This window comes from Mycetocola reblochoni REB411, assembly GCF_900163835.1.
GTDB classification, from domain to species: domain Bacteria; phylum Actinomycetota; class Actinomycetes; order Actinomycetales; family Microbacteriaceae; genus Mycetocola_B; species Mycetocola_B reblochoni.
Window position 1 is genome coordinate 1 of record NZ_FUKR01000028.1, and the last position, 42,324, is coordinate 42,324.

At 72.4% G+C, this 42,324-nt stretch carries 35 protein-coding genes and 2 pseudogenes; 18 read left to right on the forward strand and 19 right to left on the reverse strand.

Going from position 1 to position 42,324, the window contains the following annotated elements; genetic code table 11:
* Window positions 1–53: 53 nt before the first annotated feature.
* Window positions 54–713 (forward strand): response regulator, encoded by a 660-nt coding sequence (locus tag FM119_RS04730; protein WP_087136538.1) that lies wholly within the window; start codon window positions 54–56, stop codon window positions 711–713.
* Window positions 714–1,121: 408 nt separating this feature from the next.
* On the forward strand, window positions 1,122–2,009 hold the full coding sequence (locus FM119_RS04735) for a hypothetical protein (protein WP_121657454.1): 888 nt from the start codon (window positions 1,122–1,124) through the stop codon (window positions 2,007–2,009).
* Here FM119_RS04735 and FM119_RS04740 read toward each other — a convergent pair.
* Window positions 1,982–2,530 (reverse strand): DUF1990 family protein, encoded by a 549-nt coding sequence (locus FM119_RS04740; protein WP_087136540.1) that lies wholly within the window; start codon window positions 2,528–2,530, stop codon window positions 1,982–1,984. The genes FM119_RS04735 and FM119_RS04740 overlap by 28 nt on opposite strands.
* 130 nt (window positions 2,531–2,660) lie before the next feature.
* On the opposite strand from FM119_RS04740, the gene FM119_RS04745 reads away from it, so the two are divergent.
* Window positions 2,661–3,482: an SDR family NAD(P)-dependent oxidoreductase gene (locus FM119_RS04745; protein WP_087136541.1), complete on the forward strand. Its 822-nt coding sequence runs from the start codon at window positions 2,661–2,663 to the stop codon at window positions 3,480–3,482.
* A gap of 46 nt (window positions 3,483–3,528) precedes the next feature.
* On the opposite strand, the gene FM119_RS04750 is transcribed toward FM119_RS04745, so the two are convergent.
* Entirely contained in the window at window positions 3,529–4,473 is a 945-nt protein-coding gene (locus FM119_RS04750; RefSeq protein WP_087136542.1) for a siderophore-interacting protein, read from the reverse strand.
* A 101-nt stretch (window positions 4,474–4,574) separates the two neighbouring features.
* Here FM119_RS04750 and FM119_RS04755 point away from each other — a divergent pair, with 101 nt between their 5' ends.
* A complete protein-coding gene (locus FM119_RS04755; protein WP_087136543.1) occupies window positions 4,575–6,482 on the forward strand; it encodes an HSP90 family protein in 1,908 nt (635 codons plus the stop codon).
* Window positions 6,479–9,316, forward strand: coding sequence for a hypothetical protein (locus tag FM119_RS04760; RefSeq protein WP_087136544.1), 2,838 nt, complete (start codon window positions 6,479–6,481; stop codon window positions 9,314–9,316). Before FM119_RS04755 ends, FM119_RS04760 begins: the two co-directional genes overlap by 4 nt.
* Window positions 9,317–9,336: 20 nt before the next feature.
* Here the strand turns inward: FM119_RS04760 and FM119_RS04765 are convergent, their stop codons facing one another.
* Complete coding sequence (locus FM119_RS04765) at window positions 9,337–9,870, reverse strand: AAA family ATPase (RefSeq protein WP_087136545.1); 534 nt, start codon at window positions 9,868–9,870, stop codon at window positions 9,337–9,339.
* Between the two features lie 162 nt (window positions 9,871–10,032).
* Window positions 10,033–10,413 (reverse strand): hypothetical protein, encoded by a 381-nt coding sequence (locus FM119_RS04770; RefSeq protein WP_087136546.1) that lies wholly within the window; start codon window positions 10,411–10,413, stop codon window positions 10,033–10,035.
* Between the two features lie 124 nt (window positions 10,414–10,537).
* Here FM119_RS04770 and FM119_RS04775 point away from each other — a divergent pair, with 124 nt between their 5' ends.
* Window positions 10,538–11,110: a MarR family winged helix-turn-helix transcriptional regulator gene (locus tag FM119_RS04775; RefSeq protein ID WP_087136547.1), complete on the forward strand. Its 573-nt coding sequence runs from the start codon at window positions 10,538–10,540 to the stop codon at window positions 11,108–11,110.
* A 58-nt stretch (window positions 11,111–11,168) separates the two neighbouring features.
* Window positions 11,169–12,377, forward strand: coding sequence for an FUSC family protein (locus FM119_RS04780; RefSeq protein WP_087136548.1), 1,209 nt, complete (start codon window positions 11,169–11,171; stop codon window positions 12,375–12,377).
* An 87-nt stretch (window positions 12,378–12,464) separates the two neighbouring features.
* Here FM119_RS04780 and FM119_RS04785 read toward each other — a convergent pair whose 3' ends face one another.
* Window positions 12,465–13,277: an alpha/beta fold hydrolase gene (locus FM119_RS04785; protein ID WP_087136571.1), complete on the reverse strand. Its 813-nt coding sequence runs from the start codon at window positions 13,275–13,277 to the stop codon at window positions 12,465–12,467.
* A gap of 49 nt (window positions 13,278–13,326) precedes the next feature.
* On the opposite strand from FM119_RS04785, the gene FM119_RS04790 reads away from it, so the two are divergent.
* From FM119_RS04790 to FM119_RS04800, 3 genes are all read left to right on the forward strand, one after another.
* Window positions 13,327–14,625 (forward strand): condensation domain-containing protein, encoded by a 1,299-nt coding sequence (locus FM119_RS04790; RefSeq protein ID WP_087136549.1) that lies wholly within the window; start codon window positions 13,327–13,329, stop codon window positions 14,623–14,625.
* 88 nt (window positions 14,626–14,713) lie between these two features.
* Window positions 14,714–15,475 carry a DUF4232 domain-containing protein gene (locus FM119_RS04795; protein ID WP_087136550.1) on the forward strand — a complete coding sequence of 254 codons (762 nt, stop codon included), beginning with the start codon at window positions 14,714–14,716 and terminating at the stop codon, window positions 15,473–15,475.
* Between the two features lie 150 nt (window positions 15,476–15,625).
* Window positions 15,626–17,863, forward strand: a complete 2,238-nt coding sequence (locus FM119_RS04800) for a SpaA isopeptide-forming pilin-related protein (RefSeq protein WP_087136551.1) — start codon at window positions 15,626–15,628, stop codon at window positions 17,861–17,863.
* A 98-nt stretch (window positions 17,864–17,961) separates the two neighbouring features.
* On the opposite strand, the gene FM119_RS04805 is transcribed toward FM119_RS04800, so the two are convergent.
* The 7 genes and pseudogenes from FM119_RS04805 to FM119_RS04830 form a co-directional block, all read right to left on the reverse strand.
* Window positions 17,962–18,414 (reverse strand): VOC family protein, encoded by a 453-nt coding sequence (locus tag FM119_RS04805; RefSeq protein ID WP_087136552.1) that lies wholly within the window; start codon window positions 18,412–18,414, stop codon window positions 17,962–17,964.
* Between the two features lie 76 nt (window positions 18,415–18,490).
* A complete protein-coding gene (locus FM119_RS04810; RefSeq protein WP_087136553.1) occupies window positions 18,491–20,068 on the reverse strand; it encodes a family 20 glycosylhydrolase in 1,578 nt (525 codons plus the stop codon).
* Window positions 20,065–20,904: an ATP-binding cassette domain-containing protein gene (locus tag FM119_RS04815; protein ID WP_087136554.1), complete on the reverse strand. Its 840-nt coding sequence runs from the start codon at window positions 20,902–20,904 to the stop codon at window positions 20,065–20,067. Before FM119_RS04815 ends, FM119_RS04810 begins: the two co-directional genes overlap by 4 nt.
* Window positions 20,901–22,427, reverse strand: coding sequence for a dipeptide/oligopeptide/nickel ABC transporter permease/ATP-binding protein (locus tag FM119_RS04820; RefSeq protein ID WP_245827268.1), 1,527 nt, complete (start codon window positions 22,425–22,427; stop codon window positions 20,901–20,903). The genes FM119_RS04815 and FM119_RS04820 overlap by 4 nt, the downstream gene beginning before the upstream one ends.
* Window positions 22,428–22,545: 118 nt before the next feature.
* Window positions 22,546–22,674: pseudogene (locus FM119_RS14375) on the reverse strand (hypothetical protein); the annotation flags it as partial.
* Entirely contained in the window at window positions 22,671–23,615 is a 945-nt protein-coding gene (locus tag FM119_RS04825) for an ABC transporter permease (RefSeq protein WP_087136555.1), read from the reverse strand. The pseudogene FM119_RS14375 and the gene FM119_RS04825, both read right to left, overlap by 4 nt.
* 60 nt (window positions 23,616–23,675) lie before the next feature.
* Entirely contained in the window at window positions 23,676–25,202 is a 1,527-nt protein-coding gene (locus tag FM119_RS04830; protein WP_087136556.1) for an ABC transporter substrate-binding protein, read from the reverse strand.
* A gap of 162 nt (window positions 25,203–25,364) precedes the next feature.
* Here FM119_RS04830 and FM119_RS04835 point away from each other — a divergent pair, with 162 nt between their 5' ends.
* The 6 genes from FM119_RS04835 to FM119_RS04860 all read left to right on the forward strand — a co-directional run bounded on the left by FM119_RS04835 (window position 25,365) and on the right by FM119_RS04860 (window position 32,573).
* Complete coding sequence (locus tag FM119_RS04835) at window positions 25,365–26,036, forward strand: TetR/AcrR family transcriptional regulator (protein ID WP_087136557.1); 672 nt, start codon at window positions 25,365–25,367, stop codon at window positions 26,034–26,036.
* 3 nt (window positions 26,037–26,039) lie between these two features.
* Window positions 26,040–28,274, forward strand: a complete 2,235-nt coding sequence (locus tag FM119_RS04840; RefSeq protein WP_087136558.1) for a glycoside hydrolase family 3 C-terminal domain-containing protein — start codon at window positions 26,040–26,042, stop codon at window positions 28,272–28,274.
* Window positions 28,271–29,485, forward strand: a complete 1,215-nt coding sequence (locus FM119_RS04845) for a GDSL-type esterase/lipase family protein (RefSeq protein WP_143822632.1) — start codon at window positions 28,271–28,273, stop codon at window positions 29,483–29,485. Before FM119_RS04840 ends, FM119_RS04845 begins: the two co-directional genes overlap by 4 nt.
* On the forward strand, window positions 29,482–30,399 hold the full coding sequence (locus tag FM119_RS04850) for an ROK family protein (protein WP_087136560.1): 918 nt from the start codon (window positions 29,482–29,484) through the stop codon (window positions 30,397–30,399). Before FM119_RS04845 ends, FM119_RS04850 begins: the two co-directional genes overlap by 4 nt.
* 123 nt (window positions 30,400–30,522) lie before the next feature.
* Complete coding sequence (locus FM119_RS04855) at window positions 30,523–31,293, forward strand: glucosamine-6-phosphate deaminase (RefSeq protein WP_087136561.1); 771 nt, start codon at window positions 30,523–30,525, stop codon at window positions 31,291–31,293.
* Window positions 31,290–32,573 carry an N-acetylglucosamine-6-phosphate deacetylase gene (locus tag FM119_RS04860; protein WP_087136562.1) on the forward strand — a complete coding sequence of 428 codons (1,284 nt, stop codon included), beginning with the start codon at window positions 31,290–31,292 and terminating at the stop codon, window positions 32,571–32,573. The genes FM119_RS04855 and FM119_RS04860 overlap by 4 nt, the downstream gene beginning before the upstream one ends.
* Before the next feature lie 13 nt (window positions 32,574–32,586).
* On the opposite strand, the gene FM119_RS04865 is transcribed toward FM119_RS04860, so the two are convergent.
* From FM119_RS04865 to FM119_RS04895, 7 genes are all read right to left on the reverse strand, one after another.
* A complete protein-coding gene (locus tag FM119_RS04865; RefSeq protein WP_245827270.1) occupies window positions 32,587–33,429 on the reverse strand; it encodes a serine hydrolase in 843 nt (280 codons plus the stop codon).
* A 352-nt stretch (window positions 33,430–33,781) separates the two neighbouring features.
* A complete protein-coding gene (locus FM119_RS04870) occupies window positions 33,782–35,758 on the reverse strand; it encodes a M13 family metallopeptidase (RefSeq protein WP_087136564.1) in 1,977 nt (658 codons plus the stop codon).
* 114 nt (window positions 35,759–35,872) lie between these two features.
* A complete protein-coding gene (locus FM119_RS04875; RefSeq protein ID WP_087136565.1) occupies window positions 35,873–36,664 on the reverse strand; it encodes an ABC transporter permease in 792 nt (263 codons plus the stop codon).
* The gene (locus tag FM119_RS04880; RefSeq protein ID WP_087136566.1) at window positions 36,661–37,425 is read right to left on the reverse strand and encodes an ABC transporter ATP-binding protein; all 765 of its coding nucleotides are present in this window, start codon (window positions 37,423–37,425) and stop codon (window positions 36,661–36,663) included. Before FM119_RS04880 ends, FM119_RS04875 begins: the two co-directional genes overlap by 4 nt.
* Window positions 37,422–38,750: an amidohydrolase family protein gene (locus tag FM119_RS04885; protein WP_087136567.1), complete on the reverse strand. Its 1,329-nt coding sequence runs from the start codon at window positions 38,748–38,750 to the stop codon at window positions 37,422–37,424. The genes FM119_RS04880 and FM119_RS04885 overlap by 4 nt, the downstream gene beginning before the upstream one ends.
* Entirely contained in the window at window positions 38,747–39,847 is a 1,101-nt protein-coding gene (locus FM119_RS04890; RefSeq protein WP_087136568.1) for an ABC transporter substrate-binding protein, read from the reverse strand. Before FM119_RS04890 ends, FM119_RS04885 begins: the two co-directional genes overlap by 4 nt.
* Window positions 39,848–39,962: 115 nt before the next feature.
* On the reverse strand, window positions 39,963–40,580 hold the full coding sequence (locus FM119_RS04895) for a helix-turn-helix domain-containing protein (protein WP_087136569.1): 618 nt from the start codon (window positions 40,578–40,580) through the stop codon (window positions 39,963–39,965).
* 336 nt (window positions 40,581–40,916) lie between these two features.
* On the opposite strand from FM119_RS04895, the gene FM119_RS04900 reads away from it, so the two are divergent.
* Together FM119_RS04900 and FM119_RS04905 are read left to right on the forward strand one after the other, a co-directional pair.
* Entirely contained in the window at window positions 40,917–41,921 is a 1,005-nt protein-coding gene (locus tag FM119_RS04900) for a methionine ABC transporter ATP-binding protein (protein WP_179205205.1), read from the forward strand.
* Window positions 41,905–42,324: pseudogene (locus FM119_RS04905) on the forward strand (hypothetical protein); the annotation flags it as partial. The gene FM119_RS04900 and the pseudogene FM119_RS04905, both read left to right, overlap by 17 nt.

Here is a 42,324-nt window from a genome sequence, read left to right on the forward strand (position 1 = left end):
CCCCCGGACGCCCCCCACGACCCGACGGCCCCCCGGCCCACGAAGGAGACCCCGTGACACGAGTGATGATCGTCGACGACCAGGAGATGATCCGTGCCGGGCTGCGCGTGATCCTCGAAGCCCACGCCCGCATCGAGGTCGTCGCCGACGCGGCCGACGGCCGGGCCGCGCTGCGCACGCTCGAGGGCACCGCGGTGGACGTCGTCCTCATGGACCTGAACATGCCGGGGATGGACGGCGTCGAGACGACCAGGCGCATCCGGTCCGCGCACGGGGAGGGAACACCCCGGGTGCTGGTCCTGACGACCTTCGACCAGGACGAGAACGTCCTGGCTGCGCTGCGAGCGGGGGCCGACGGCTTCCTCGGCAAGGGCGCGGGCCCCGCGGAGCTCACGGAGGGAGTCCTCGCGGTCGCGGAGGGGGGACACGCCCTGTCGCCGAACGCGGTCGGGGCGCTCGTCGGAACGGTGGCGCAGACGCCGGTGAGCTCGCCCGACCCCGAGACCGAGCGGCTGTTCGAGCAGCTCACCCGCCGGGAGCTGGAGATCGTACGGCTGATCGTCAGGGGCATGGACAACGCGGAGATCGGGCGCGAGGTCTTCATCTCCCCATACACCGCGAAGACGCACGCCAACCGGGCGATGATGAAGGTCGGCGCCCGCGACCGCGCCCACCTGGTCTCCCTCGCCGTTCAGGCCGGGCTGCTGCCCTGATCTCGCCGGGCGGCTCGGGCCGGGCTCACGCCCCGACGTCGTCCAACGGCGGTACACGGTGCGCTCCCCCTGGACGACGCCCGCGGCTCGGCGCGCCACGAGACTGACGGGGACCGAGACAGCAGCCGCGGATCGCGGCCGAGACAGGGAGATCATCATGAACACACGCATCGTCGTCGCCGGGGCCGGGGCGCTTCTGGCCGCACTCGCCGTCGCAGGGGTCGTCGTGGCACGCAGGGCACGGTGACCGATCGACAGCACCGGACGGCCCGCCCCACCGCACCCGCGCGGGGCGGGCCGTCCGGTGCTGGGGCACCGGTCCCGCGGCCCCCGGCGGTGCCCGGCGCTGAGGTGCGCTGGCGCGGGAACCGAATGATGGCCGCCTTGCGGGACACCGGGAGGAGGAACGTGTACTTCTCGGCCGCGGCGATCCCGGGCCACGTGGCGATGGCGGGCTGGAAGGGCAGCCTGCTCCTGGTCAGCCCCTCGCTGTTCGTCCTCGCCAACGCCGTGTTCACGCTCGGCCTGGCCGGGGCGAAGACGCTCATCGTCGTCGCCGATCGCCGGGGGCGTGCCGGCTCGCGGCGCAGTGCCCGCACCGCCTATCGCACGGGGGGAGCACTGCTGCTCGTGCTCGCCCTCGCCTACACGGCCGGGTGCCTGCCCTACCTGCTCGGCGCCGAGCGGACCGGCGACTACGACCGACCGGTCGCGCTGGCCATCGCGACGCTCGCCTTCGCCGAGCTCGGTCTCTCGATCCACGGCCTGGTGTCCTCCCGTCGACGCGGGGACCTGCTGATGGAGCTGAACAAGCTCGGCAACCTGTCGGCCTCGCTCGTCCTGCTCGTGCTCACGCAGACAGCGCTGCTGTCGATGACGGACGAGCGCGACCTCAGCTTCTACAACGGCCTCTGCGGCGCGATCATGGGCGCGCTCGTGGCGCTCATCGCCACGTTCATGCTCCTGCGCCCGATCAGGGACGACGCCCACCCTCCTACCGCGGACGCGGTACCCGCCGCACGCCGCGGGGACGACGTCCTCCGTCCGAGGCGCGACGATGCTGGAGGAACACGGAACGACACGGAGGAGGCCCCCGACCATGACCGGTTTCACGGCGCACGGCAGACCTCGCACGGACGGGCACTGGCGATCCCGGATCACGACCTCGGCGATCGTGCTGGCGATCGGGGCTCTGCCGACACTGATCGGCCTGGGGGCGCTGGCCCTGCTCGGCGCCCTGTGAGCCGGAGGGCGCGGGCTGACGGGCCTCAGCGGGCGTCGAGCGAACGCAGGTAGCGGTACCGGACGACAATCTGGACGACCCGCAGGAGCGGATAGGCCGCCCGCCATGGCCCGCTCGGTGCGGCCCGCGTCAGCGAGCGGACGGTGAGCACGACCCCGCCGTCCGAGCGCTGCAGCACGAATGCCTCCTCCCCGCTGACGGGGTGTCCCGGTCGCGTCCGGTACGCGAAGCCGACCCTGTCCTCGCGGTCGACGACCTCGACGATCTCGACGGGCTCGACCACCCGCGCCCCCGGCACGCGTGCGATCACATCGAGCCGTTGCCCCGGGGCGACCGGACGGGCCGGACGCACCGCGAAGCCGCTGCGTGTCTTGACCGCCCAGCCGAGAAGCAGGCGGCGCAGCTCCGACCAGTCGGCGTCGGTGACGGGAGCCTCCGCGGGGGAGCCGCCGAGGCGCACCCGGCGGGAGAGCTCCGAGCGGCGGTACCCCGACGCCGAGGGCGTCCAGGACGCGTCGCCCGGCCGGGTCTCCGCGGGCGCGGCACCGCGCGTGCCGGACGGGGGAGCTTTCATGGCGCGATGCTACCGCGGGTCCTCTTGCCCGAGGACGCCGAACGCGTCAGGCTCGACGGAGGGCGGCGCGGAGTGCGGCGCCGATGGCAGCCAGCCGCACGGCCGGGTGGGCGCCCGAAAGGAGGCCGGCATGAGCGGCAGGGTCATCGTCATCACCGGGGCGAGTGACGGGATCGGCGCCAGCGCGGCGCGGCAGCTCGCCGAGCGCGGGCACACGATCGTCGTCGTCGGCCGCTCGGCCGAGAAGACCGCGGCCGTCGCCGAGCGGATCGGCGCGGAGCACCACCTCGCCGACTTCGCCGAGCTGTCCTCGGTGCGCGCCCTGGCGGCCGAGCTCCTCGCCGCGCACGGGCGCATCGACGTCCTCGCCAACAACGCGGGGGGAATCTTCGGCAGCGAGCGCCGGACCACCGTCGACGGCCACGAGCAGACCTTCCAGGTGAACTACCTGGCCCCCTTCCTGCTCACCCGGCTGCTCACCGAGCGACTGCTCGCCTCGCAGGGCAGGGTCATCAGCACCTCGAGCATCGCCAACCGGCTGTTCGGCCGCCTCGACATCGACGACCTGGACGCCGAGCACGGCTACTCCGCGCAGAAGGCCTACGGTGACGCGAAGCTCGCCCAGATCCTGTTCACCAGGGAGCTGCACCGCAGGTACCACGACCGCGGCCTCAGCGCCGTGGCGTTCCACCCCGGCGTCATCGCGACCGGCTTCGCCTCGGACCGGAGCACCCCCCTGCACCTGCTCTACCAGACACCGCTGAAGCACCTGTTCCTTCGCTCCCCCGACCACGGGGCACGCACCCTCGTGCGGCTGGCGGACGCGGCGGAGGTGCCGAGCGGCGAGTACCTCAGCGGCCGACGCCGCGGGGCGCTCAACCCGCAGGCGGAGGACGCCGAGTTGGCCAGGGCGCTCTGGGACCGGACGGAGCGGATGCTCGCCGGCGACTGAGGCGGCCGAAGCGGCCGATGTGGCCGAGGCGGCCGAGGGCGTCGGCCTACTCCTGCCGCTCGGACACTCCCGCACGCCAGTAGCCCATGAAGGCGACGCGTTTGCGGTCGACGCCGTTGGCCGTCACCAGCATGCGGCGCAGCGTCTTCACCGTCGCCGCCTCCCCCGCCATCCAGGCGTAGAACTCGCCGTCGGAGCCCTCGGGGCTGTCCCACAGCAGCTCGACGTCGACGTCCACGTCGGCCAGCTCCTGCGGACGCGGCGCGGCCGCGCGGGCCAGGAGCTCGGCCGAGCGCGCGCACCACTGCCCCATGGCCGCCACGAGCGGCGCGCCGTGCTCGGCCCCGTCGCGGGGGAGCCAGCGCAGGCGCACGCCTTCCGCGGCGTCGATGGGGATCGCGTCCGCGGAGGTCGGCACCTCCAGCAGCACGTCGACGTCGTACTCGGGCCCGAGCGACTCAAGGATCGAGCCGATCGCGGGGACGGCCGTCTCGTCGCCCGCGAGCAGGACGCGCCGGGCAGGGCCGGGGTGCCAGTCGATGCCGAGGGCCGAGCCCTCGCTGCGCTGGTCGGGCCCGACGATGACGAGCTCGGCACCAGGGGCGGCCGCCTCCGCCCACGCCCCGGCCGGACCGGCGCCCGGGTGGACGACGAAGTCGATGACGAGCCGCCGCGCGACCGGGTCGATGCGACGCACGGTGTAGGTGCGCAGCGGGCTGCGCCGCTCGGTCGGGATGTCGCGCCAGATCTGGTACCAGCCGCCCTCCGTGATGGCCGCCTCGTCGCGCTGCCCGATGTCGCTGATCGTGCCGTCGGGGCCGGGGAGGATGAGCTTGATGCGCTGGTCGAGCCCGGAGGTGCCGAAGTGCTCGAACTCCGCGCAGCCGAAGGTCACGCGGACGAAGGACGGGCTCAGCCGGACGGCGTCGGTGACGACCGCGCAGTACGGGCGGTAGGCGGGCCGTGCGGGGGCTGTCGCGGGAGAGGGCACGGGGTTAGCGTACCCTCACCCGACGCTGCCGCGCGGGTCCATAGGATGGGTGGGGCGCCGAACCGTCACCGGACGCCGACGCCCCGAGCAGAAAGGCCCCCGTGTCCCCCTCCGCCCCGTCCGCCGACGACGCCGAGTCCCGGCCGTTCCACGTCGACCTGGGCGGGGTCATCGCCCTGCTGAGCCGGCACATCTACTCCACCCCGGCCGTCTATCTGCGCGAACTCCTGCAGAACGCCGTGGACGCGGGGAGCGCGCGCCGGAGGGCCGACCCGGAGGCCCCCGCCACGGAGGTGCGCATCCGCCCGGCCGACGACGGCGACGAGCTCATCGTCAGCGACAACGGCGTCGGGCTGAGCGCCGAGGAGGCGGCGGAGCTGCTGGCCACGGTCGGGCGCAGCTCCAAGTCGGGCGAGCTGTACACGCCCGGCGCGGACGGCTACCTCGGCCGCTTCGGCATCGGCCTGCTCAGCTGCTTCCTCATCGCCGACCGCATCGTCGTGCGCTCACGCTCCGCCCACGGACACCCGCCGATCGAGTGGACCGGGTCGATCGACGGCAGCTTCCGCATCAGGGAGCTCCCCGAGGACGCGGACGTCCCCGTCGGCACGGAGGTCAGGCTCGTGCCGCGTCCGCAGGACGCCGCCGTCGCCGTCCGACCCGGGGTCGCCCGGCTCGCGCGCGAGTACGGCCAGTACCTGCCGGTGTCGGTCGGGATCGTCGAGCCGGACGGCAGCAGGACCCGGATCAACCGCGACCCCGTGTTCGCGCGGGAGGACGCCGGTGACAGGGAGCTCGCCGAGTTCGGCCGCGAGCTCATCGGCCGCGCACCGCTCGACGTGATCCGGCTGAGCGTGCCGGGGACCGGAACACGGGGCGTCGCCGTGGTGCTCCCCGCCGCCCCTCCCCCCGGCGCACGCCAGGCGAGCACCGTGTACCTGCGCGGGATGCTGCTCAGCGACCGCGTCGACGAGCTGCTCCCGGAGTGGGCGTTCTTCGTCCGCGTGGTCGTCGACAGCGAGGACCTCACCCCGACCGCGTCGAGGGAGCAGCTGGTCGGCGGCACCTCGCTGGAGTTCACCCGCGACCAGATCGCCGAGGCGCTGCGCAACTGGATCCTGCTGCAGGCGCGGACCCGCCCGCACCGGCTCGCCGAGTTCGTCTCGGTGCACCACCTCGCCCTGAAGGCCGTCGCCGTGCACGACGACGAGCTCGCCGCGATCATCATCCCGCTGCTGAGCGTGTCCACCTCCCAGGGGCAGATGAGCATCGAGCAGCTGCTCGCCGGCACCGACACGGTCCGCTACGCCGCCAGTCTCGACGAGTTCCGCCAGCTCGCGCCGGTCAGCCAGGCCGACGTGCCCCTCATCAACGCCGGCTTCGTCTACGAGGAGGAGCTGCTGCGCCGGCTGCCGCTGCTGCGCGACGGCGTCAGCGTGGAGCGCGCCACCGTCGGAGGGGTCGTCGACTCCTTCGACGTCGCCCCGCTGGACGACCGGCCGGTGACGACCGCCCTCGAGGAGAGGGCCGGCGCGGCCCTGGCCGACGCGGACTGCCGGGTGACGGTGCGGCTGTTCCAGCCGGACGATGTCCCTGCGCTGTACGTCTCCGACCCCGCGGTCATCCGCCGCATCAACCGCGGCGCGGCCGGAACCGTCGCCCCTGGACCGTGGAGCGGCGTCATCGGGCGCATCGACGCCCTCGTCGAGGGGGCCGCCGGTCAAGGGACGGCCGAGTCGAGGGCGCAGCTGTGCCTCAACTGGTCCTCGCCGCTCGTGCGCCGGCTCGCGAAGCTCGGCGACGAGCTCGTGTTCGCCCGGAGCGTGCGCCTGCTCTACCTGCAGTCGATGCTCGCCGGCCACCGGCCGCTCGGCCGCAGCGACCGCGTCATTCTCAACGAGACCATCGGCGACCTGGTGCAGCTCAGCGTCGGGGCCGAGGAACTGGACGACACCGCACTGGACCGCCTGGGCCGGGAGGCCGACGGCGAGGAGGACACACCCGCATGAGCGAGCACGAGGACAGGATCAGGGAGCTCTTCGACCGCGCCGACACACTCCCCTACGGCCCCGAGGAGCGGGCTCTGCTGGAGGAGGCGATCGCCGTCGCCGAGGAGGCCGGCGACGAGGAGCTCGCCTACGAGGCCCGGCTCCGGCTGACCAGCTCGGCGAACATGACCGGCGACACCGAGACGATGATCGCCTCCTTCGGCTGGACGGTCGGCATGCACGACCGCGACCCGTCCCGGTTCCCGTCCCGCATCGGCGGCGACGACCTGCTCTTCCAGTACAAGTGGATGGCCTCGAGGCTGATGGCCCACCCCGACTTCCCGCTCGGCGAGGTCGACGCCGTCCACGCGGACATGGCCGAACGCTACCGCGCGGCGGGGGTCGGCCCCTCCGGCGTGCTGCAGTCCCGGTTCTTCACGGCCATCCAGCGCGGCGACCTGGCCGCGGCGGCGCGCCTGCGCGAGGAGCGCGAGCTCGCCCCCGAGGACGAGTACAGCCACTGCGACGCCTGCGTGCGCAACGAGGACGCGCTGTTCTTCGAGCTCAGCGGCGACCACGACCGGGCGTTGGCCGTGTACGACGAGATCATCGACGGCGGCCTCAGCTGCGGTGCCGAGCCGGAGACGAGCGAGTCGGAGGCGCTGCTGCCGTACCTGCGCGCCGGACGGCTCGACGACGCCAGACGCGCGCACCTGCGCTCCTACCGCGCCGTCCGCGGCAGGGACGACGCGGACAACGTCGGCGTCATCGCCAACCACCTGGTGTTCTGCGCGGTCACGGGCAACGAGGCGAGGGGACTGGCGATGCTCGAGCGCCACATCGGCATGCTCGCCGCCGACCCGCTGAACCTCGCGGGCCGACTGCACGCGCTCACCGCCGTCGCCGTGCTGCTCGACGCGGTCGCACGGGCCGGCCACCCGGACGCGATCGTCCGCGGCGCGGACACCCCCGAGCTCGAGGCCGTCCTCGGCCACCACGAGGGGCCGTGGACGACGGAGTCGCTGGCCACCGTCGCCTGGCGGCGGGCCGAGGAGCTCGCCGACGCCTTCGACGCCAGGAACGGCACCGCGGCCCGGCGCCGGGCACTCGACGGGGCGCGGGCGCTCGCGGCGGAGCGCTACGACGTGCCCGTGAACAGCGACAGCTTCCAGAGCCGGGTGCACACCGGCGTCGGACCGGCCAGGTCGACCAGGGCCGACTGGCTGCTCGCCGCGCGGGAGGCCATGTCCGTCGGCGCCCTCGACGAGGCGACCGCCGCCGCCGCCCGCGCCGAGGCGTTGCCGGAGGACGGCAGCCTCACGGCACTGCTCGGGCTCAGGGTGCAGATCCTGCTCGCCGACGAGGACGCCGACGCCGAGGCGGTCGAGGAGCTCATCGCGGAGCGCGTCGCCGCGCTGCGGGCCGCCGGCCGGGCGAGCAGGGCCGACAGCGAGGCCGACCTCGGCGTCCTCCTGTTCGGGCGGGGCACGGCGGAGGACCTCCCCCGTCTCTCCGACGCGCTCGCCGTCGCCATCGACCGTCGGGCGGACGACGAGACCGTCGTCGACCTGCGCGTCAGCATCGCCGAGCTGGAGCTGCGCGAGGGACGGGTCGGCCCCGAGACGGTCGCCTCCCTGGACGCCGCGCTCGACCGGGCGGACGGCACGACGGAGCCGCGCGAGACCAGGGCCGTCATCGGCTTCCTCCGCGCGCACGCGCTCATCGCGCTGGAGCGCATCGAGGACGCGGTCGAGCAGGTCGACGCGATCCTCGCCGACGTGCACCTGCCGCGCTTCCTCCGGCTCCCCGCCCTGCGGCTGCGGATGCAGCTGCACCTGGCCACCGGCGACCCGGCCGCGGGCCTGGACGACGCCGAGGAGCTCATGGCCATCACCACGGCGATCGGCCACAGGGATGCGCTCATCGACACCTCCCGCGTCTCGGCACAGCTGCTGGCCGAGTGCGGCCGACCGGAGGAGGCGGCCGCACGGGTCCAGTTCGCGCTCGCCCAGCTCCCTCCCGGCGAGCACGCCCTCCGCCTGGCGCTGCTGCTGGACATCGGCAGGTATCAGGAGGGGCTCGGCTCGCACGAGGTCGCGGCGGAGACCCTCGAGGACGCCTACCGGGCGGCTCATGACGCCGCCGCCGACGCGTCGGTGGTCTCCGAGGTGCTGTGGTGGTGGGGCGAGGCCGCGCTCGGTTCGGGCGAGGCTGGCCTGGCCGCGAACCTCTGGGACGGCGCGATCGAGGTGGCGACGACCGGCGACGCCCCCGTGCAGGCGGCGCAGGCGGGCATCAGCCTCGGCCAGCTGCTGTTCCAGATGGGTCAGGAGTCCTCCGTCGACGTCCTCACCGCCGCGGCCGACGCCGCCGCGCAGGGCGAGAACGAGCAGCAGCGCCTCGCCGCGCTCCACCGCAGGGCCCAGGCGAAGGCGCGCTTCGGCGACGCCACCGCCCTCGACGACCTGGCGGAGGTGGCGGCGTTCGCGCGCGACAACGAGGCGGAGTGGCTGATCGCCGACGTCGAGGACTCCCGCGCCAGGGCGCTCGAGGCGCTCGGCCGCACCGACGAGGCCGTCCCGGTGGCGCTGGCCGCCGCCGACCGCTTCCTCGCCGTGGGCGACGAGGGCGCCTCGGCGATGGCGGAGCTGTTCGCCGCGCGCGTGCTGGCCGGGCACGACAGGGGCGAGGAGGCGGTGTCCGTGTACCGGTCCGTCGTCGACCACCTGCCGAGGGGGACGGAGGCCGCGGACGGCGTCGGGCTGGAGTTCGGCGCCCTGCTGGAGCGCCTCGGCCGCACCGACGAGGCCGAGCAGGCACGCCGCGGCGGCCTCGACATCGAGTCGAGGGACTAGCCGCTGCTCCCTCGGCCGCGTCAGCGGTCGAGGGCGGCGAGGATGGTCGTCACCGCCTCATCGACGGACACGTCCGTGGTGTCGAGGAGGAGCTCGTCGGTGAACCCGGCCCGATCCAGGATTCCCGCCAGTTCGGGGTGGCGGCGACGGTGCCACTCGAGTTCGGCGGGGTCGCCGGCGTGGCGCCGGCCGAGCCGGGATCGCACCGTGTCGGGGGAGGCGGTCAGCCGAACGTGCAGCAGCCGCTCCGCCGCGAGAGCCGCCGCATCGCCGCGCAACTGGTCGACACTCTCGACGACCGTCGCCACGACGAGAACCTGCGCCCCTTCGCGTCGGACGTTCGTCGCGATCGCCCTCATGTTCTCCCGTGCCAGCCCGGCGCGGAACGGGTCATGCGCCGGGGCGGGCCAGGCCCGCCGCAGCCAGTCCACATCGATGACCGCACCGGGCACGTCACGCCGTTCCAGTTCCGCGGCGAGCCGTTCAGCCGTCGTCGTCTTGCCCGTCCCCACGCTTCCGTTGATCAGGACGGTGTCGTACGGGACTCGGGTCATCGGTCAACGGTATCGCCTCGGCGGCATCGCGCCGAGGAGGGGCGCGGCCCTCAACCGTTCCGACGAGAGTGGGGGCGGCGGGTACCCAGTCCGCCGCCCCGGCCGCCGCCGGATCGGCGGGCGGCGATGGTGCGCGGCCGTGGTCGGCGGCGCACCGGGCTTTCAGGCCACGACCCCCGACAGCTCGTCCCTCATGCCGCTCCGAGCGCCGGCACCGGAGATCGCCAGCGACGGCAGGTCGATGACCGGCTCGCGGCTCGGCTGGGCCACGACCACGTCCACCTGCTTGTGCGCGAACATCACGCCGACCGCCTCCTCGACGTCGGCGACGATGTCGACGGTGAGGCGCGAGATCATCGTCTCGAGTCGCGCGTCGTGCCCGATGACGAAGGTGCCGTTGAGCGCGAGCTCGTGCGGGGGGCCGCTGACCTCGAGCACGCCGCTGTGCACCTCGGGCGCCGCGGAGTAACGCGCGGCGACGACGGCGGCTCGACGACGGAGGTGGTCGAGCCAGTCGGTCGAGGTGGCGGCCATGTCGTTCACCGGGTTCTCCGTTCCAGGTCGAACTCGCTGTCGACTCGCGGTACAATCAGGTAGTCAATTGAACTGTTAGACAGACTACCTATACACGTCACAACGCTGCAAGCCGAGACACCCGGAGGAGCCGATGAGCGAGGACGCCGTGACCGCGACCGCCACCTGGGGGTCGCCCACGACCGTCGCTCAGGAGCCGCCCGCGACCGCCGCCGCGCAAGACGCCGCGCCCCCGTCGAGCGGGTACTGGTACCGCGACTCCGCCCAGGAGACCGGGCCGGTCGACCTGCTCAACCTGCTCCGCAAGTACCGCGACGCCGAGCGGCAGATGCGCGCGCGCACCCGCAACGACATGGGCATGGGGGAGACCGACCTCGTCGCTCTCCGCTACCTGCTCCGGGCGCACGCGGCCGGCCGCGTCGTGCGGCAGCGCGAGCTCGCCGACGTCCTCGAGATCAAGCCCGCCTCGGCGAGCGCCCTCATCGACCGCCTCTGCCGGGACGGCTACGCCGAGCGGGTCCCCCACCCCGACGACCGGCGCTCGGTCGCGGTCGTGCCGACGGCCCACAGCGACGCGGAGGTCCGTCAGACCCTCGGGCTGATGCACAGGCGGATGCTCGAGGCGGTCGAATCGCTCACCCCCGGGGAGCGGGAGGGCGCGGCCCTCTTCCTCACCGCCCTCATCCGCAGCGTCGACGCCTCCTGACCGGGGACGGTGCCCGCCGGCGACGACACACCCCCGGAATCACCCCCACACTGGAGGGATGACCACCCCCACGGCCCGGCCGTTCCGACGTGCCATCCACCACATAGGCGCGGAACTGACCACGGTGGTCACGCCGCGACGGCTCCTGCACACCGCGAAGACCGCCGTCGCCGCGACCATCGCATGGTTCCTCGGTCACCTGGTCCCGGGTGAGCTGGGAGAATACGCCTACTACGCACCGCTAGGGACACTGATCGCGATGGTTCCCACCGTCGCCGTCTCCGTCAGGGCGAGCGTGCAGACGCTCGTCGGCGTGGTCATCGGAGTGCTCGTCGCCTGGGCGCTGCTGCTCACGGGGTCCGGTGGCTGGATCACGGTCCCGCTCGCCGTGGGAATCGGCACCCTGATCGCTGGCCTGCCACGTCTGGGCCCCGGCCGGGACTACATCCCCATCGCCGCGCTGTTCGTGGTCGTCATCGGCGCTTCCGATGCCGACGCCTTCTCCCTCGGCTACATCAGTCAGATGGCACTCGGAGCGGCGGTCGGTGTCGCCATCAACATGCTCGTCCCCCCACCGCTTGAGACGAAGGAAGCCGGGGATGCGCTCGCGCTGCTCCGCGAGGACGTCGGCCGTTGCCTGCGACTGTTCGCCGACTCGCTCGACCCCAAGGAGGACATGCACGACGACAGCAGCTGGACCCGGTTGCTCAATGACGTCGACCGTCGCTCCGCGGCGGCCGTCCGCTCACTGGCCGAGCTGCATGAAAGCCGCAAGGGCAACATCAGAGCACGGAGGGAGCCGGGTCAGACGACCAGCTCCGACCAGATGCTGCTCAGCCTGCAGCGCATCATCCGCCAGCTGTACGAGTTCGCCGACCTGTTCCTCGAGCGAGAGGAGACGAACAGTGAGCGGGCCGATGCACCACCGGATGACGAGGCCCTCGCACGCGGATCCGCCTCGGCGCACGCGGACGAGACCGCGAAAACGGCGGACACTGCGGGCGGCGACGCCCTCGGCTCGACGACGGTCCGCCGGGCAGTGGCCGAGACCTGCACTGCGGCGGCCGAACTGCTCGAGGGATGGAATCCGGCGACGGGACTCGCCCCCGACGGAGCGTTCGACGCAGCACGGGAGGCGCTGCATCGCCTCGAGAAGGTCACGTCTGAGGATGCAGGCCGTTCAACGTTCGATCGTGAGCAGCTCGCGGTCGTCGTCCACACGACGAGAGCTGTGATCGCCGAGCTCGCCGCCCGGCTCGACCCCTGACGCTGCCCCCTAACCCTGGACGCCGGCTCCTGGCCGTGCCCCGGTCCTCGCCGCGGCATCCGTGAGGACGGGACGAACGGGAACCTCTCAGCCGATCCGAGCTGCGGTGTCGGCAGCGCGCGCCTCGCTCATCGTGACGTGCTCCGCGAACAGCGCCGGCCACGCCATCACGCCGTAGGGGGTCCTGGCGACGACGAGCGTGCTGTCCTCGACCAGTTCGGCGAGGCGCCTGGCCGTCTTCATCGGGTGGGTGCGGTCCTTCGTCCAGGCCAGGATGAGCGTCGGAACGGTGATGCCGCGGATCTGCGACTTGCGCGGCAGGTCGGTCGCGGCGGCTCCGCGGAGCACGGTGGGCAGCAGCGGCTCGGGGATCGAGAGCACCGTGTCGGGCGCGAACGCCATGGCGGGAGGGACCGGCGCCGCCCGGTCGGCGACGCGGAGCGCGGCCGATCCCTGCGCCTCGACGAGCTCGGCGTGCGCGCGGTACACGTCGCGCTGGCCCCTGCGGCGCTTCCACGCCGTCGGGGGCGTGACCAGGGTGAGACTGGCGAAGCGGGCGGGGTCGGCGACGGCGGCATGCAGCAGCGTCCCCGTCCCCATCGACGGGCCGACGCCGTGGACGCGCTCGCCCGGGGCGACGTCGTCGAGCAGGGCGAGCAGGTCGCGGGCCAGCGCGTCCCAGCCGTAGTCCGCCTCGCGCGGGGTGCCCGTCGACTGGCCGTGACCCCTCGCGTCGACGCGGAGCACGCGGTGGCCGCGCAGCGCCCTGCCCATGTCCAGTCCCAGCAGGGCGTCGCGCTCGCGGCTCGAGGTCAGCCCGTGCAGCTGGACGACCAGGGGGCCGGTGTCACCGTCGATCTCGTAGGAGATGCGGGCGCCGCCGATCGGGAGGGAGGGCATGTCGATCACCGTTCACATTGACGAATCATTCGAGACCTAGACTACGGCGATGCGGTTAACGAACGTCGCACGCCTGGCCCTCCCCCTCGGCCAGCTGCGCAGCCTGTCGACGCGGATCACGGACGGGCCGGGTCGCCCGCTGCCGATCTCCTTCGACCAGCGCCGGCACGTCGAGCGCGGCGACCGGCCAGGGTCGTGGATGGCCGTCACGTTCCGGCTGCCGACCGGGGTCGACGACGCGCGCCTGGCGGACGCCTGGCTGCGTGTCGTGCGCCGCCACGGCAGCCTCAGCTCGGTGTTCGCCGACGACGGCACCGGGGGCCTCGCACTGCGGAGCGCCGAGGTCGTCGCGGACGGCTGGGTGGATCACGACGCGGCGGCCGGCCAGCACCCGCGCGACGTGCTCCGCGAGGTGCTCGACCGCAGCTGCAGACCGTTCTCCGCCCCGGCGCACCGCCTCTGCGTGCTCACCCCTGGCCCGGGCGAGCCCGACCGGCGCCCGGTGGCGATCATCGCCAGCGACCACGCGCACGTGGACATGTGGTCCATGCTCGTGCTCGCCAGGGACCTCCTCCAGGCCATCGAAACGGACGGCGAGCTGCCGCCCGTCGCGGCCTTCGCCGCGCACACCGCGGTGCTGGAGGCCCTGCCGCCCGCGCCGCCGGGCATCACCCGCCGCTGGGGGGAGATCCTCGCCGCCGGCGACGGGTCGATGCCGGTCTTCCCCTTCGACCTCGGCGACGTCAGCGAGCCCCGGCCGGAGGTGGTCGAGGTGCACGACGTCCTCGACGCGCGGGGCACGGCCCTGTTCGAGGCGGCGTCGGCCCGATCGGGCGTACGGCCGATCTCGACGGCGCTGGCGATCATGACCGCGGTGACCCAGCGCCTCGGCGGCGGCCCGCTGCGCGCGGTGTTCCCCGTGCACAGCCGCTCCGAGGAGCGGTGGCGCGACGCCGTCGGCTGGTTCATCACCAACTCGGTGATCGAGTGCACCGAGCCGAGCCCCGCGGCGTGCGCCCGCGCGGTGAGGGACGCGATCGCCCTGGGCTCGCACCCTTTGGCGCCGATCATGGCCCCGTACGGAGGCATGCCGGAGGGGCCGGGGATGTTCGCCCTGTCCTGGCTGGACGGTCGGCGGCTCCCGCCCGGGCCGGACATCCCCGAGCTGTCGTCCGTCTCGGCGTCGATCAGGACGACGGGCGTGATGATCTGGTTCATCATCAACGACACCGGCCTGCACCTGCGCTGCCGCTACCCGGACACGGCCGAGGCGAGGGCGAACGTCGGCGGCTGGATCGCCGCGCTCCTCGACGAGTTCCGGGCCGCGGCAGAACCGGCGGCGAGCTGACCGCGGGACCTCCGCGCGGACTGTCCGTTGCCTGCAAGTGGCCTCAGCCGCCTGGCCGAGCGGACCTCGGCGAGCGCACCATGGACGTATGCCCCGACACGTGTTCACGCCGCTGGTGGGCTGCGCCGTGCTCGGACTGATCGTCCTCAGCGGGTGCAGCGCCACCAGCGGGAGCACGGCCGACGGGTCCGTGGCCGGCACGGGCTCGGCGACGGCGACGGGCACCCCGACCCCCGACTCCGGCGACTCGCCGTCTTCGACGTCCGCACCCTCGGACACCGCCCCTGACGAGGACGAGCACGCGACCACGCCGGAGTCGGGCCCCACCGCTCCCCCCTCCACCGCGCCAACGGACGGCGCGGACTCCCCCGCGGGCGGCGCACAGGACACCTCGACCACCGCGGCGTCCTCCCCCTCCGGCATGCAGAGCCGACCGTCGACCGAACCGACGAGCTGCACACTCGACCAGCTCACCGTCACGGTCGACGGCGGCCAGGCGACGGTGGATGAGGGCCGACTGACCGTCGTGTTCGCGAACAGCTCCGCCACCGAGTGCACGCTCAGCGGAGCCCCCGAGGCGGCCGTGGTCTCGGCCGGCGACGGCCGACAGCAGGGGCGGACCTCCAGCGCGTCCGGCGGCGGGAGCGTCGTGCGCCTGCAGCCGGGGGACGTCGCGACATCGGTGCTCACCGTCAGCTCGGACGACCGCCCGTGCACGCCCGTCTCCGGCGACGGCGTGCTCGTGTTCCCCCCGGGGAGCAGCTCCGGCGCCTTCGTCGCCCACCGCGTGACGGCCTGCGCCGACGCGGGACGAAGCGTGCTCAGCGCCGAGCCCGTCGCCGCGGGCTGACCGCTCCGACGCGACGGCGACCCACTAGCCGACCCCCAAACGGGGGGTGTGAGTGAATCGCGAGGCCCGGCCGCTGAGCGTACGATCGATTCTGCGGATGTGACGCATGCTCGATCTTCCGCCCCCTTCCCCCTCGCGCTAGGAGCGAATGTGATCCGTCCTGCCTCCGCAGCCATCGCCGCGGCCGCCGTCCTCATCGCCGGGAGCCTGGTCGTGCCCCAGGCAGCCCTGGCCGACAGCGGCTCGGTGCTCGTCGACGAGAGCTTCGCGGCCGACTCCGTGGCGGACAGCCGCTGGATCGGCATCGGAGACGCCTGCCTGACCGCCGCCGCGGCCGGATCCTCGGCGCCCTCCGGCGCCTCGAACCTCGCCTCGTGCTCCCGCACGAAGGACACGGACTACCTCACCGGCAAGCCCGGCGGCTACCTGCAGCTGACCGACAACTCCGGCGGGCGCACCAGCAACGTCCTGTTCAACCGGGCCGTCCCGAGCCGCGCGGGGCTGGACATCTCCTTCTACCAGTTCCAGTTCGCCACCTCGAGCACCGGCCTCGGTCCCGCCGACGGCATCGGCTTCTTCCTCACCGACGGCTCCCACACGCTGAACACCCCCGGCCCGACAGGGGACGGTTACGGCGGGGCGCTCGGCTACGCCTCGATCGAGGACCAGCCCGGCCTGGCGAACGCCGCGCTCGGCGTCGGGCTCGACGTGTACGGCAACTTCTCGCGTCAGCCGTACGTCGGCACCGCCTGCACCACCGAGCACGGCGGCGCGTCCAACGCGGTCGTGCTCCGCGACGGCGCGGCGGCCGACTACTGCATCGCCACCAACGCCGACGGCTCGGCGGCGAGCGTCGGCGGGCAGCCGCTGCGCACCGGCGCGCCGGAGAACGTCCCCGTCGGCGACGAGGCCTCGCAGTCCGGCTGGCGCCTGGTGAACATCCGCGTCTCGCCGACGACGGATGCGGACCCCTTCGCCGAGGTCACGGTGTCGATCAACGGCTCGACCGTCATCGACACGAAGCTGCAGAGCGCGCTGCCCGCCCTGGTCAAGATGGGCTTCTCCTCGTCGACCGGCGGCGGCCACGAGGCCCACCTCGTCCGCACGCTCAAGGTGGAGACCGTCGACACGCTCGGCGACATCAGCCTCGTCAAGGCGGTCGACCGGACCGACCAGACCGGGACCACGAAAACGGCGTTCACCGTCGGCGACGTGATCCCGTACAGCTTCACCGTCACCAACCCGGGAAGCGATGCCCTCAAGGACATCGTCGTGACCGACGACACCTTCGGCGACATGACGATCACCTGCCCGGCGACGACGCTCGACGCGGCGGACTCGATGACGTGCCACGGCTCGCACACGGTCACCGCGGCCGACCTCACCGAGGACGGCAAGCTCGTCGCCTCGAAGGACCTCGACAACGCCGCCTCCGTCGCCGGCACCACCGTGACGGACAACACGCCGGTCAGCGACAACTCGAACGCGATCGCACCGCTGTACACCGGCAGCGCGTCGTGGACGAAGGTCGACCAGTTCGGTGACGTCGTCGCCCCGACCACGTGGGCCCTCGCCGGCCCGAACGGCTACGCGGAGTCGGTCGTCGACAACACCGGGCAGGCCGGATACTCGGGCCTGGACGAGGACCCCGCTGCCGGTGCGCTGACCGTCTCCGGCCTGCCGGGCGGCGACTACACCGTGAGCGAGACCGCGGCCCCCGCCGGCTACGAGCTGGCCGCGGGAACCACCGCGTTCCCGACGATCGACGAGTCGACGCGGGAGGTGAGCCTGGAGTCGCCGCTCGTCAACCAGAAGCGCCTCGGATCGCTGAGCTGGGCGAAGACCGACGGTGCGACGGGCGACGCGCTCGCCGGATCTGAGTGGTCCCTCGTCGGGCCGGAGGGATCGGACTCGACGACCGTGGCCATCACGGACAACGACGACACCGACACCAACCCCGCAGACGGTGCGCTCGGTCTCACCGGGCTCGCCTGGGGCGACTACACGCTGACGGAGACGAAGGCGCCGGAGGGATACGAGCCGATCGCCACGGGCCTCCCGGTGACCATCACGGGCGAAGCGCTCGACGTCGACCTCGGAGCCGTGGAGAACACCGCGATCCCCACGCCGACCCCGACGCCCACGCCGACCCCGACGCCGACGGACACGCCCACGCCGACGCCGACGCCGACGCCGACGGACACGCCGACGCCGACGGACACGCCGAGCCCCACCGGAACGCCGAAGCCGGGCGCATCCGCGACGCCGACCCCCGGACCGGGACTCGCGGCGACCGGTGCCGACGCGAACATCGGGCTCGCCGCCGCCCTCGGCGCGATGCTCATCGCCGCCGGCCTGATCGGAGCCAGCCGCCGACGCAACGGCTGATGACGAGCGAGGGGCCCGGCACCACACGGTGCCCGGGCCCCTCGGTCGCTCCGGACGAGCGACCGATCGTCCTCGCGGAACCCGCGAAGATAATCGGCTCAGTCGAGCTCCTGAAACAGGGTGATCTCCAGCCCGGCCGGCGCGGCGAGCCGGGAGTTCAGGGACCGCCACGGCGTCTCGCGCGGCGAGGCGATGACCTCGGCACCGGCCGCGGCGAGCTCGCCGGTCGCCGTCGCCGTGTCCGCGACCTCGAACGCCACCCGGAGCGCAGGGGCGCGGTGGCCGTCCGTCTCCACGCAATCGATCATCTCGGCCTGGGCCGGATTGGCGATCTCGAGCGTCGCCCTGCCTGCGTCGAGGATCGTCACGCGGGCATCGCCCGTCCCGCCGAAGGCCGCCCGCTCGGGCATGCCGAGGACATCGCGGTAGAAGGCGACAGCGCGGTCGTAGTCGTCCGCCCTGACAACGAGGCGCAGCTGACGCACGCGTGGCGCCGCCGCCGACGCGGCAGGGGGATCGGACGATGCAACGGGGGGTGTGATCGGTTCCATTCCCGCAGGCTACGGGCCTGACACCGGTGACAGGGCAAGCCGGCGGACCCGGGGCTCAGGGCTCAGGGCTCAGGGCTCAGGGCTCAGGGCTGAAGAACAGCACCGAGCGGAAGTAGTCGCCGAACCCGAGCGCGGACCACACGCGGGCATGGGTATCGAACCGTCCGGCGTGCTCGACACCGCCGTCAGCGGGCGACCCCCATGCGATGTCGGCCACGAGCGCGAGCCGCGGCAGCAGGAGCAGCGACAGCCCCGCCACGTCGTCGATCGTCTCCGCCCAGATCGCCGCCTCCACCCCGGCGACCACAGCGCCCGCGGCCACGACGTCCTTCTGCACCGCCGGATCCCACCCGCACAGCGCGGTCGACGGGGCGGGCTCGTAGTTGGGGAAGCCCAGCCGCGCGAGCCGGTCGTTCTGCTCCGGGACGATGCTCGCCTCGGCGTACTTGCGGTCGAGGTAGAGCGGCGCGGTCGGCGACACGATCAGGGGGACGGCCGACTCCGCGGCCCGTCCGACGTCGCCGGGAGCCTCGAGGAAGCTCTCGGCGACGAGCTCGACGAGCGGGTGGAACTCCGCCGGGGTGGTGGCCTTCATCGCCTCGGCGTCCACCCCGTCGCCGGGGGAGATCCAGAGCTGCACGGCGTCGTCGGGGGTCAGCGCGGCGGAGCGGGTCGTCTCCTGCCAGCCGATCACCCTCCGGCCCGCGGCGTGCACCTCGGCGATGGCGTCCGCGACGAAGCGCCGATACAGCTCACCCGGCATGCCGAACGCCTCGTCACCCCCCACGTGGACGAACGGCCCGGGCGAGAGCCGGACCAGCTCGGCCACGACGTCGCGCCGGAGCGCACGGACCGGCTCGGCGTCCGGGTCGAGGAAGCTCGCGAAGGGGTGGACCGCGGTGCGCCCCCCGCTGAGCTCCGGGTACGCGGCGACGGCGCAGTGCGTGTGTCCGGGCATGTCGATCTCGAGGACGACGGTCACGAAGCGGCGAGCCGCGTAGTCGATCAGCGCCTCCACCTGGGCGGTGCCGTAGTGCGCGCCGCCCTCGGTCAGCCGCGGCCAGCCGGGGATCGGCAGCCGCCAGGCCTGCACGTCGCTGAGGTGCAGGTGCAGCACGCTGAGCTTGTGCCACGCGAGCAGGTCGACGAGCCGCTCGAGCACCTCGATCTCGTACCAGCAGCGGACCGCGTCGAAGGACAGCCCACGCCAGCGGTAGACCGGGCCGTCGGTGACGGTCTGCGCGGGGATCCCCTCCTCGCCGTGGGCCAGCCGGAGCTGCAGAAGGGTGGTCAGGCCGCGGAACAGCCCCTCCGCGTGCGCGGCCAGGATCCGCGCGCCCGCGGGCGCGACCACCACCACCGAGCGCTCGTCGGCCGAGGCATCCGCCCGCGGCTCGACCCCGCTCGCCGCGGGGCCGAGCGAGGGGTCGCCCCCGTCGACCAGCTCGAGCACGACGTCGGGCTCGCCGTCGCCGTCGCCGTCGCCGTCGACCCAGCGCAGCTCGACGCCCGCGGTCGCCTGGGCGAAGGCCGCGACGTCGGCGGCCGCCCAGTCGAGCCGCTCCGGTGCGCGCACCGTCAGGGGTCCGGTCAGCCGCAGCGCGCCGTCGGCGGCCGCGACGTGGCGCGGGCGGGGGCTGATCGCCGCGCTCATCGTCGCGCTCCCGCGAACTCGCTCTCGAACTGCCGCCTCCGCTCGGCCTGCGCGGCGGGGTCGACGACCGGCGCGGAGAGCAGCAGCTTGCGACTGTACGGGTGGCTGGGCGCGGACGTCACCACGGCCGCGTCACCGGACTCGACGATGTCGCCGCGATAGATGACCGAGACCCGGTGGCTCATGTGCCGGACGACGGACAGGTCGTGGGAGATGAACAGGTAGGACACGCCCGTCTCCTTCTGGATGGACAGCAGCAGCTCCAGCACCGTCCGCTGCGTCGTCAGGTCGAGCGCCGAGACCGCCTCGTCGCAGACGATCAGCGCCGGTCGGATGGCCAGCGCCCGCGCGATGGCGACCCGCTGCCGCTGACCTCCCGAGAACTCCCGCGGCAGCCGGTCGGCGGCTCCCGACGGCAGGGCGACTGCGTCGAGCAGCTCCCGGATGCGCCTGCGCGCGTCCGCCAGACCCATCCCCTGCGCCCTGAGCGGCTCCGCGAGGGTGTCGCCGATGGTCAGCGAGGGGTTCAGCGAGGTGTACGGGTCCTGGAACACGACCTGCACCTGCGTCGCCAGTGCCCGACGCCGTGTCCCGCGCAGACCGTCGATCCGCTCGCCGCGGAAGCGGATGGAGCCCGACTCCAGCGGCACGAGGCCGAGGATCGCCCGGCCGATCGTGGTCTTGCCCGAGCCGGACTCGCCGACGAGGCCGTGCGTCTCGCCGGGGCGGATGTCGAGGGAGACGCCGTGCAGGACCTCCGTCTTCGTCCGCCTGAGCCCGCCGCCGGTGAAGGCGACGCGGACGTCGTCGAGCTCGATGAGGGGTGTGGCGTTCATGCGGGGGTGACCTCCGTGCTCGGGTCCCGCCACGGCGGGCGGACGTCGCTCTCGTCCAGCACCGAGGCGAGCAGGCGCTGGGTGTAGGGGTGGGAGGGGGCGGTGAGCACCTGCGCCACCGTGCCGGTCTCGACGATCCGGCCGTGCTCCATGACCGCGACCGTGTCGCAGATGTCGGCGACGACCCCGAGGTTGTGGGTGACCAGGAGAACGCCCATCCCGCGCTCGCTCTGCAGCCGCCGGAGCAGGTTGAGCACCTCCGCCTGCACGGTCACGTCGAGCGCCGTCGTCGGCTCGTCGGCGATGACCAGCTCCGGGTCGCAGCTCATCGCGCCGGCGATGAGCACGCGTTGGGCCATCCCGCCGGAGATCTGGTGCGGGTAGGAGCGGAAGGTCCGCTCCGGGTCGGCGATCTCGACCATGCGCAGCAGCTCGATGGCCTTCGTCCTGGCCTCTGCGGCGCCCAGCCCGAGCGTGACCCGCATCGGCTCGACCAGCTGACTGCCGATCGTGAAGGAGGGGTCGAGGTTGCTCATCGGCTCCTGAGGGATGTAGGCGATCGTCCGGCCGCGCAGTCCGCGGTGGCGCTTCTCCGGCAGCCCCACGATCTCGGTCCCACCCACGGTGATGGAGCCGCGCGAGACGCGGCCGCCCTGCGGGAGGATGCCGAGGACGGAGAACGCCGTCTGGCTCTTGCCGGAGCCCGACTCCCCCACCAGGCCGAGGATCCGGCCGGTATCGATGTCGAGGGAGACGCCGTGGACGACCTCCTTCTCCCCGCCGCCGTCGCGGGCGTACGCCACGGCGAGGTCGCGCACGCTCAGCAGCGTGCCGCGCGGGGCGGAGTCCGCGTCTCGGGGCGCCTCGGCCGGCAGGGCGACCGCACGGGGCGGCTCACCGGCCCCCTCCTCGAGGATGTCGCGCACGGAGCTGCCGAACAGCACGAGCGCCGCACTGGTGACGCCGAGCGCCACACCCGGCCACACCATGAGCACGGGCGCCCTCTGGATGTTCTGGAACGCCTCGTTGAGCGCGGCGCCCCAGGTCGGTGTGCTCCCGCTCCCGATGCCGAGGAACTCCAGGCCCGCCTGCAGGCCGATGGCGACGCCGGCGACGAGCGAGATCTGCACGATGATCGGTCCCCGGACGACGATGAGGATGTGCCGGCCGATGATCCGCCAGTCGCGCAGGCCGGAGACGCGGGCGGCGTCGACGTAGAGCTCGTTCCTGACGGTGACGACGATGCCGCGCACGAGCCGGAAGAAGCTCGGCGCGACGAGCACGCCCATGACGATCATGAGGACCCAGACCGTGTTCCCGAGGATCGCCCTGGACGCCAGCAGCACGACCATCGCCGGCAGCGCCATGACGAGGTTCACGACCCAGCTGCTCACGCTGTCGAACCAGGAGCCGTAGTAACCGGCGAGCAGGCCGGTGGGGATGCCGATGACCAGGGCGACGGCGAGCGCGATGACCGCACCGCCGAGGGTGTTCTGCGCGCCGTACAGCAGTCGGCTGAACACGTCCCTCCCCCGCGGAGTCGAAGCCGAGCGGGTGTCCCTCGCGGGCGGGGCCGAAGGCATCGACGAGGTTCGCGGCGGAGGGGTCGTGCGGCGCGAGCCACGGCGCCAGGAGCGCGACGAGGACGACGAGGACGAGCACGGCGCCCGCGATCAGCCCCATCGGCTTGCGCAGCAGGGCACGTCCGATGCCCTTCCGTCGCGCGGGCGGCGCATCCGCCTCGATGGTCTCGATCAGCGTCTCGCTCATGATGCGATCCTCGCCTTCGGGTTGAGCCAACCGATGACGACGTCGATCAGCAGGTTGATGAGGATGACGCCGACGACGGTGAACATGATCAGGCCCATGATGATGGGGATGTCGCCGCGGGTGGTGTAGCTGACCGTCATGCTGCCGATCCCGGGGAGGCCGAAGATCTGCTCGACGATGACCGCGCCGCCGAGCAGCCCGACGAACTGCATGCCGAGCACGGTGAGGGCCGGCGCGGAGGCGTTGCGCATCACGTGCCGGAACAGGATGCGGTTGGGTCCGAGCCCGCGTGCCCGCAGCGTGCGGACGTAGTCGCGGTTGAGCACGTCCTTGACGGAGCCGCGCACCTGCTGGACGACTCCGGCGATCGCGGGGATGGACAGCGCGATGATCGGCAGGGTGATGGTCGACAGCCAGCCGGAGAGCGACACGCTCGCGTCGATGTAGCCGATCGCGGGGAACCAGCGCAGCTGGACGGCGAAGACGATGACGAGGATGAGGGTGATGAGGAAGCCGGGCAGCGCGTAGCCCACGACGCTGACGATCTGCACGGCCCGGTCGATCCACCCGCCGCGCACCGCAGCCCAGATGCCGAGGAGGAACGACAGCACCGCGGTGACGATCGTGACGCCGGCCATGACGCTGATCGTCACCGGCAGGCGGTTGCTGATCGAGGTGAGGACGTTCTCGCTGGTGAACCAGGAGGAGCCGAAGTCGCCCCTGAGCGCGTGCAGCAGCCAGTCGCCGTACTGGACGATGACGGGCCGGTCGAGGCCGAGCTGCTGGTTCTTGGCCGCGACCGCCTCGGCGGAGGCGCTCTGGCCGAGGAGGGAACGGCCGACGTCGGCGCCGGGAAGCGAGAGCAGGACGTAGCTGAGCGCGGAGATCACGAAGAGCAGGAACACTCCCGCGATGATGCGTCTCGCGATGAAGGTGAGCATGGGGTACGACTCCGGGGACGGCCCCGCCGCCGCGGGCTGGCGCTCGCGGCGGCGGAGGGGTTACTTCGCTGGTGCGTAGTTGTAGATCGACGGGACGGCGAGGCCCGACTGGGGTTCGGCGGTCACGCCGGCGTCGGTGACGAGCTGGTGCTCGACGCGGTAGAACGGCGCGAACCAGGCCTCCTCGACGATGTGCTCGTTGAGTGCCCTGACGTCGGTGACGGCGTCGTCCGCCGAGGCGGAGCGGATGGACTCGACGAGCGACTGCACCTCGGGGTCGGTGCTGCCGAACATGTTGAACGTCCCCGGCAGGATGAGCGACTGGATGACGATCCAGTCGTTCGAGGACTGGCCGATGTTGAGCACCGTGCCGGAGAACTCCCTGTCACTGAAGATGCGCTGCAGCGCGGTCGCCTGGTCCAGGTCCTCCCAGGTGAGCTCGATGCCGGCCTCGGCCAGGCTCGTCTGGATGGCGCTGGCGAGCGGGTCGCTGACGATCGCGGCCATGCGCGGCAGCGTGAGGGAGATGCCGTCGGCGTAGCCAGCCTCGGCGAGCAGCTCCTTGGCCTTCGCGGGGTCGTGGGGGTAGGCCTCGTCAAGGCTCTCCTCGTAGCCGGGGGCGTTGACGCCGAACACCTGGCTGGTGACCGCGCCCCTGCCCTGCATGATCTGGTCGAGCATCGTCTGCCGGTCCAGCGCGTAGTTGATCGCCTGGCGGACGCGGACGTCACCGAGCTCCGGCGTGACGGCTCCGTCCCTGTCGAACAGGAAGAGGCCCTGGAAGTCGAAGGACGTCGGCGTGCTGGTGAGTGCCGTGTCGGCCTCGGCGGCGATCTGCTGGTCGACGCTCTGCAGCAGCGCGGTGTCGATCTGCCCTGTCTTCAGGCCGTTGACGATCGCGTTCTCGTTGTCGAAGGCGCTGATCGTCACGGTGTCGAAGGGGAGCTCGCTGTCCCAGTACTCGTCGTTCTTGTCGAACACCCACTTGGTGCCGATGACGGTGCCGTCGGCGTCGAGGCGGTACGGTCCGGTGCCGTCGGGGGTGGTCTTGAGCGCGTCCTCGTCCTCGAAGCCGGCGGGGTTGGCCATCAGGCCGGCCGAGTCGGACAGGTAGAACTCCAGGCCCGGGTTGGGCGCGTCCATGACGATGTCGACGTGGGTGGCGTCGACCGCGGTCACGTCGGTGACCCCGGCGAGGTTGGCCGAGTCCGTGCCTCCGCCGTCCCTGAACCGGAGCAGGTTCGCCGTGACGGCGTCGGCGTCCAGCGCGGTGCCGTCAGCGAAGGCGACGTCGTCGCGGAGGGTGAGCGAGAGGACGGTCCTGTCGTCGTTGTAGCTCCACTCGGTGGCGAGCATCGGCTCGTAGCTGCCGTCGGGAGCACGCTTGATGAGCGTGTCGTACACGGCCTGGAAGTAGGGCAGCGCGCTTCCGGTCGCGTCGACCGGGTCGAGGCTGCTCGGGACGGTCATGGTCGCGATGTTCAGCGTGTCCGAGGCCGTGTCGGCTCCGGTCCCTCCGCAGCCTGACAGCAGCAGGGACGCCGCGACGACGGCTGCGCCTGCGGGGAGAATACGGGTTCGCTTCATCAATGGCACCTCGTCTTTGGAAAGTGATTGCAGAGTGTGGATCCCGCCTCAGCTCAAGGCGTACGGCGATCATACACAGGAGATCTACCAGGTGGTAGGTTTTTGTGCGACGGGCACGGAACGCCACCACTTCCCCGTCCCGACAGGCCAGAACGGAGCACGATGACCACGTCACCAGAGGGTCGCCCGGCACAGCGGGAACGCCTGAGCAAGGGCGAGCGCACCAAGCAGCGCATCGTCGAACTCGCCCTCGAGACCTTCGCGACGTCCGGCTTCAACGCCGTCTCGCTCCGCGACATCGCCACGCAGGCGGGCATGACCCACGCCGGCCTGCTCCACCACTTCGACGGCAAGAAGGACCTGCTCGCCCAGGTCCTCAGCTACAGGGACCGCCGCGACCGCGCGCAGATGCCCGACCGCTCGGCCCCCGTCGCCGAGCGCTTCGCCTGGCTGGTCAGCATCGTCGAGCGCAACGTCGCCGCCCCCGGCGGCTCCAGTCTCTACGCCACCCTGTCCGGCGAGGCCGTCCGCCCCGACCACCCCGCGCACGACCACTTCGTCGCCCGCTTCCGCTACCTGCAGAGCTACCTGGCCGACGCCTTCGAGGACGCCTTCGCCGAGCAGGCCGACCCGCCCCCGATCGCCCCGGCCCAGGCCGCGAGGCAACTGCTCGCGCTCCTCGACGGCCTGCAGCTGCACGCCCTGTACGAGCCGGACGAGCACACCATGATCCCCGACGTGATCGCGTCGCTGAACACCCTCGGCATCACCGTCCGTCCGCGCGACGTCGCGCACGCGACCAGCGGTGATGCCCCGACCACCGATGGAGCCTGAGACATGACGACACCCCGGCCGAGCCTCGAGCAGAAGGCGGCCCTGACCTCGGGCCGCGACACCTGGCACTCGGAGTCCCTCGACGACATCCCCGTGATGATGATGACCGACGGCCCCCACGGGCTGCGCCAGCAGCTGCAGGACGGCGGCGACGCGCTCGGCATCGGCAACAGCGTCCCGGCGACCTGCTTTCCCCCCGCCGCCGGCCTGGCCTCCAGCTGGAACACCGGGCTCGTCGAGCGCGTCGGCGTCGCCCTCGGGACCGAGGCCAGGGCCACAGAGATCCGGATCCTGCTCGGCCCCGGCCTCAACATCAAGCGCTCCCCCCTCGGCGGGCGGAACTTCGAGTACTTCTCCGAGGACCCGCGGGTGTCGGGGGAGCTCGCCGCCGCCATGGTGACCGGCATCCAGTCGATGGGCGTGGCCGCGACGCCCAAGCACTTCGCCGTGAACAACCAGGAGACCGACCGGCTGCGCGTGAGCGCCGAGGTCGACGAGCGGGCGCTCCGCGAGATCTACCTCTCCGCGTTCGAGCGGGTGGTCACCGTGGCGAGCCCCTGGGCCTTCATGAGCTCGTACAACCGGATCAACGGCGTCTACGCGAGCGAGAACCACTGGCTCCTCACGGAGCTGCTGCGCGAGGAGTGGGGCTTCGACGGGCTGGTCATGTCCGACTGGGGGGCGGTCAACGACCGCGTCGCAGCCCTGGCCGCCGGGCTCGAGCTGGAGATGCCGCCCACCGGCACCGACCAGCTCATCGTCGACGCCGTGCGGACGGGCGAGCTCGACGAGGCCGTGCTCGACCGGGCCGTCGACCGGCTGCGCCTGCTGGCCGAGCGCACCGAGCGCCCGCCGCTGACCGGCTACGACGCCGACGCGCACGACGACCTCGCCCGCTCCGCCGCGCAGGAGTCCATCGTGCTGCTGAAGAACGCGGACGTCCTGCCGCTGGACGCCGCGGCCACGCCCCGCATCGCCGTCGTCGGCGAGTTCGCCCGCACGCCGCGGTATCAGGGCGGCGGATCGAGCAGGGTCGTGCCGACGCGCATGCACTCGGCGCTGGACGCGCTTACCGACGCGCTCGGGCTCGGCGCGGACGGCCTGAGCTTCTCCCCCGGATTCGCGCTCGACGGGGACACCCCCGCCGGCGCGGCCGACGAGGCGGTCGCCGCCGTCGAGGCCGCCGACGTGGCCGTGCTCTTCCTCGGACTGCCCGACGGCACCGAGTCCGAGGGCTTCGACCGGACCACGATCGCGCTTCCCGCCGAGCAGCTTCATCTGCTGGAGCGGGCGGCAGCCACCACGACCCCCGTCGTCGTCGTGCTGTCCAACGGCGCGGTCGTCGACGTCGCCTCGTGGGAGCACCACGCCGACGCGATCCTCGAGGCCTGGCTGCTCGGCCAGGCGGGAGGACTCGCCATCGCCGACGTCCTGCTCGGAACGGTGTCGCCGAGCGGGAAGCTCGCCGAGACGATCCCGCTCGACCTGGCCGACACCCCCAGCCACCTGTCCTTCCCCGGCCGCGACGGCGTCGTCGTCTACGGCGAGAGCGTCTACGTCGGCTACCGCCACTACGACACGCGGCGGCTCCCCGTCGCGTACCCCTTCGGTTTCGGCCTCAGCTACACCCGCTTCGAGTACAGCGAGCTGGAGGTCACCGCCACCGGGCGGAACTCCTGGACCGTCGCGGCGACCGTCACCAACGTCGGCGAGCGACGCGGTGCGGAGACCGTGCAGCTGTACATCGGCGTCGAGCAGGATCGGCCCGACCGTCCCGTGCACGAGCTCCGCGGCTTCGCCAAGGTCGACCTCGAGCCGGGCGAGTCGGCCCGGGTCGAGCTGCCCGTCACCGAGCGCGACCTCAGCCACTGGAGTGTCAGGGACGGCGCCTGGCGCGTCGAGAAGGGCCGCTACACGGTCGAGCTCGCGGCGCACAGTAGGGACGTCCGGCTGGCGACGACGATCACGAGCGAGGGCGATGGCGTCGTCACACGGCTGAACGGCATGTCCACCGTGGGGGAATGGCTGGACCACCCCTACGGCAGGGAGCAGATCCAGTGGTTCATCGACGGCGTGGACACGCGGTTCGGGGCCACGGCACCGGAGATGATCGTCATGCTCAAGCAGCTGCCGATCGCCAAGCTGACGACGTTCGGCATCGGCCTGGACTCCGCGCGCATCGAACGGATGTGCGCGGAGGCGGCGGCCGACGGCGAACGGCACGGCGAGCAGCCGTGACCGTCGTCGCCTCCGCCACCGGAATCCTGCCCCTGCTGCACGGTGCGGCCGAGCTGGAGCCGGGCTCCTTCGGCGGCTGGCGCGTCCACCGGCTGCCCGCGTGGGCGAGGGCCCAGCACGACTCGCCGCTGTTCCGCGCCGCGGAGCTCGCGCCGATGGCGGTCAGGCTGCGGCTGACGACGCCGGCGCGGCGGGTGAGGGTGCGACTGGTCACCTCGGGGATCGCCGGCGCGACAGGTGTGCCGAGCACTCCGGTGCGCAGCAGCAGCGGGTCGGGCGAGCACGAGCATGCGGTTCCGCTCGGCGTCGCGGTCTCGGCCGAGGCGCCGGCCGACATCAGGGGCGGGGTCGCGACGATCGAGATCGAGCACGACGGCTCCGACACGCCCGTCGAGCTGCACCTGCCACACGGTGTCGGTGTCGAGCTTGTCTCCGTGTCGGCCGACGGGCCGCTCACCGCCGCGCCGGATCACCGCCCGCTGTGGGTGCACTACGGCAGCTCGATCAGCCACGGCGCGTACCTGGCCAGCGACGCCGACGCCTGGCCTATCCGCGCCGCACGCGCACTCGACTGGCAGCTGCACAGCCTCGCCTTCGCCGGCAACGCGCAGCTGGACGGCTTCGTCGCCCGGCACCTTCGCACCCTGCCCGCCGACCTCGTCACGCTCAAGGTGGGCATCAACCTGGTGAACGCCGACAGCATGCGCGAGCGTGCCGTCCGTCCGGCGCTGCATTCCTTCCTCGACACCGTCCGCGAGGCGATGCCGACCACCCCCGTGCTGATGATCACGGCGGTCAGCTGCCCCATCCACGAGGAGACCCCCGGCCCGGTGGTCCCGCGCGCGGGCGGCTTCGGCGCGGCCGAGCGCCGGGTCGAGGACGATGCGGGGGCGCTGACCCTCCGCCGCACGAGGGAGATCGTCGAGGACGTCGTCGCCGGGCGACGCCGGACGGATCCCGCGCTCGATGTGATCGACAGGCGCCGGCTCCTCGGCGAGGACGATGTCGCGACCCTCTACGACCGGCTGCACCCCGACCGGGCCGGCAGCCGTCTGATGGCCGACCGCGCTGTCCCCCTGCTGCGCGCAGCCAGGCAGCGGCTGGCCGTTCCCTCGCCCACGGTCGACGGCACCGGACGCGACGGTGCCGGTGCCGCCGGCGACGGCGGGGACGGCGACGGTGACGACGGCGGGGACGGGGCGAGCCGATGAGCGCGACCGGCTACCTCATCGGCGTCGACGTCGGCGGGACGAGCATGCGCGCGTCGGCGGTCACCACGACCGGCACGGAGCTCGCCCGCCACCGGCTGCCGACCTCCGCGGAGCTCGACCCCCAGCGCACGCTCGACCGGTTGATCGCGGAGCTGCGCGCCTTTCTCCCCCCGGACACGGGGAAGCCGCGAGCGATCGGCCTGGGCGTGCCAGGGCACGTGTCCGCGGGCGTCGTGCGGCGCGCGGCGAACCTCGGCTGGCGGGACCATCCGCTGGCGGCCCTGCTGCGCGCGAGCACCGGCGTGGACCGCATCTCCGTCTCCAACGACGCCGCCGCGACGGCGCTCGCGGAGAGCGCGGCGCGCGGCCACCGCGGCGGGGTGCTTGTCGTACCGCTCGGGACGGGTGTCTCCGGAGCGCTGGTGCGCGACGGCGTGCTGCTCGGCGGCGACAGCGGCGCGGCGGGAGAGCTCGGCCACGCACCGGTCATCCCCGGAGGCGAGCCCTGCGCGTGCGGGTCGTCCGGCTGCGTCGAGGCCTACGCCTCCGCCCGCAGCGTGGTCAGGCGATTCCGCTCGGCCGGCGGGCGCGCGCACGACGCGGCGGACGTCGTCGCCGCAGTTGCCGCGGGCGACTCACGCGCCGCCGCTGTGTGGGACTCGGCCTGCGACGCGCTGGCGCGGGGCATCGCGGGTGCCGTCGCCCTCACCGACCCCGGTCTCGTCGTCCTCGGCGGAGGGCTGTCGGCCGCGGGCGAGGCGTTGCGGGAACCGGTCGACCGGCGACTCGCCGAGCTGCTGCCGTGGCGGGACGCACCGAGGCTCGAGCTCGCCGTCCTCGGCCAGGAGGCCGGCCTGACCGGTGCCGTCGCCCTGGCAGCTGCCGCGATCGGAGACGGGCAGCGCGCCCCCTGACCACCCCCGACGGAGCACCCCACGACGGACCGCCGCACGGCTAGGACCTCCCACGCCAGACCACCCCACGACGCCCCCTCCCGACAGCCCACCACGCCGCCCCGATCCCAGAGAAGGCAGAGCATGCAGATCATCATCGTCCCCACCCCCGAGGCCCTCGGCGACGCCGCGGCCGACCTCATCCTGCGGCGAGCGGATGCCGGCGAGCTCCGGGTTCTCGGCGTGGCCACGGGCTCGTCGCCGGTCCCCGTCTACCGGTCCCTGGCGGAGCGGGCCGCGGGCCGGCTGTCCGGGGTGACCGCCATCGCCCTCGACGAGTACGTCGGCATCGACCCGGACCACCCCGAGAGCTACCACAGCGTCATCGACCGTGAGGTGACCGTCCCTCTCGGCCTCGACCCCTCCGCCGTCCACGTCCCCGACGGCGACGTCGGCGGGCTGCCGACGGCCGGCGAGCGCTACGAGGGCCTCATCCGCGCCTGCGGCGGCGTGGACGTGCAGATCCTCGGGATCGGAGCGACCGGTCACATCGGGTTCAACGAGCCGGGGTCCTCGCTCGCGTCCCGAACGAGGGTGAAGACGCTCACCCCGCAGACCCGCAGCGACAATGCCCGCTTCTTCGCCGAGCAGAAGGATGTTCCTGTGCACTGCGTGACGCAGGGCCTCGGCACGATCATGGACGCCAGGGAGGTGCTGCTCGTCGCGTGGGGTGACGCCAAGTCGGAGGCCGTCGCGGCCGCCGTCGAGGGCCCGGTCACGAGCATGTGCCCCGGAAGCGTGCTGCAGATGCACCCGAACGCCACCGTCATCGTCGACGAGGCCGCCGCCGCACGATTGACGAACGCCGACTACTACCGCTTCGCGTACGCGAACCGCCCGGACTGGCAGCGATGAGCGACCGACGGCTTCTGCTGCACTCGGTCACGGCCGTCGACGCCGGGGGGACGCGCGAGGACGCCTGGCTGAGCTGCGTCGACGGCGTGATCGCGGCGACGGGTGTCGGCGACGGCTGGCGCGCCCACCTGGCGCCCTCGACCCGCATGGCGGGCGGTGGCGGTGTGGCGGGCGACGACGGCACGGCGCGCGGCGACCACCCGGCGGCGGGGTTCAGCATGGGCGGCGTGGGCGGCCGGGCCGGTCACGACGGCGGTCCCACCGTCCTCGACGGCTCGGGGCTGACCGTCACCCCCGGCTTCATCGACCTGCACCAGCACGGCGGCGGCGGGCACGGCAACGAGGACGGCCCCGCCGGCATCCTCGCCGCCCTGGACGCCCATGCCCTCCACGGCACGACCCGGGCACTCGCCAGCCTCGTGGCGGCCCCCGTCCCGGTGCTGAGGGAGCGGCTGGAGTCGGCGAGCGCACTGGCCGCCCGCACCCCCGGCCTGTGGGGCGTCCACCTGGAGGGTCCCTTCCTCGCGCCCGCGCGGAAGGGCGCGCACGACGAGTCCGCCCTCGTCGCGCCCCGTCGTGCGGACGTCGCCGCGCTCCTTCCGCGGGGGGCGGAGCCGGCGATGATCACGATCGCCCCCGAGCTCCCGGGTGCCGGAGCCGCTATCGCCGCGTTCGCCTCGGCGGGCAGCGTCGTCGCGATCGGGCACACGGAGTGCGACGACGCTCAGGCACGTGCCGCCATCGCCGCGGGCGCCAGGCATCTGACGCACACCTTCAACGCCATGCCGGGGATCGGTCACCGCGAGCCCGGTCCGATCCTCGCGGCCGTGGAGTCCGGCGGCATCACCCTCGAGGTCATCGTGGACGGCCACCACGTGCATCCCGCGGCGGTCCGGCTGCTGTACGCCGTCGCACCCGGTCGCGTCGCCGCCGTCACCGATGCGATGGCCGCAGCAGGAGCACCGGACGGCCGCTACCGCCTCGGGGACCTCGACGTCACCGTCGCCGACGGGGTCGCCACGCTGGCGGGGACGACGACGCTGGCCGGGTCGACGCTGACGATGGACGCCGCGCTGCGCACCGGTCTGGCGATGGGCGTACCGGTGGCGGAGATGGTCGGCTCCCTCACCGCGACACCCGCGCGCGTGCTCGGCAGAGACGCGAGCTTCGGCATGCTGGGCCCCGGCTTCGTCGCCGACCTCGTGCTCGTCGACGCCGGCTGGCAGGTCGTCGGCGTCTACCGTGACGGGGTGCCCGTCGTCTCCCCGCTGACGACGTGAGGCGGTCCGGCGCTCAGACGACGTACTCCAGGATGTCCTCGCCGACGGTCCGGAGTGCGTCGACGACGGCGAGGCGGGAGCGCAGGTCGCTGTCGGCGAAGCTCGCCGCGACCGCGTAGCTGACGCCCGCGCGCGGCCCGCGCAGGACCCCGGCCTCGACGCGGATGCTGCTGTCGGCACCGGTCTTGTTGATCAGGTGGAGCCCGTGGCGCCCGTCCCTGTGGGCGAGCGGGTCCATGCCGAACGCCGAGGCGACGAGGGAGAGGTCCATGTTGCCGCTCAGCCACTCGGTGACGAGCCCGCTGGTGGCCTGGTCGACGATCTCACCCCTGACGAGCGAGCCGAACAGCCAGGACAGCTCGCGCATGGAGCCGAGCGAGACGTGGGGGGCGTCGTCGGGTCCGCGCGTGGCGCGCACCCGGTCGAGCATCGCCGTCCGACGAAGGCCGATCGCCTCGGTCCTGCGCCTGACCGAGTCGAGGCCGACGGCCCTGACCAGGACGTTGGTCGCGACGGTGTCGCTCGTCGCCGCGACGAGGGCGGCGACGTCGGAGATCGGCAGGGCGGGGACCTGGAGGTGCTGCCAGAGCCCCGCCTCGGCGACCTCGTCCTGCGCGGTGCGCTCGAGCACCTGGAGCGCGGGGAAGGAGCTGTCCTGGAGGTGCGCGGCGACGTCGATGAGCAGCAGCACCTTGCCGACGGAGGCCGTCGGCATGACGATGTAGTCGTCGACGGCGAGCAGACTCTGGCCGGAGGAGATGTCGTCGATCCTGGCGGAGACCTTGACGCCGTTGTGCGCGAGGAACTCGAGTGCCTTGAGGCCGGTCGTGAAGCTGTCCGCCGATGCGGGCGACACGTGCCGTGGGCGTCGACGCGGCCGTGACCGTCTCCCGGTGTTCTGCGTTGCGGACACGCACCCTCCTGCTTCCCTGCGGGCTTCCCCTGCGACCGTTCCCGTCCGGGCGTGCTGCCCGTCCTGAGACGTCGGGTCCGACCCGATGGACACTCGTGGAGTGGGGGATGTCAGGGGCGGTCGGACCCCGATTCACTCACGGTATCCTAAACCGCCTGTCGACCACCGTCGGTTGTCCCGAGCCGGAACGGCCGAGCGATGACCCCCCGCAGGACCCGGCGCACCGGGGCCTGCCCGCCGAGCCCGGACCGCCGGAGCCCGACAACGGAGAGCCGGACGCCTGCGGCCCTCCCCGTCACCAGATGGCGACGCGGGACGCGGGGTCCAGCCACAGCCCGTCGCCCTCGGCCAGGCCGAACGCCTCGGCGAAGGCGTCGAGGTTGCGGACGATCTGGTTGCAGCGGAACTCGTTGGGCGAGTGCGGGTCGATCGCGAGCAGCCGGATGACCTCGGCGTCTCTGGCCTTCTGCTGCCAGGCCTGCGCCCAGGACAGGAAGAACCGCTCCGCGCCGCTGAGGCCGTCGACGATGGGGGCGTCCGCGCCGGCGAGCGAGCGCTGGTAGGCCTTCCAGGCGATCGAGAGACCGCCCAAATCTCCGATGTTCTCGCCGATGGTGAGGGCGCCGTTGACGTGGTGCCCCGGGGTCTGCTCGGGCGCGAGCGCGTCGTACTGCTCGATGAGGGCGGCGGTGCGCTCCTCGAACGCGGCGCGGTCCTCCGGCGTCCACCAGTCGAGCAGCCGGCCCTCGCCGTCGTACCGCGAGCCCTGGTCGTCGAAGCCGTGGCCGATCTCGTGGCCGATCACGGCGCCGATCGCCCCGTAGTTGGCGGCGGGGTCGCGCTCCGGGTCGAAGAAGGGGAACTGGAGGATCGCGGCGGGGAACACGATCTCGTTGAAGCCGGGGTTGTAGTACGCGTTCACGGTCTGCGGCGTCATGAACCACTCGTCGCGGTCGACGGGGGAGCCGATCTTGGCGAGCTCCCTGCGGTACTCGAACTCGGTGACGCGGGCGACGTTGCCGATGAGGTCCCCGGCGTCGATGACGAGCCCGTCGTAGTCACGCCAGCGGTCCGGATACCCGATCTTGGGGGTGAAGAGGTCGAGCTTGGCGAGGGCGCGCTCGCGTGTGGCCTCGCTCATCCAGTCGAGGGTGCTGATCGAGTCGCGGTACGCCTCGACCAGGTTGGCCACGAGCACGTCCATCTGCGTCTTCGACTCCTCGGGGAAGTGCCGCTGGACGTAGGCGCGTCCGACCGCCTCGCCGAGCGAGCCCTCGACGAGGGACACGCCGCGCTTCCACCGCTCCCTGATCCGGGGGACGCCGCTGAGGGTGCGGCCGTAGAAATCGAAGTTCTCGGCAACGAAGTCGTCGGTGAGGTAGGCGGCCGACGCGTGGACGACCTTCCAGCTCAGCCAGTCCTTCCACGCCGCGAGGCGGTCCTCGACGAGGAGCGCGCCGAGGCCGGTGACGGCGTCGGGCTCGCGGACGATGACCTCGTCCATGGCCCCCTCGCTGTCCCCGAGCACGCCGTCGCGCCACGCGGCCAGCAGGGCGGGACGGCCGCTGAGCTCCGCGGCGGCGTCCCAGCGGAGCAGGTTGTAGGTGGCCTGGCTGTCGCGCGTGGCGACGTTGTCCCAGTGGGTCGCCGCGATCGCGGTCTCGAGCTCGAACACGCGCTCCGCCCGCTCGCCGGAGTCGTCCCGCTCGGGCGAGGCGAGCGCCAGCAGCCGCTCGATGTGGGCACGGTAGGCCTCGCGGGTCTCGGCGAAGGACTCCTCGCGGTAGTAGGACTCGTCGGGCAGGCTGATGCCGGACTGCTCCAGGTGGATCAGGTACCGCGAGGGGTCGCCCGGGTCGGTGTCGATGAAGACGGCGAGCAGCCCGGGGACGCCGCCGCGCTGCAGCCGGCCCACGAGCGCGGCGAGCTCCGCGACGGTGCCGACGGCATCGACCTCGGCGAGGCGCTCGGCGAGCGGTGCGCATCCCCTGCGACGGATAGCGTCCTCATCCATGAAGGAGGTGTAGAGGTCGCCGATGGTGCGCTCCAGCGTGCCGGGTTCGGCGTCGACGGAGTCGAGGATGATCTGCTTGACCGCGGCCTCCGCCTCGTCGGCGAGGACGTTGAACGAGCCCCAGCGCGACTTGTCCTCGGGGATCTGCGCCGTCGCCAGCCACCCGCCGTTGACGTGCCGGTAGAGGTCGTCCTGGGCGCGGACGGCGGGGTCGAAGGTGGTCGGGTCGATGCCGGAGCGGAGGGGCGCGTCAGTCATGTCCCCAGCGTATCGGCGAGCGCCGACGGCGGCACCGGCGTGACCGCCGGTGTCAGCGCCTTCCCCGCTCGGCGGGGTGTGGAGTCCCCACGGCCGGCCGCCGCCGCCGACAGGTCACCGCGGCTCCCACGTGATCACCCACCTCCTGGCGAGCCGGACGGCGAGGTTGAGCAGGATGCCGAGCGCCGAGAGGATGATCAGCAGCGCGAACACCGCGGGTGTCTCCATCCGGCCCTGAGCCTGAAGGATCAGCACGCCGAGTCCGTGCTGTGCTCCCACGAACTCGGCCACGATCGCACCGATCATCGCGTTCGCGACGGCGAGCTCCAGGCCACTGAAGATCTGCGGCAGCGCCGCGGGGATCAGCAGACGCGTCCGCAGCTGCATCGGGGACGCCCCGTTCACGCGGAACAGGTCGATCTGGTCCCTGTCCACGGAACGCAGCCCGTGGATGGTGTTCACCAGGACGGGGAAGAACGCGAGCAGGACCACGACGACGACTTTGGACGGGAGACCGAAACCGAACCAGATGACGAAGAGCGGGGCGACGGCGACCTTGGGTATCGACTCGATGGCGACGATGTACGGGAAGACGATCCCGTACACTCTCGGCATCTGCGCCAGCGTCACGGCCAGGCCCAGCCCCAGGGCGACGCCGATCAGCAGCCCCAAGCCGACCTCGGTCATGGTGGCCGCCGCGTTCTGGAGGTAGCGCGGCAGCGCGGCGGGGTCGACGAGCGCCGCGAGAACCTCGGTGAGGGGCGGGATGACGTAGCGCGGCGTGTTGAGCAGGCCGGGCAGGAACTGCCAGGCGAGCAGCAGGACCACGAGCAGGGCGATCCCGCCGGTGATCTGGACGCCCCGACCGCTTGGGCGGCGCGGCGGGCTGACGGTGGTGGTGCTCATGCGTGGCTCACCTCAAAGTGACTGCGGATTCGGGACGTGAGCGCGGCGAACTCCGGTTCGCCGAGCAGATCGAGACTGCGCTCGCGGTCGAAGGGGACGATGATCTCCTCGACGATGCGGCCGGGTCGCGGGCTCATGACGATGACGCGTTCGGCGAGGAACACCGCCTCGCTGATCGAGTGGGTGATGAGCACGGCCGTCGTCCCCGTCTCCCGCCAGATGCGGTTGACCTCGACGTTGAGCGTGTCCCTGGTCATGGCGTCCAGCGCACCGAAGGGCTCGTCCATGAGGAGCAGCGACGGGTCGTGCACGAGCGCGCGACAGATGGCGGCTCGCTGCTGCATGCCGCCGCTCAGCTCACCGGGACGCTTGCGCGCGAACTCCGCCAGTCCGGCCATCGCCAGCAGGTCCATCGCTTTCGTCCTGTCGGCCGACGTCGGACGTCGGCGAAGGCTCAGCGGGAGCAGCACGTTCGCCAGGATGTCCTTCCACGGCAGCAGGGTCGCCTTCTGGAAGACCATTCCCACATCGCCGCTCCCCGTGCGGACGGGGTGCCCTCCGAGACTCGCGCTTCCTCCCGTGGGCTCCTCGAGACCGGCCAGGATCTTGAGCATGGTCGTCTTGCCGCAGCCGCTGGGCCCGACGACGGCGACGAACTCGCCCTGGCGGATGGAGAGGTCCACGGCGCTGAGCGCGTGCACGTGGCCCGTGCGGGTCGCGTAGCTCTTCTGCAGGCCGCGCAGTTCCACGAGGGCGCTCACAGCTCGACCCCGTACGCGTCGCAGAGGTTGCCATGCAACACCCTCTCGGCGAGCCACCCCGCCTGCCGCATCGACCAGAGCCCGTCCCTGACGCCGGACTCCAGGACCCGGTCGAGGGCACGCCTGGCCCGAAGCGTCGAGGAGACGTGCAGCTCGGGTGAGCCGGTGTCGGTGCCGTACATCACCCGGTTGGCGGGGAGCAGCTCCAGCCACTCCTCGAGCACCCGCTCCATGACGTGGTGCTGCAGATAGGGCATCCACGAGAAGTCCAGGTGCACGTTCCCGTGCATCTGGGCGAGGGCGGTGAGGTGGGAGCTGTAGGGGAACCCACCATGAATGAGGATGACGGTGAGCGTGTTGAGCGCGGGGTCCCCGATCAGCTCCTCGAGGAGCAGCGGATCGGCCGTGCTGACTCGCAGTCCCGGCTCGGTGTGGCCGAAGCCGGTGTGGATCTGCACGGGCATGTCGTTCGCCACCGCCCACTCCAGCACGAGGAACGCGAGGTGGTCGGCGAGCGCCTTGTGCGCCGCGGGGTCGAGCGGGGCGCCGCGCGACAGCGACGCCCACGCGTCCTCGGCCACGGACCTGCTCGTCCGTTCGAAGCGCAGGGTGCGGACGTAGGCGGACGCGATCTTGAGCCCGACGAACCCCTCGGACCGGCGACGGTCGAGCGACGCCATGACGAAGTCGACGTAGGCGGCCAACGTCCTGGGGAGCGAGGTGTCGGCGATCTGCAGCTGCCGGTCGAGCACGCGGCTGAAGACCCGACGGAATCGCGGAGCATCCGTTCCCCTTCCGGTCCACTCGGGGTGCCCGAACGGGAACAGGTACGGGTCGATGCGGGCGATCGGACGGTACCGCTCGTGCGGCCAGACCGTCGAGTCGATCTCCGGGATGTCCGTCAGAACGCTCGCCGTCCCTGACAGCTGGAGCGCCCTGTCGTACAGCCCGGCGAAGTCCGTCTCCCTGGCCTGCAGGCTGAGCCGGTCCAGGGTGGCCTCGTCGTGGCGGCCATAGAGTGCCTCCGCGCCCTCCCAGAGCGCGCGGTCGTGCACGGTCGTGGCCTGGTAGCGACGGCTCTCGGCGACGAGCGCGGGCACGCCGAGCTCGTCCCCGATCCTCTCCGCCACGTCGCTGTCTCCCGACTCGACGGCGGCCATCCACCGCTGATAGTCGGCGTGGGGGATGCGGCTCTCCACGTGACCGAGCGCGTTCTCCTCCGCGAGCGCGGAGACCGGCTCGAGGCTCTGTCCAGGGCGGACGTAACCGGCATGGGAGTGGTGGTCGATCGCGGGCACTCCGTCGGTGTAGCTCAGGCCGCTCATTCGGCGCTCCACGACTCGGCCTCGTCGACGACGGCGTCGCCGTCGAAGTCGTTGTACCGCTCGACGAGGCTTCCATCGATGTGGGCGGCGAGATCGACGGGGGAGGCGACGATGCCCGCGTCGACGGAGAAGTCCTCCCACGCGGAGACGGCGGCATCGCTGTAGGCGCCCCAGGACGAGGTCCCCTGGGGGTCGTCCGCCGTGAGCAGCTCGACGCGACGTTCCAACGCGACGAGGGTGGTCGCCAGCTGCTCCTCCATGCTCGTACCGGCGACGAGGGTGTCGGGGTACGCCTCGTACATGATGCGCAGTGCCGCCTCCGGGTTCGTCGCCGTGAACAGCGTCGCCTTGGCCATGGCGCGACCGAAGCCCGCGACGACGTCGGGGTTGTCCTCCACGTACGCCGGCGAGGTGAAGTAGGTGGTGGAGAACAGCGACGCCACCTCATCCGTGGTGAAGTAGGTGAGCTCGACGCCCTGCGACTCGAATGCCGCGTACTCGGTGTCCCAGAGCGACAACGCCTGCACCTGGTTCGACTCCAGCGCCTGGAGAGCGGCCGCGCCGGTGCCGACGGCGAGGTTGGTGAAGTCCACGTCCTCGACGAGCCCCGCCTCGGAGAGGATCCCGTTCGAGAGCAGGAGGTTGCTCGTGCCGAGGCTGGCCTGTCCGACGACGCCCCCCTCGAGGTCGCCGATCTCCTGCACCGGCCCGTCGGCCAGGGACGCGATCGAGCCGGTCTGCTGCCGGATGTAGTTGTAGACGAGGGCGACGTCCCCTCCGTTCTCGATGGTCTGCAGCAGCGGCTCGGGCGGGGTGCTGCCGACCTCGAGGCTGCCGCTGTCGACGCCCTGGATGATCGAGGTGGAGTCGGTGGTGAAGACGATCTCCAGGTCGATGCCCTCCTCGGCGAAGTAGCCGAGCTCCTCGGCGACGGCCATGGGCGAGTTGTTGGCGCCCATCTGGGTGGGCAGCCCGAATCGCACCGTGGTCAGCTCGGCGCTGTCATCGTCCTGGGCCGCTGAGCAGCCGGACAGGGCGAGAGCCGTCACGGCGAGTGCTGTCAGGGCGACGACGCCGCGGGTGGGTGTCTTTCTCATGTTCTGTGTTCCTTCTGGTGGGGTGGTGCCGGAAGGCGCAGTGGTTCGTGGCGCGCCGGGGAGAGCTCCACGCCGGGGCGTGGAGCGGTGGAGCGGTGGAGCGGTCTGGGGGGGGCTACTCGGCTCGGGGTCGCTGTCGCCAGCTCGGCATGGACGGAGGCGTGACGACCCAGACGGCCTCGGCCGGAACGTCCCCGATGTTGCGGATCGCGTGCGGCGAGGAGGTGCGGTACTCGATGCTGTCGCCGGGGCCGAGGTCGTGCTGCTCACCGTTCACGGTCAACCGGAGGGTGCCGCGTTGGACGAGGCAGATCTCCTGGGAGTCGCCGTGGGTGTAGTCGTCGGCGCCGGTCCCCTCACCCGGCTGGTAGACGGACACGAGGACCTCGACGTTGCCGATGGGCGCCTGGGTGATCCCGTAGTGCTCGACTCCGCCGTCGGAGAACAGCCGCGGCCTGTCACCGTGGCGGAGCAACCGGCCGTGCCGGGGTGCGGGCCCGAACAGCTCGAGCCACGGGATCCCGAAGGCGTCGGCGATGGCCCTGAGCACACCGAGGCTCGCGTTGGCCTGTCCCTTCTCGATCTGGCTGACGTACCCGGCGCTCACGCCGGCCTTGACCGCCAGATCGCGCATCGACAGTCCCGTGATGCCGCGCAGCTCGCGGACGCGGGCGCCCAGGGCGACGGCATCGGTCTCGGTCTCGGTCAACGGGTCCTCCACTTCAGTAAACACGGTGTTTACTCTGGCTATATCGACTGTAAAGTCCGCGCGGTCGCATCGGGGTTACCACCGCGTTTCATTCATGTAAATCGCTGACGCCCCGTGCGAAGCGACGGCGATGAGCCCCCGAGACCGCCGCGCCACCCACCGTGACCCCGCGTCGCCCCCGATCACGCCGGATGACGCCGGACCACCGTCGATGACGCCCGGTCACGGCGCATGACGGCCGCCGTTGCCCCGCCCGGTCACCGCTCCCTAGCGTGTGGCTACGCCCCGCGGTCCCGGCCCGAGGCGCCGGATGAACCCGCCCGTCCGGGGCAGGGTCTCCGTGACCGGAAGGCACGACAGGTGACAGGCGGAACAATCACAGTGGAGGGCGTGACGGCGCGCTTCGGCCGCGCACCGCGCACCGTGACCGCGCTCGACGACGTCTCGCTCACCGTCGCCTCCGACCAGATCCACGCGATCATCGGACGCTCCGGCGCGGGCAAGTCGACGCTGGTGCGCACCATCAACGGGCTGGCACCGGTGAGCTCGGGGCGGGTGCTCGTCGACGGCGAGGACATCACGGCGGCATCAGCCGCGCAGCTGCGCGCCACCCGCAGGCGCATCGGGATGGTGTTCCAGCACTTCAACCTGTACGACCGCCGCACCGTCGCCGCGAACGTCGCCTTCCCCCTCGAGCTGCAGGGGCTGTCCCGGGCACAGGCCCGCAGCCGAACCGACCGCGTCCTCGAGCTGGTCGGGCTCAGCGACAGGGCCGGGCACTCCCCCGCCCAGCTGTCGGGCGGCCAGAAGCAGCGCGTCGGCATCGCCAGGGCGCTCGTGAGCGAGCCGAACATCCTGCTCTGCGACGAGGCGACGTCGGCGCTGGACTCCGAGACGACCGAGCAGATCCTCGCCCTGCTGGAGGACGTCAGGCGCGAGCTCGGCCTGACCATCGTCCTCATCACCCACGAGCTCGACGTCGTCAAGCGCATCGCCGACGACGCGACGCTGCTCGAGTCCGGCCGCGTCGTCGAGAGCGGCGAGGTGCGCAGCCTGGTCAGGGACGCGGACTCCCGCCTGGGCGCCGCGCTGTTCCCCCACCGTGTCGACGCGGAGCCGCACAACGGCCCGGGATCGCTGACGGCGACCTTCGAGGGCAACCTCTCCGCCCGGCCGTACGTCAGCGCGCTGACCCGCGACTTCGACGTCGACGTGACCGTGGCCTCGGTCAGCTCCGAACGGATCGCGGGGGTCTGGTTCTCCCGCTTCCACCTGATCATCGCCCGGCCCGACGGCTCCCCCGCCCCCCTGCAGCCGATCAGCGCGTGGCTCACCGAGAGGAACGTCCATGTCGACCGCTACTGAGCTCCGCAGCGCCTGGTCCCTCGACGGCTACGACTGGACCAAGACGATCGACAACGTGCTCGCCGCGGCGGGCGAGACGCTGTACACCAGCGCCGTGTCGTTCCTCGTCATCATCGTCGCCGGGCTGGTCGTCGGCATCGTGCTGTACGCGACGAGCCCGCTCGGGGTGGCGCCGACCCCTGCCGTGTACCGCGGCCTCGGCGTCGTGGTGAACACGGTCAGGGCCGTGCCGTTCATCATCCTCGCCGTCGCGATCATCCCGTTCACGAAGGCCCTCGTCGGCACCTACATCGGCCCGACGGCGGCGATCGTCCCGATCGTGGTCTCGTCGATCCCCTTCGTCGCCCGGCTCGTCGAGACCACCCTCCTCGGCGTCGGGCAGGGCAAGATCGAGGCCGCGTCG

Coding starts and splice junctions, on each gene's coding strand:
- FM119_RS04870 (WP_087136564.1), bottom strand. CDS start 35,758: ATGACTGACGCGCCCCTCCGCTCCGGCATCGACCCGACCACCTTCGAC.
- FM119_RS04835 (WP_087136557.1), top strand. CDS start 25,365: ATGACCACGTCACCAGAGGGTCGCCCGGCACAGCGGGAACGCCTGAGC.
- FM119_RS04810 (WP_087136553.1), bottom strand. CDS start 20,068: ATGAGCGCGGCGATCAGCCCCCGCCCGCGCCACGTCGCGGCCGCCGAC.
- FM119_RS04805 (WP_087136552.1), bottom strand. CDS start 18,414: ATGGAACCGATCACACCCCCCGTTGCATCGTCCGATCCCCCTGCCGCG.
- FM119_RS04875 (WP_087136565.1), bottom strand. CDS start 36,664: ATGAGCACCACCACCGTCAGCCCGCCGCGCCGCCCAAGCGGTCGGGGC.
- FM119_RS04760 (WP_087136544.1), top strand. CDS start 6,479: ATGAGCGAGCACGAGGACAGGATCAGGGAGCTCTTCGACCGCGCCGAC.
- FM119_RS04790 (WP_087136549.1), top strand. CDS start 13,327: ATGCGGTTAACGAACGTCGCACGCCTGGCCCTCCCCCTCGGCCAGCTG.
- FM119_RS04745 (WP_087136541.1), top strand. CDS start 2,661: ATGAGCGGCAGGGTCATCGTCATCACCGGGGCGAGTGACGGGATCGGC.
- FM119_RS04775 (WP_087136547.1), top strand. CDS start 10,538: ATGAGCGAGGACGCCGTGACCGCGACCGCCACCTGGGGGTCGCCCACG.
- FM119_RS04860 (WP_087136562.1), top strand. CDS start 31,290: ATGAGCGACCGACGGCTTCTGCTGCACTCGGTCACGGCCGTCGACGCC.
- FM119_RS04780 (WP_087136548.1), top strand. CDS start 11,169: ATGACCACCCCCACGGCCCGGCCGTTCCGACGTGCCATCCACCACATA.
- FM119_RS04850 (WP_087136560.1), top strand. CDS start 29,482: ATGAGCGCGACCGGCTACCTCATCGGCGTCGACGTCGGCGGGACGAGC.
- FM119_RS04830 (WP_087136556.1), bottom strand. CDS start 25,202: ATGAAGCGAACCCGTATTCTCCCCGCAGGCGCAGCCGTCGTCGCGGCG.
- FM119_RS04885 (WP_087136567.1), bottom strand. CDS start 38,750: ATGAGCGGCCTGAGCTACACCGACGGAGTGCCCGCGATCGACCACCAC.
- FM119_RS04890 (WP_087136568.1), bottom strand. CDS start 39,847: ATGAGAAAGACACCCACCCGCGGCGTCGTCGCCCTGACAGCACTCGCC.
- FM119_RS04855 (WP_087136561.1), top strand. CDS start 30,523: ATGCAGATCATCATCGTCCCCACCCCCGAGGCCCTCGGCGACGCCGCG.
- FM119_RS04740 (WP_087136540.1), bottom strand. CDS start 2,530: ATGAAAGCTCCCCCGTCCGGCACGCGCGGTGCCGCGCCCGCGGAGACC.
- FM119_RS04785 (WP_087136571.1), bottom strand. CDS start 13,277: ATGCCCTCCCTCCCGATCGGCGGCGCCCGCATCTCCTACGAGATCGAC.
- FM119_RS04825 (WP_087136555.1), bottom strand. CDS start 23,615: ATGCTCACCTTCATCGCGAGACGCATCATCGCGGGAGTGTTCCTGCTC.
- FM119_RS04815 (WP_087136554.1), bottom strand. CDS start 20,904: ATGAACGCCACACCCCTCATCGAGCTCGACGACGTCCGCGTCGCCTTC.
- FM119_RS04840 (WP_087136558.1), top strand. CDS start 26,040: ATGACGACACCCCGGCCGAGCCTCGAGCAGAAGGCGGCCCTGACCTCG.
- FM119_RS04765 (WP_087136545.1), bottom strand. CDS start 9,870: ATGACCCGAGTCCCGTACGACACCGTCCTGATCAACGGAAGCGTGGGG.
- FM119_RS04795 (WP_087136550.1), top strand. CDS start 14,714: ATGCCCCGACACGTGTTCACGCCGCTGGTGGGCTGCGCCGTGCTCGGA.